The 55307-nt window shown below is 70.0% G+C and carries 59 protein-coding genes (1 of these 59 running past the window's edge); 34 read left to right on the top strand and 25 right to left on the bottom strand.

The window, feature by feature from the left end; translation table 11 throughout:
* Nucleotides 1–489, top strand: partial view of an enoyl-CoA hydratase/isomerase family protein gene (locus AB0D12_RS27885; protein WP_362688398.1) — the 3' portion only. The gene continues 303 nt to the left of window position 1, outside the view; 489 of the gene's 792 nt are visible here — the last part of the coding sequence; its start codon lies beyond the left edge, outside the window; its stop codon occupies nt 487–489.
* Nucleotides 490–590: 101 nt separating this feature from the next.
* Here the strand turns inward: AB0D12_RS27885 and AB0D12_RS27880 are convergent, their stop codons facing one another.
* Entirely contained in the window at nt 591–1268 is a 678-nt protein-coding gene (locus AB0D12_RS27880) for a hypothetical protein (RefSeq protein ID WP_362688395.1), read from the bottom strand.
* Between the two features lie 93 nt (nt 1269–1361).
* On the opposite strand from AB0D12_RS27880, the gene AB0D12_RS27875 reads away from it, so the two are divergent.
* From AB0D12_RS27875 to amaP, 5 genes are read left to right on the top strand one after another with little or no spacing between them, the layout of a single operon-like run.
* The gene (locus AB0D12_RS27875; RefSeq protein ID WP_327322775.1) at nt 1362–1856 is read left to right on the top strand and encodes an Asp23/Gls24 family envelope stress response protein; all 495 of its coding nucleotides are present in this window, start codon (nt 1362–1364) and stop codon (nt 1854–1856) included.
* A gap of 11 nt (nt 1857–1867) precedes the next feature.
* Nucleotides 1868–2059, top strand: coding sequence for a hypothetical protein (locus tag AB0D12_RS27870; protein WP_327322774.1), 192 nt, complete (start codon nt 1868–1870; stop codon nt 2057–2059).
* Nucleotides 2060–2063: 4 nt separating this feature from the next.
* A complete protein-coding gene (locus tag AB0D12_RS27865; protein WP_362688679.1) occupies nt 2064–2435 on the top strand; it encodes a hypothetical protein in 372 nt (123 codons plus the stop codon).
* The gene (locus AB0D12_RS27860) at nt 2432–3076 is read left to right on the top strand and encodes a DUF6286 domain-containing protein (protein ID WP_362688391.1); all 645 of its coding nucleotides are present in this window, start codon (nt 2432–2434) and stop codon (nt 3074–3076) included. Before AB0D12_RS27865 ends, AB0D12_RS27860 begins: the two co-directional genes overlap by 4 nt.
* 7 nt (nt 3077–3083) lie before the next feature.
* Nucleotides 3084–3671, top strand: coding sequence for an alkaline shock response membrane anchor protein AmaP (gene amaP / locus AB0D12_RS27855; RefSeq protein ID WP_362688388.1), 588 nt, complete (start codon nt 3084–3086; stop codon nt 3669–3671).
* A 20-nt stretch (nt 3672–3691) separates the two neighbouring features.
* Here amaP and AB0D12_RS27850 read toward each other — a convergent pair whose 3' ends face one another.
* The 6 genes from AB0D12_RS27850 to AB0D12_RS27825 form a co-directional block, all read right to left on the bottom strand.
* Nucleotides 3692–4447 (bottom strand): SDR family oxidoreductase, encoded by a 756-nt coding sequence (locus AB0D12_RS27850; RefSeq protein WP_362688385.1) that lies wholly within the window; start codon nt 4445–4447, stop codon nt 3692–3694.
* Between the two features lie 5 nt (nt 4448–4452).
* Nucleotides 4453–6237, bottom strand: coding sequence for a glycoside hydrolase family 15 protein (locus AB0D12_RS27845; protein WP_362688382.1), 1785 nt, complete (start codon nt 6235–6237; stop codon nt 4453–4455).
* A 30-nt stretch (nt 6238–6267) separates the two neighbouring features.
* Complete coding sequence (locus AB0D12_RS27840) at nt 6268–7056, bottom strand: SURF1 family protein (RefSeq protein WP_362688379.1); 789 nt, start codon at nt 7054–7056, stop codon at nt 6268–6270.
* Between the two features lie 99 nt (nt 7057–7155).
* Nucleotides 7156–7389 carry a hypothetical protein gene (locus AB0D12_RS27835; RefSeq protein WP_266542878.1) on the bottom strand — a complete coding sequence of 78 codons (234 nt, stop codon included), beginning with the start codon at nt 7387–7389 and terminating at the stop codon, nt 7156–7158.
* Between the two features lie 63 nt (nt 7390–7452).
* On the bottom strand, nt 7453–8430 hold the full coding sequence (locus AB0D12_RS27830; protein WP_362688376.1) for a DEDDh family exonuclease: 978 nt from the start codon (nt 8428–8430) through the stop codon (nt 7453–7455).
* A gap of 303 nt (nt 8431–8733) precedes the next feature.
* Nucleotides 8734–9354, bottom strand: coding sequence for a TetR family transcriptional regulator (locus AB0D12_RS27825; protein ID WP_362688373.1), 621 nt, complete (start codon nt 9352–9354; stop codon nt 8734–8736).
* Between the two features lie 105 nt (nt 9355–9459).
* Between AB0D12_RS27825 and AB0D12_RS27820 the strand changes: the two genes are divergently transcribed.
* From AB0D12_RS27820 to AB0D12_RS27785, 8 genes are all read left to right on the top strand, one after another.
* Nucleotides 9460–10257, top strand: a complete 798-nt coding sequence (locus AB0D12_RS27820) for an acetoacetate decarboxylase family protein (protein WP_362688370.1) — start codon at nt 9460–9462, stop codon at nt 10255–10257.
* A complete protein-coding gene (locus AB0D12_RS27815) occupies nt 10257–11141 on the top strand; it encodes an SDR family NAD(P)-dependent oxidoreductase (protein WP_362688367.1) in 885 nt (294 codons plus the stop codon). The genes AB0D12_RS27820 and AB0D12_RS27815 overlap by 1 nt, the downstream gene beginning before the upstream one ends.
* Nucleotides 11142–11151: 10 nt before the next feature.
* Complete coding sequence (locus AB0D12_RS27810; protein WP_362688364.1) at nt 11152–12438, top strand: amidohydrolase family protein; 1287 nt, start codon at nt 11152–11154, stop codon at nt 12436–12438.
* On the top strand, nt 12435–13697 hold the full coding sequence (locus AB0D12_RS27805; protein ID WP_362688361.1) for an amidohydrolase family protein: 1263 nt from the start codon (nt 12435–12437) through the stop codon (nt 13695–13697). Before AB0D12_RS27810 ends, AB0D12_RS27805 begins: the two co-directional genes overlap by 4 nt.
* 24 nt (nt 13698–13721) lie before the next feature.
* Nucleotides 13722–14444, top strand: a complete 723-nt coding sequence (locus AB0D12_RS27800; RefSeq protein ID WP_362688358.1) for a VIT family protein — start codon at nt 13722–13724, stop codon at nt 14442–14444.
* A 128-nt stretch (nt 14445–14572) separates the two neighbouring features.
* Nucleotides 14573–15478 (top strand): sterol desaturase family protein, encoded by a 906-nt coding sequence (locus tag AB0D12_RS27795; protein WP_362688355.1) that lies wholly within the window; start codon nt 14573–14575, stop codon nt 15476–15478.
* A 5-nt stretch (nt 15479–15483) separates the two neighbouring features.
* A complete protein-coding gene (locus AB0D12_RS27790; RefSeq protein ID WP_362688676.1) occupies nt 15484–16167 on the top strand; it encodes a lysoplasmalogenase in 684 nt (227 codons plus the stop codon).
* A gap of 29 nt (nt 16168–16196) precedes the next feature.
* Nucleotides 16197–17240, top strand: coding sequence for a zinc-dependent alcohol dehydrogenase family protein (locus AB0D12_RS27785; RefSeq protein ID WP_362688352.1), 1044 nt, complete (start codon nt 16197–16199; stop codon nt 17238–17240).
* Here AB0D12_RS27785 and AB0D12_RS27780 read toward each other — a convergent pair.
* The 3 genes from AB0D12_RS27780 to AB0D12_RS27770 all read right to left on the bottom strand — a co-directional run bounded on the left by AB0D12_RS27780 (nt 17230) and on the right by AB0D12_RS27770 (nt 20990).
* A complete protein-coding gene (locus AB0D12_RS27780; protein ID WP_362688349.1) occupies nt 17230–17817 on the bottom strand; it encodes a hypothetical protein in 588 nt (195 codons plus the stop codon). The genes AB0D12_RS27785 and AB0D12_RS27780 overlap by 11 nt on opposite strands.
* Nucleotides 17818–17882: 65 nt before the next feature.
* Nucleotides 17883–19355: a CoA transferase gene (locus tag AB0D12_RS27775; RefSeq protein WP_362688346.1), complete on the bottom strand. Its 1473-nt coding sequence runs from the start codon at nt 19353–19355 to the stop codon at nt 17883–17885.
* 102 nt (nt 19356–19457) lie between these two features.
* Nucleotides 19458–20990: a S8 family serine peptidase gene (locus AB0D12_RS27770; protein WP_362688343.1), complete on the bottom strand. Its 1533-nt coding sequence runs from the start codon at nt 20988–20990 to the stop codon at nt 19458–19460.
* A gap of 264 nt (nt 20991–21254) precedes the next feature.
* Here AB0D12_RS27770 and AB0D12_RS27765 point away from each other — a divergent pair, with 264 nt between their 5' ends.
* The 3 genes from AB0D12_RS27765 (at nt 21255) to moaA (ending at nt 24404) form a co-directional block, all read left to right on the top strand.
* On the top strand, nt 21255–21620 hold the full coding sequence (locus AB0D12_RS27765) for a DUF485 domain-containing protein (protein WP_362688340.1): 366 nt from the start codon (nt 21255–21257) through the stop codon (nt 21618–21620).
* Complete coding sequence (locus tag AB0D12_RS27760) at nt 21617–23260, top strand: cation acetate symporter (protein WP_362688337.1); 1644 nt, start codon at nt 21617–21619, stop codon at nt 23258–23260. Before AB0D12_RS27765 ends, AB0D12_RS27760 begins: the two co-directional genes overlap by 4 nt.
* Before the next feature lie 154 nt (nt 23261–23414).
* Nucleotides 23415–24404 carry a GTP 3',8-cyclase MoaA gene (moaA, locus tag AB0D12_RS27755; protein ID WP_362688334.1) on the top strand — a complete coding sequence of 330 codons (990 nt, stop codon included), beginning with the start codon at nt 23415–23417 and terminating at the stop codon, nt 24402–24404.
* Here the strand turns inward: moaA and AB0D12_RS27750 are convergent.
* A complete protein-coding gene (locus AB0D12_RS27750; RefSeq protein WP_362688331.1) occupies nt 24387–24677 on the bottom strand; it encodes a hypothetical protein in 291 nt (96 codons plus the stop codon). The two genes, moaA and AB0D12_RS27750, sit on opposite strands and share 18 nt — an antisense overlap.
* Nucleotides 24678–24857: 180 nt before the next feature.
* Complete coding sequence (locus AB0D12_RS27745) at nt 24858–25241, bottom strand: DUF3099 domain-containing protein (protein WP_362688328.1); 384 nt, start codon at nt 25239–25241, stop codon at nt 24858–24860.
* 217 nt (nt 25242–25458) lie between these two features.
* Here AB0D12_RS27745 and AB0D12_RS27740 point away from each other — a divergent pair, with 217 nt between their 5' ends.
* Nucleotides 25459–25734, top strand: coding sequence for a GlsB/YeaQ/YmgE family stress response membrane protein (locus tag AB0D12_RS27740; RefSeq protein WP_362688673.1), 276 nt, complete (start codon nt 25459–25461; stop codon nt 25732–25734).
* Nucleotides 25735–25811: 77 nt separating this feature from the next.
* Here AB0D12_RS27740 and tyrS read toward each other — a convergent pair whose 3' ends face one another.
* The 3 genes from tyrS to AB0D12_RS27725 are packed head-to-tail and all read right to left on the bottom strand — an operon-like array spanning nt 25812 to nt 30051.
* Entirely contained in the window at nt 25812–27080 is a 1269-nt protein-coding gene (tyrS, locus tag AB0D12_RS27735) for a tyrosine--tRNA ligase (protein ID WP_362688325.1), read from the bottom strand.
* A gap of 59 nt (nt 27081–27139) precedes the next feature.
* A complete protein-coding gene (locus tag AB0D12_RS27730) occupies nt 27140–28531 on the bottom strand; it encodes a metallopeptidase TldD-related protein (RefSeq protein WP_362688323.1) in 1392 nt (463 codons plus the stop codon).
* A complete protein-coding gene (locus AB0D12_RS27725) occupies nt 28528–30051 on the bottom strand; it encodes a TldD/PmbA family protein (protein WP_362688320.1) in 1524 nt (507 codons plus the stop codon). The genes AB0D12_RS27730 and AB0D12_RS27725 overlap by 4 nt, the downstream gene beginning before the upstream one ends.
* A gap of 864 nt (nt 30052–30915) precedes the next feature.
* Here AB0D12_RS27725 and fabG point away from each other — a divergent pair.
* The 3 genes from fabG to AB0D12_RS27710 all read left to right on the top strand — a co-directional run bounded on the left by fabG (nt 30916) and on the right by AB0D12_RS27710 (nt 32981).
* Nucleotides 30916–31620 (top strand): 3-oxoacyl-[acyl-carrier-protein] reductase, encoded by a 705-nt coding sequence (fabG, locus tag AB0D12_RS27720; RefSeq protein WP_362688317.1) that lies wholly within the window; start codon nt 30916–30918, stop codon nt 31618–31620.
* A gap of 4 nt (nt 31621–31624) precedes the next feature.
* On the top strand, nt 31625–32395 hold the full coding sequence (fabI, locus tag AB0D12_RS27715) for an enoyl-ACP reductase FabI (protein WP_362688314.1): 771 nt from the start codon (nt 31625–31627) through the stop codon (nt 32393–32395).
* 211 nt (nt 32396–32606) lie between these two features.
* Nucleotides 32607–32981 (top strand): hypothetical protein, encoded by a 375-nt coding sequence (locus AB0D12_RS27710; RefSeq protein WP_362688311.1) that lies wholly within the window; start codon nt 32607–32609, stop codon nt 32979–32981.
* Here AB0D12_RS27710 and AB0D12_RS27705 read toward each other — a convergent pair.
* On the bottom strand, nt 32944–33630 hold the full coding sequence (locus tag AB0D12_RS27705; RefSeq protein ID WP_362688308.1) for a FadR/GntR family transcriptional regulator: 687 nt from the start codon (nt 33628–33630) through the stop codon (nt 32944–32946). The genes AB0D12_RS27710 and AB0D12_RS27705 overlap by 38 nt on opposite strands.
* Nucleotides 33631–33699: 69 nt before the next feature.
* On the opposite strand from AB0D12_RS27705, the gene AB0D12_RS27700 reads away from it, so the two are divergent.
* From AB0D12_RS27700 to AB0D12_RS27685, 4 genes are all read left to right on the top strand, one after another.
* Nucleotides 33700–34962, top strand: coding sequence for an MFS transporter (locus AB0D12_RS27700; RefSeq protein ID WP_362688305.1), 1263 nt, complete (start codon nt 33700–33702; stop codon nt 34960–34962).
* Between the two features lie 17 nt (nt 34963–34979).
* The gene (locus AB0D12_RS27695) at nt 34980–35096 is read left to right on the top strand and encodes an SGM_5486 family transporter-associated protein (protein ID WP_362688302.1); all 117 of its coding nucleotides are present in this window, start codon (nt 34980–34982) and stop codon (nt 35094–35096) included.
* 434 nt (nt 35097–35530) lie between these two features.
* Complete coding sequence (locus AB0D12_RS27690; RefSeq protein ID WP_362688299.1) at nt 35531–35737, top strand: hypothetical protein; 207 nt, start codon at nt 35531–35533, stop codon at nt 35735–35737.
* Nucleotides 35738–35810: 73 nt separating this feature from the next.
* On the top strand, nt 35811–36362 hold the full coding sequence (locus AB0D12_RS27685; protein WP_327322738.1) for a histidine phosphatase family protein: 552 nt from the start codon (nt 35811–35813) through the stop codon (nt 36360–36362).
* A 148-nt stretch (nt 36363–36510) separates the two neighbouring features.
* Here AB0D12_RS27685 and serB read toward each other — a convergent pair whose 3' ends face one another.
* Together serB and AB0D12_RS27675 are read right to left on the bottom strand one after the other, a co-directional pair.
* A complete protein-coding gene (serB, locus tag AB0D12_RS27680) occupies nt 36511–37728 on the bottom strand; it encodes a phosphoserine phosphatase SerB (RefSeq protein ID WP_362688294.1) in 1218 nt (405 codons plus the stop codon).
* A 73-nt stretch (nt 37729–37801) separates the two neighbouring features.
* Nucleotides 37802–39427: a streptophobe family protein gene (locus AB0D12_RS27675; protein ID WP_362688291.1), complete on the bottom strand. Its 1626-nt coding sequence runs from the start codon at nt 39425–39427 to the stop codon at nt 37802–37804.
* Nucleotides 39428–39660: 233 nt separating this feature from the next.
* On the opposite strand from AB0D12_RS27675, the gene AB0D12_RS27670 reads away from it, so the two are divergent.
* Entirely contained in the window at nt 39661–42213 is a 2553-nt protein-coding gene (locus tag AB0D12_RS27670; RefSeq protein ID WP_362688288.1) for an FHA domain-containing protein, read from the top strand.
* A 116-nt stretch (nt 42214–42329) separates the two neighbouring features.
* On the opposite strand, the gene AB0D12_RS27665 is transcribed toward AB0D12_RS27670, so the two are convergent.
* The 3 genes from AB0D12_RS27665 to AB0D12_RS27655 all read right to left on the bottom strand — a co-directional run bounded on the left by AB0D12_RS27665 (nt 42330) and on the right by AB0D12_RS27655 (nt 45087).
* On the bottom strand, nt 42330–43040 hold the full coding sequence (locus AB0D12_RS27665; protein WP_362688285.1) for a transglycosylase SLT domain-containing protein: 711 nt from the start codon (nt 43038–43040) through the stop codon (nt 42330–42332).
* A 284-nt stretch (nt 43041–43324) separates the two neighbouring features.
* Complete coding sequence (locus AB0D12_RS27660; protein WP_362688282.1) at nt 43325–44392, bottom strand: S-adenosylmethionine:tRNA ribosyltransferase-isomerase; 1068 nt, start codon at nt 44390–44392, stop codon at nt 43325–43327.
* Nucleotides 44389–45087 carry an SDR family NAD(P)-dependent oxidoreductase gene (locus tag AB0D12_RS27655; RefSeq protein ID WP_362688670.1) on the bottom strand — a complete coding sequence of 233 codons (699 nt, stop codon included), beginning with the start codon at nt 45085–45087 and terminating at the stop codon, nt 44389–44391. Before AB0D12_RS27655 ends, AB0D12_RS27660 begins: the two co-directional genes overlap by 4 nt.
* Before the next feature lie 182 nt (nt 45088–45269).
* On the opposite strand from AB0D12_RS27655, the gene AB0D12_RS27650 reads away from it, so the two are divergent.
* The 3 genes from AB0D12_RS27650 to AB0D12_RS27640 all read left to right on the top strand — a co-directional run bounded on the left by AB0D12_RS27650 (nt 45270) and on the right by AB0D12_RS27640 (nt 47466).
* The gene (locus tag AB0D12_RS27650; RefSeq protein ID WP_362688279.1) at nt 45270–46415 is read left to right on the top strand and encodes a GAF domain-containing sensor histidine kinase; all 1146 of its coding nucleotides are present in this window, start codon (nt 45270–45272) and stop codon (nt 46413–46415) included.
* Between the two features lie 25 nt (nt 46416–46440).
* Nucleotides 46441–47073, top strand: a complete 633-nt coding sequence (locus AB0D12_RS27645) for a response regulator transcription factor (RefSeq protein WP_327322730.1) — start codon at nt 46441–46443, stop codon at nt 47071–47073.
* Nucleotides 47074–47220: 147 nt separating this feature from the next.
* Nucleotides 47221–47466, top strand: a complete 246-nt coding sequence (locus tag AB0D12_RS27640; RefSeq protein WP_327322729.1) for a chaplin — start codon at nt 47221–47223, stop codon at nt 47464–47466.
* A 616-nt stretch (nt 47467–48082) separates the two neighbouring features.
* Here AB0D12_RS27640 and AB0D12_RS27635 read toward each other — a convergent pair.
* Entirely contained in the window at nt 48083–48865 is a 783-nt protein-coding gene (locus AB0D12_RS27635; protein ID WP_362688275.1) for a hypothetical protein, read from the bottom strand.
* A 135-nt stretch (nt 48866–49000) separates the two neighbouring features.
* Between AB0D12_RS27635 and AB0D12_RS27630 the strand changes: the two genes are divergently transcribed.
* From AB0D12_RS27630 to AB0D12_RS27615, 4 genes are all read left to right on the top strand, one after another.
* The gene (locus tag AB0D12_RS27630; protein ID WP_362688272.1) at nt 49001–49798 is read left to right on the top strand and encodes an ABC transporter ATP-binding protein; all 798 of its coding nucleotides are present in this window, start codon (nt 49001–49003) and stop codon (nt 49796–49798) included.
* 132 nt (nt 49799–49930) lie between these two features.
* On the top strand, nt 49931–50359 hold the full coding sequence (locus AB0D12_RS27625; protein WP_362688269.1) for an NfeD family protein: 429 nt from the start codon (nt 49931–49933) through the stop codon (nt 50357–50359).
* 91 nt (nt 50360–50450) lie between these two features.
* Nucleotides 50451–51410, top strand: a complete 960-nt coding sequence (locus tag AB0D12_RS27620; RefSeq protein WP_362688266.1) for an SPFH domain-containing protein — start codon at nt 50451–50453, stop codon at nt 51408–51410.
* Between the two features lie 59 nt (nt 51411–51469).
* Nucleotides 51470–52237 carry a sulfite exporter TauE/SafE family protein gene (locus tag AB0D12_RS27615; RefSeq protein WP_362688263.1) on the top strand — a complete coding sequence of 256 codons (768 nt, stop codon included), beginning with the start codon at nt 51470–51472 and terminating at the stop codon, nt 52235–52237.
* A gap of 53 nt (nt 52238–52290) precedes the next feature.
* On the opposite strand, the gene AB0D12_RS27610 is transcribed toward AB0D12_RS27615, so the two are convergent.
* The 3 genes from AB0D12_RS27610 to AB0D12_RS27600 form a co-directional block, all read right to left on the bottom strand.
* Complete coding sequence (locus AB0D12_RS27610; protein WP_362688260.1) at nt 52291–52800, bottom strand: HNH endonuclease; 510 nt, start codon at nt 52798–52800, stop codon at nt 52291–52293.
* A gap of 155 nt (nt 52801–52955) precedes the next feature.
* Entirely contained in the window at nt 52956–53486 is a 531-nt protein-coding gene (locus tag AB0D12_RS27605; RefSeq protein WP_362688257.1) for a YbhB/YbcL family Raf kinase inhibitor-like protein, read from the bottom strand.
* A gap of 44 nt (nt 53487–53530) precedes the next feature.
* Nucleotides 53531–54313, bottom strand: coding sequence for a sporulation protein (locus AB0D12_RS27600; protein ID WP_362688254.1), 783 nt, complete (start codon nt 54311–54313; stop codon nt 53531–53533).
* 74 nt (nt 54314–54387) lie between these two features.
* On the opposite strand from AB0D12_RS27600, the gene AB0D12_RS27595 reads away from it, so the two are divergent.
* Nucleotides 54388–55029: a DNA-3-methyladenine glycosylase gene (locus tag AB0D12_RS27595; RefSeq protein ID WP_362688251.1), complete on the top strand. Its 642-nt coding sequence runs from the start codon at nt 54388–54390 to the stop codon at nt 55027–55029.
* Nucleotides 55030–55307 lie beyond the last annotated feature (278 nt).

The raw sequence follows: 55307 nt of genomic DNA, 5'->3' as shown, positions 1-55307 counted from the left end.
GCCGAGTACCAGGAAGCGTTCACCTGGTGGCGCCGTAGCGACGTCGTGACGATCGCGGCCGTCCAGGGCCATGCGATCGGAGCCGGCTTCCAGCTCGCCCTCGCCTGCGACCTCCGGGTCGTCGCGCAGGACGTGCAGTTCGCCATGCGCGAGACCAGCCTCGGGCTCGTCCCGGACCTCACGGGCACGCACCCGCTGGTGTCGCTCGTCGGCTACGCCCGCGCGCTGGAGATCTGCGCGACCGGCCGTTTCGTCCACGCGGACGAGGCGGAGCGTACCGGTCTCGCCAACCTCGTCGTGCCCGCTGATGAACTGGACGGTGCCGTACGGGACCTGGCGTCCGCACTGCTGGCGGCGCCGCGGGACGCGGTGATCGAGACGAAGGCGCTGTTGCAGGGTGCGGGCACCCGCTCGTACGAGGACCAGCGCACCGCGGAGCGCGCGGCGCAGGCGCGCCGCCTGCGCGACCTGGCGGGCCTTGCGGACTGATCCGCCGGCCACTCCGGTCACCCCGGTTCACTCCGGTAGCACTCTGGTTCACGCCAGTACCGCCCCGGTTCACGTCGGTACCGATTGACGCAGGTACCGGGTCACGCCGTTACCGAGGTGACCAGCACCGCCACCGGGCGGCCGTCCGCGAGCGCCGCCGTCACCGCCTCGCGGACCGCCCGGACCACATCCAGCGGGTGATACCCGCTCGCCGTCGCCACCTCGACGCGGACATGGTCGGGGGCCAGGTGCACCGCCGCGCCCAGCGTGGCCGTCAGATGCGCGACACCCGGCGCTCCGGATGCCGCCGTGCCCGCCGGGTCGCTCGCGGTGACGGCCCGTACCCCGGCCCGTACCCCGGGTGGGGGCGCGGGTTCCGGGGCTTCCGGGGCGCTGTCCAGCAGCTCCGTCACCCGCAGATCCACCTCCGAGACCTCGAGCCCCAGAAGATCCACCGCGGCCGTGAACAGCGCGGCGCGCAGGGCCGCCGCGGCGGCCGGCAGCGGCTCCGCTGCCGAGGCCGCGAATTCCGCCTCGATCCGCAGTGGCCCCGGCGGCAGAGCGCTCGGCGGAGCCGGTACGGCAGGCCGAGCCGTCGAGTCCGGGTCGGCGAGCCCCAGCCTGAGTCGCCCGAGCAGCACCCCCCGTGCCCCGGCCGCCGCGCGCCGCAGCACCGTGTCGGCCGCCTGCTCGGTCAGCCAGGCCCCGTCCGCCGCCCCGCCCAGCGGGAGCAGCCTGCCGAGGCCGAGCCGTCGCCGTACCGCATCAGCAGTGGTCACTACTCCAGCCTGCAGCATCCCCGGCGCGAAACCGGGCAACCGCACTTAATGTGGGCAGCGGAGTCCACCACCGCCCGGAAAGGACGAACGGCGATGAACGACACCGCTCAGTGGAACCGGTCCGAGGCCGCTGGTAACGATCCGTCGGGCTCGGGCGAAGGTCTCAGAAAGACGCCGGGGATCAAGCGCGGCGGCGGTGATCCCGCGTCCCGCGGCCGTACCACCATCGCCGACGGCGTGGTGGAGAAGATCGCCGGACTCGCGGCCCGCGAAGTGCCCGGTGTCCATGCGATGGGCAGCGGCTTCTCCCGTACCCTCGGCGCGGTCCGCGACCGTGTGCCCGGCGGCAGGTCCAATGTCACCCGAGGCGTGAAGGCCGAGGTCGGCGAGGTGCAGACGGCCCTCGACATCGAGATCGTCGTCGACTACGGCGTCTCCATCACCGAAGTCGCTCGCGCGGTCCGCGAGAACGTCGTCTCGGCGGTCGAGCGGATGGCAGGTCTCGAGGTCGTCGAGGTCAATATCGCGGTCAGCGATGTGAAACTGCCCGATGAAGAAGAGGACGAGCCGGAGCCGCGTCTCCAGTAGAGGAGCTCACGATGAGCATGGCGGTGGTCGGCCTGATGGCCGGCATGGCGCTCGGCTTCGCCGGATACTTCGGCGGCTTCGGCGCCTTCCTGCTGGTGGCCGCGTTGGGGGTGGTCGGCTTTGTCGCAGGCCGCTTCCTCGAGGGCGACCTGGAACCCGGCTACTTCTTCCGGGGTCGTGACCGCGGCGACCGGCGGCGGTGACGCCGTGGCCGCCGGGGGTCCCCCCGCCGGAGGCAGGGGGAGCGTCGCGGCCGCCGAGCGCGGCGCGACCACGATCGCCGACCGGGTCGTGGCGAAGATCGCCTCGCAGGCGGCGCGGGAAGCGCTCCACGGCGTACCGGAGGGCGGCTCACCACCCCACGCCACGGTGACGGTCCACCATGACGCCGCCCGGGTGCGGGTCAGCCTCGAACTCGACTATCCCTCCGACATCGGCGCTCAGTGCGGTGCCGTGCGTCATCGAGTCGTCCAGCGGGTAAAGGCGTTGGCGGGGATGGACGTGCCCGAGGTGGCCGTGCTGGTCGAGCGGCTGCACTCCGCCCACTCGCGCACCGCGGCTCAGGGGAGGATCCGATGAGCGAGCCACAGTCCGCACCGCCCGTACTCGATCTGGACCAGTCCGCATCGGCAGCGGCGTACGAGCCGGTTCCGGTCCTGGACGGCGAAGGCGGCAAGGCCGGACGCTTCTGGTCCGTGCGCCGGGTCCCGGCCGGGCTGCTGGCGGTGGTGGTGCTCGGCGGCGCGGGTCTGCTGCTGTACGACATCGCGGCGGTACGGGCCGGCCGCCCGGCCATGCAATGGCGCCGCGCCACCGCGGAGCATCTCGCGAAATGGCGGCTGGAGGAGGTGGGGGTGCTGGCGTGCGCCGGGGTCGTGATGCTCCTCGGCGTCGGTCTGATCGTCCTCGCTGTGACACCCGGACTGCGGTCGCTGCTGCCGATGCGCCGCGACACCCCTGCCGTACGCGCCGGTCTTGACCGGGAGGCCGCGGCGCTCGTGCTGCGGGACCGGGCGATGGAGGTCTCCGGGGTGCAGTCCGCACGCGTACGGATGGGACGCGCCAGGGTCTCGGTGCGGGCGCAGTCCCACTTCCGTGAACTCGACGACGTACGCGCCGATCTGGACTCGGCGCTGGCCACCGCCATCAAGGAACTCGGCCTCGCCAGGCCGCCGGCCCTGGCCGTGCACGTCGCCAGGCCGCCGGCGAAGAAGAGGTGAGGGCGCGATGGGCGCAAAGCTGCGAGTGGTCAACCGGGTCCTGCTGGGCCTGGCCGGGCTGGTGCTGCTGTGCGTGGGTGGCGGGGTCATGGCGGCGGGGGCCGGGCTCTCCGTGCCGTCCTGGTGGCCCTGGGACGGGCGCCACGATGTGCTGCTGAGCAAGACGGACCGGTACCGCTGGCGGGACCAGGGCTGGTGGTGGCCGACGGTCATCGCGGTGCTCGCGGTGCTGGTGCTGCTCGCCGTGTGGTGGCTGCTCGCCCAACTGCGGCGCCCCCGGCTGGCGGAAGTCCTGGTCGACAGCGGCGACGGCGAGGGCGCGCTGCTGAGGGGCCGCGCGCTGCAGGGCGTACTGGAGGGCGAGGCGAAGGCTCTGGACGGAGTCGCCCGCGCCCGGGTGAGCCTGACCGGCCGCCGGAGCACGCCCGAGGCCCGGGTGGACCTGCTGCTGGAACCGCACGCGGCGCCCGTCGAGATGCTGGCGCGCCTGACGGACGAGGCGGTGGCACACGCACGGGACTCGGCGGGCCTGGCGTCGCTACCGGCGGAGGTACGCCTCAGGGCGGCGAAGCATGGGGCACAACGGGTGAGTTGAGGGGGGCGCCCCGCAACGTCCTAGAACCCGTGTCGCGCGCCCCCGTCCACCGGGAGCATCACTCCCGTCAAGTACGACGCCGCCGGCGACAGCAGGAACGCCGCGGCGTTGCCGAACTCCTCCGGGGTGCCGTACCTCCGCAGCGGAATGCGGGACTCGTGCGCCGTACGTGCCGCCTCCGCGTCGCCCGACAGCGCGTCGAGTTCGCGCACCCGGTCCGTGTCGATACGGGCCGGCAGCAGGCCGACGACCCGGATGCCGCGCGGGCCCAGCTCGTCCGAGAGGGACTTGGCGAAACCGGCCAGGCCCGGACGGAGTCCGTTGGAGATCGTCAGCCCCGGGATCGGCTCATGGACCGAGCCGGACAGGACGAAGCCGATGACGCCGCCCTCGCCCAGCGCCGCCGCCGCGCTGCGGGCCAGGCGCACCGCGCCCAGGAAGACCGACTGGAAGGCCGACTCCCACTGCTCGTCCGTATTGTCCGCGGCGAAGCCCGGTGCCGGGCCGCCCACGCTGATCAGCACGCCGTCGAGGCGTCCGAATTGTGCCCGCGCCGCCGCGACGAGGCGCTCCGCCGACGCCGGGTCGGCGTTGTCGGAGGCGAGACCCACGGCGTTCGGGCCGAATTCCGCGGCGGCGTCCGCGACCGCCTTCTCGCCGCGCCCGCTGATGACGACCTTCGCGCCGTCGGCGACAAGCGCACGGGCGGACGCGTGGCCCAGCCCCCGCGACGCACCCGTGACGATATAGACGCGGTCCTTCAGTCCAAGATCCATGGGCCCTATCCTGCCGTCTCTTCCCTGCCCAGTGCGAGGGCCGTGTTCACCAGTCCGATATGACTGAAGGCCTGAGGGAAGTTCCCGACCTGGCGCCCGCTCACCGGGTCGTACTCCTCGGCGAGCAGACCGACATCGTTGCGCAGGGTGAGCAGCCGCTCGAAGAGCTCCCTGGCCTCCTTCACGCGGCCCGTCATCCGCAGCGCGTCCGCCAGCCAGAACGAGCAGGCCAGGAACGCCCCTTCGCCTCCCGGCAGCGCGTCGACCGCCTTGTTGTCCGTGCTGTAGCGGCGCACCAGACCGTCGTGGCCGAGCTCCGCCCGTACCGTGTCGACCGTCCCGATCACCCGCGGATCGTCGGGCGGCAGAAAGCCGACCCGCGGGATCAGCAGCGCCGCGGCGTCGAGTTCCTCGGAGCCGTACGACTGCGTGAAGGTGTTCCGTACCGGGTCGTACCCCTTCTCGCACACCTCCCGGTGCACCTCGTCCCGCATCGCCCGCCACCGTGCCACGTCGCCGCGCAGCGAAGGGCGCTGCTCCAGGGCGCGTACGGCACGGTCCGCCGCGACCCACGACATCACCTTCGAGTGCACGAAGTGGCGGCGCGCGCCCCGTACTTCCCACAGGCCCTCGTCCGGCTCACGCCACTTCGACTCCAGGAATCCGAGCAGGCTGAGCTGCAGATTCCAGGCGTGCTCCTCCGCGGACAGGCCCGCCTCCCGCCCCAGATGGAGGGAGTCGATGACCTCTCCGTACACATCGAGCTGCAGCTGGTGTACGGCCGCGTTGCCGGTACGGACCGGCGCGGAGCCCTCGTGCCCGCTCAGCCACGGCAGCTCCGTCTCGGGCAGCCGGCGCTCGCCGGCCAGCCCGTACATGATCTGCAGATCGGCGGGGTCGCCGGCCACTGCCCGCAGCAGCCAGTCGCGCCAGGCCGCGGCCTCGTCGAGGTAGCCGGCCGAAATGAGCGCGTCCAGCGTGAGGGTGGAGTCACGCAGCCAGCAGAAGCGGTAGTCCCAGTTGCGTACGCCGCCGATCTCCTCCGGCAGTGACGTGGTGGGCGCGGCGACGATCCCGCCGGTCGGCGCGAAGGTAAGTGCCTTGAGGGTGATCAGGGAGCGGACGACGGCCTCGTGGTACGGGCTGTCGCTCCGGCAGCGCGAGGACCACTGGGTCCAGTCCTCCAGGCTCTGCTCCAGTGAATCGAACGGGTCGACGAGCCCTGGCCGCGGCTCGTGCGAGGGATGCCAGGTGAGGACGAACGCCACCTTCTCGCCCGGTCCGACCGTGAACGACGAGCGGGTGCTGAACTGCTGTCCCCAGGTTTTGACCTGCGGCTCGCTGCGCAGCCATATGGAGTCGGGGCCCGCGATCGCCACCCGGTGCCCGTCCGAGCGCCGCATCCACGGCACGACGGAGCCGTAGTCGAAACGCAGCCGCAGGGTCGCGTTCATCTCGACCGTGCCGCTGACGCCCTCCACGATCCGGATGACATCGGGCGCCGTGTCGCGCTGCGGCATGAAGTCGAGGACCTTCACGGTGCCGGTCCGCGTCTCCCACACCGACTCCAGGACGAGCGATTCACCGACGTAGCTGCGGCGGGTGCACGGCCCCGCGCCCTTGGGGGCGATCCGCCAGTGGCCGTTCTCCTCGTCGCCGAGCAGCGCGGCGAAGCAGGCCGGCGAGTCGAAGTGGGGCAGGCACAGCCAGTCGATGGAGCCGTCTCTGCCGACCAGCGCCGCGGTCTGCAGATCGCCGATGAGCGCGTAGTCCTCGATACGTTGGGTCACGCTTTGGCGTGTTCCCGCCGAACGCTGCCGTTAAGCGGTCGCGGGGGCCGGCTCCGGGGCGCTCCCGGCCTCGGCCGACTGGCGGTCGCGCTTCTCGCGGCGTACGAGTGTCACCCAGCCGACAGGTACGGCCGCGGCGAACAGCCACCACTGGACTGCGTACGCCATGTGCGGGCCGATGGACTCGTGGTCGGGTTCGGGGATCAGTTCCGGGTTGCCGCCCGAGGGCTCGGGCCTGCTCTGTTCCAGGTAGCCGCCGAGGACGGGCCGGCCCGGCGACTTCGTCTGCTGGGCACTGTTGATCAGCATGATCTGGCGGGGCGGCAGACCGGACAGGTCCTTGATTCCGCTGGCACTCGTCGTCTCGTCGGCCTTGAGCCGGCCGGTGACGGTCACGGTGCCCTTGGGCGCGGCGGGTACGGGCGGGAAGGACTTCTGGTCGGCGGCGGACGGGACCCAGCCACGGTTGACCAGGACCGCCCGGCCGTCGGCCAGGACCAGCGGGGTCAGCACATGGAAGCCGACCCGGTCGTCGGCGGAGGTGCGGCGGCGTACGACGACTTCGCGCGCGGTGTCGAAGGTCCCGGTGGCGGTGACCTGGCGCCAGTAGTCGGTGCGCGGGACGGTGTGCCCCGGGGAGGTGAGCTCGGTCACGGGGACGGGCTTCGCCTTGAGGTTCCGCGAGATCAGGGTGTTCTGCTCGACCCGGTGCTCGTGCCGGTGAAGCTGCCAGAAGCCCAGCTCGATCATCGCGGGGATGAGGACGAGGGCGATGAGGGTGAGGATCACCCACTGCCGGGACAACAGGAAGCGGTACACCCCATGACCGTACAACTCGGGCCATGGGGTGCGGCGGGTGGGGGTCGGGGTGCGGCCCCCGGGCGCGGGGCCTGGGGCCGTGGGTTGTGGGCCGTGGGATCAGACTTTGTCGACGATGCCCGCCCTCCCGTCGGCGCGGGCGCAGTGCCCGCCGCAGAACCAGTGGCCTTCGACCTCGACGCCCTGGCCGATGATCTGGACCCGGCAGTGTTCACAGATGGGCGCCATACGGTGAATGGCGCAGGAGAAGCAGTCGAAGACGTGCACCGCGCCCTGCGCGTGCACCTCGAAGGACATGCCGTAGTCGTTTCCGCATACCTCGCAACGTGCCATGCGCCACAGGGTGGGACGCGAGGCGCCACGGGGCGAGCGGTCGCCGGGCGAGTCGCGCCGGGTTCACTCCGATGCGGGTGCCGGAGCCACGTCCCGCAACAGCTGGGTGAAGGCCGCCTCGTCGATGACCGGCGTGCCGTACGACTTCGCCTTGACGGTCTTCGAGGTCGAAGCCTCCGGATCGTTGGTCACCAGCAGGCTGGTCAGCCGGGAGACGCCGGAAGCGATATGCAGCCCCGCCTCGATCGCCCGGTCCTCCAACAGCTCGCGGTCGACGGAGGTGTCGCCCGAGAAGGCCACCCGCATGCCTTGCATGAGCGGTCTGTCCGCCTCGTACCGCCCGGGGTTGGGATAGGGGCAGGGCGGGCGTTTGCGCGAGGGCCGCCAACTGCTCTGCCCGTACGAAGCCTGGTAGCCGATCCGCGGGGTGGCGGGGGAGTCCGACCACTCGGTCAGCGGGCGGCACTCCAGCAGCGGCAGCCGCACCCCGTCGCGGGCCGCGGTGTGCAGACTCGGCCGGAACGCCTCGGCCAGCACGCGCGCGTCGTCGAGCGCGTGGTGCGCCCGCTGCTGTACGACACCGAAGTGCGCGGCGAGCGACGCCAGCTTGTGGTTGGGCAGCGGCAGCCGCAGCTCCTTGGAGAGTGCGATGGTGCACAGTCGCTGACGGGTGGGCGCGGTCCGCTCCGCGCGCGCGTACTCCCGGGCGATCATCGACCAGTCGAAGATGGCGTTGTGCGCGACGAGGACCCGGCCGTCGAGCCGCGCGGAGAACTCACCCGCGATCTCGCCGAAGAGTGGGGCGCCCTCCAGCACATCGCTGGTCAGACCGTGGATCCACACCGGGCCCGGATCCCGCTCCGGGTTGACCAGGGTGTACCAGTGGTCCTCGACATTGCCCCGGGCGTCGAGGCGGTACACCGCAGCGGAGATTATCCGGTCGTCGCGGGCGAGTCCGGTGGTCTCCACGTCGACGACCGCGTACCCCTGTGGGTACGCGGCCGGCCACACTGTTGCTGCGGTTGTACGGTCGTCGAGCATGGTCACAGAGAATACGGGCCGGGACTGACAGTCCCCCATCCGCCCGGCTCGGTGACCGGGTCCGCGACGAGGCCCGTCGGTGACCGGGGCCAGGCCGGGGTGGCCGTCGACTGCTCCGGGGCGGAGCGGGCAGACGGTGGCTGTCGCTCCTTCGGGGGACGGGGAACCAGGCCCGGGCGAGCAACACCCGCTTGCCGGCAGCGTTTTCGGAGGCGGGCGCGGCGGCGTTGTCCCAGCCCCTCCGATCCCTGTCGTCCCACTCCTGTCGTCACGTTTCAGTCGTCCGGTTCGAGTCATCCGGTTTCAGTCGTCGAGCAGGGCGCTCACCAGCGCCCGTACGGAGGCGGTGAACAGCTTCTCCGGATCGGCGGGCCGCGCCAGCGCGCGGGCCAGCGCGAGGTCGTGTTCCGCCGCGCCGGCGCCCTCCCACAACTCGCCCTCGCCCGGCGACTGGACGGGCGAGCGTTCGCGGTTGCGCTCGACGAGTACGAAGCCGACGACCTGGAACTGCACGGCGCGCACGGCCTCGGCGGCGCGCGCCCCGCGCAGCCCTGCCGCGTGCACCTCATGGACGAGCGCCTGCTGCGCGGGCAGGAACATCCTTTCGGTGAGCCCCCGTTCATGGACCATCGCGATCAGATGAGGACGGTCCCGCAGCTCACGGCGGAGCCTGCGCGCGACCGAGACCACGCGCTCGGCGGGTGTACGGCCGGTGGGCCGGATGGCGCCCATCTCCTGGACCGTGCGCTCGACCAGCGCGTCCAGCAGCGACTCGCGATTGCCCACATGCCAGTAGATCGAGGTGACGGCGGTGCCGAGCTCGGCGGCCAGCTTGCGCATCGTCAGGGCCTGCGGGCCGTGCTGCCTGACGAGGGCGGCAGCCGAGTCGAGGACCTCGTCGCGGGTCAGGGCGGTTCTCGGCATGGTGCCCCCAATTCCGGTACGTGCACGGCTCTTTACCCTTCATCGGCTCCGGTGTAACTGTGTTACAGACCCCCGGAAAGGACACTCCACGAAGGGCGGTACGACATGGCACGCGTACGGTACGGCGCGCGCACCGAGGCGGAGATCGCCGCGGCCCGCGCATCCAGTTCCAAGCTCCCCGACATCTGGTCCACGGGCGTGGTGGCGGTGTGGGAGAGCGACCCGGACGCGGTGGCGGCCGTACTGCCACCGCCGCTCAAGCCCACCGAGCGGCCGCTCGTACGGGCCGCCATCAGCAAGGTCGACCTGCCCGGCTATCCGCTCGGCGCCGGCTCTGTTGCGGTCGCCGCGCTGCACGACGGCCGCGAGGGCTGGTACCCCCTGGTCATGCCGATGACCCATGAGCGCGCGCTGATCGGCGGCCGTGAGGTCTTCGGCGAGCCGAAGAAGCTGGGCGAGGTCGGTGTCGAACGCGACGGCCTGGTCGTACGGGCGGTGCTCGCCCGGCACGGCATCGCCTTCGTCGAGGTGCGGGGCGCGGTGGACGGACCGCTTCCGCTGCCCGAGCCGGCCGAGAAGCTCGACTTCTACTTCAAATTCCTGCCCGCCGTGGACGGCCAGGGCTTCGACGCCGACCCGGTCCTCGTCCACTGCACCCGTAACGAGAAGTTCCGCAGGCTGGAGAAGATCACCGGCGATGTGGTGCTGCGCGATTCGATGTACGACCCCGTCGCCGACCTCCCCGTACGCAGTGTCGTCGAGCTCACCATCGGCGAGAAGACCACCGACCAGAAGGGCCGGGTCGCGGAACGGGTCAGCGCGCAGGCGCTGCTGCCGTACATCCATCAGCGCTACGACGACCCGCAGCAGATCCTCGACGGCCCGCCCGAGGGGAGCGTCTGATGGAGCTGACGGCGGGACAGGTCGCCGTCGTCACGGGCGCCGCGAGCGGCATCGGCCGTGCGATGGCACGCCGGTTCGCGGCGGACGGCCTGAAGGTCGTCCTCGCGGACGTCGAGGAGAAGGCGCTGCGCGAGGCCGCGGACGAACTGACCGAAGAAGGCGCCCACGTGCTCGCCCGCACCGTCGACGTCAGCGACCGGGCCTCCGTGCTCGCGCTGGCGGACGTGGCGTACAAGACCTTCGGCGCCGTCCATGTGCTGTGCAACAACGCGGGCGTCGGTTCCGGTGCCGAGGGCCGGATGTGGGAACACGAGCCCAACGACTGGAAATGGGCATTCGCCGTCAACGTCTGGGGCGTCTTCCACGGCATCCAGGCCTTTGTGCCGCGCATGATCGAGAGCGGCGAGCCGGGCCATGTCGTCAACACCTCGTCGGGCGACGGCGGGATCGCCCCGCTGCCCACCGCCTCCGTCTACGCCGTCACCAAAGCGGCCGTCGTGACGATGACCGAGTCGCTGTACGCGCATCTGAAGGCGGAGCACGCGCGCGTGGGCGCGTCCGTGCTCTTCCCGGGACCGCACATGCTGCGCACCGGACTGTGGGAGTCGCACCGCAACCGGCCCCAGCGGTACGCCAAGGAGCGGCCGCGCAGGACGCCGTACCGCAGCCTCGACCAGTGGGAGACGGCGATGAGGGACGCCGGGCACGAAGTGACGTTCACGCCGGTCGAGGAAGTCGCCGCACTCGTCGTGGACGGGATCCGTGCGGACCGGTTCTGGATGCTGCCGGAGAGCGAGCACAGCGACCGGCAGATCCGCGCCAGGTCGCAGTCGATGCTCGACCGCGCCAATCCGTCGTACCTGGAAAGCTTCATTCTCGATTGAGGGATGCGTGATGTCGGACCCGTACCTGATCATCTCCTCCGACTGCCATGCCGGACTGCCGACCGAGCAGTACCGGCCCTATCTGGACAGCAGGTTCCACCGGGCCTTCGACGGTTTCCTCGCCGGGCGCGACGCGCGCCGCGAGGAGATGAACCGGCTCGGCGTACGCAACGAAGCCTTCGCGACAAAGTGGTTCAGCGACAACTGTGAGGGTCTGAAGGGTGGTTGGGACACCGCCCAGCGGATCAAGGAGCTCGACGGCGACGGAGTGGCGGCCGAAGTCGTCTTCCCGGACGCGGACGCCGTCGACAGCCGGACCGCCGCGCCCTTCGGGGTCGGCCTGGGACTCTCCGGCGACCAGGACCCCGACCTCGGCATGGCGGGCGCGCAGGCGCACAACCGCTGGCTCGCGGAGTTCGTCGGCGGCAACGCGGAGAACGCGGCACGCCACTGCGGGGTCGCCCTGCTGCCCGTCACCGGCGAGGTCGACAGGGTCGTCGCCGAGATCCACCGGGCCAAGGAGTCCGGGCTCGGCGCGCTGATGATCCCCTCGATGTGGGTGGACAAGGCGCCATACCACGACCGCCGTTACGACCCTGTGTGGGCCGCCGCCGCCGAGACCGGCATGCCGGTGGTCACCCACTCCGGCGCGGCGCCGCGCCATGAGTACGGCGACCACCTGGGCATCTATGTCTCGGAGGTGACCTGGTGGCCGGCCCGCCCGCTGTGGTTCCTGCTCTGGTCGGGCGTCTTCGAGCGTCACCCGGGCCTGAAGTTCGGCGTCGCCGAGTCCGGCTGCTGGTGGCTGCCGAACCTCCTCTGGTTCATGGACCGGCTCTACCTCGGCGCGCACGGCGGAAAGAAGCTGTCGCCGTTCGCCGAGCTGAAGCGGCCGCCGAGCGAGTATCTCGACCGGCAGATCTTCATCTGCGCCACGAACACCAAGCGGCGCGAGCTCGCCCAGCGGTACGAGATCGGCGTCGACAACATCCTCTGGGGCAGCGACTTCCCGCATCCGGAAGGGACCTGGCCCAACACCCGCGCTTGGCTGAAGAACACCTTCCACGACATCCCGGTCGCCGAGACCCGGCGCATGCTGGGCCTGGCCGCGGCGGAGGTCTTCGGCTTCGAAGTGTCCGTGCTGGAGCCGATCGCCCGGCGGATCGGCCCGACGGCGGCCGAACTGGGCCAGTCCGACGACCAGTCGGCCGTCGAGGCGTCGTGGGCGAGGTCGCGAGAGGTCGGCCGCCACTGGCTGACCGACAACGACTTCCCGGTCCTGGGAGCGTCGTCATGACGGACCGCGTGGCGGGACGGGAGTCGAACCGCGTGTCGGCCCGCTACACCGTCATCTCCGCCGACTGCCATGCCGGGGCCGATCTCCTCGACTACAAGCCGTACTTGGAGAAGAGGTACCACGACGACTTCGACGCCTGGGCGGCCACGTACATCAATCCGTACGAGGATCTCCTCGCCGACACGGCCGACCGCAACTGGAACTCGGACCGGCGGATGGCCGAGCTGGAGGCGGACGGCATCGTCGCCGAGGTCGTCTTCCCCAACACCATCCCGCCCTTCTTCCCCAGCGCCTCGCTGATGGCCCCGGCGCCGACGCGCGAGGAGTACGAACAGCGCTGGGCCGGACTGCGCGCCCACAACCGCTGGCTCGCCGACTTCTGCGCGGCGGCCCCCGGGCGCCGGGCGGGCGTCGCGCAGATCCTGCTCAACGGTGTGGACGAGGCCGTCCGCGAGATCCACCGGATCAAGGAGGCGGGCCTCACCGGCGGGATCCTGCTGCCCGGTACACCGCCGGGCTCGGGCCTGCCCGAGCTGTACTCGCAGACGTACGACCCGATCTGGGCGGTCTGCGCCGAACTCGGCATACCGGTCAACCACCACGGCGGCTCGGCGTCCCCGCCGCTGGGCGAAGAACCTGCGGCCCGCGCGGTGTTCATGGTGGAGACCACCTGGTTCTCGCACCGGGCCCTCTGGCACCTGATCTTCGGCGGCGCCTTCCGCCGCCACCCGGAGCTGACACTGATCCTCACCGAACAGGGCTCCGGCTGGATACCGGGCGTGCTCGACATGCTGGACTACTACCATTCGCGCCTGGTGGCAGCGGCGACGAAGGCCGCCACCGCCGAGTCCAAGTTCGGTGCCGGGCTCGCCGCTTCGATGGGCAAAGGCCCGAGCGAGGTCTGGCGCGACAACTGCTTTGTCGGCGCGAGCTTCATGCGCCCGCACGAGGTGCCGCTGCGCGACCGGATCGGCCTCGACAAGATCATGTGGGGCAGTGACTATCCGCACGACGAAGGCACGGCTCCGTACTCCCGCGAAGGCCTCCGCATCGCCTACGCGGGTCTGCCGAGGGACGAGATCGCGGCGATGGCCGGCGGCAACGCCGCGCGTGTGTACGGCTTCGACCTCGGCCTCCTCGACCCGATCGCGGCGAAGGTCGGTCCGACGGTCGAGGAGATCGCCGAGCCCCTGGCAGAGATACCGGCAGGCGCGACGAGCCCCGCGTTCGCGCGGGGCGGGTCGGTGCGCGTCTGGTGACGGGCCGGGTGAGACCCTCCCGGGGTGACTGACGCACCCCACGACGGACCCCACGACGAAGCCCACGGCGGGGCCCTCGGCGCGCGGCTCAACTGGCTCCGCGCCGCGGTACTCGGCGCCAACGACGGCGTCGTCTCCACCGCGGGCCTCGTCGTCGGCGTCGCCGGAGCCACCGGCTCGCGCGACGCCCTGCTCACCGCTGGACTGGCGGGACTACTGGCCGGCTCCATGTCGATGGCGGTCGGCGAGTACGTCTCCGTATCCACGCAGCGCGACTCGCAGAAGGCGGCGCTGGCCATGGAACGACGCGAGCTGCGCGAACAGCCGGAGGAGGAACTCGAGGAGCTGACCGGCCTGTTGATGTTCCGCGGCCTGTCCCAGGGAGTGGCACGGGAGGCGGCGCAGCAGCTCACCGAACGGGACGCACTGCGCGCCCACGCGCGCGTGGAGCTCGGCATCGACCCGGACCAACTGGCGAACCCCTGGCACGCGGCAGGCGCGAGCTTCCTGGCCTTCACGGTCGGCGCGCTGCTGCCGCTGCTGGCGATCGTCCTGCCGCCGGCGTCGATGCGGTTGTACGTCACCGTGGGCTCGGTGCTGACGGCCCTGGCCCTGACGGGCTGGTGGAGCGCCCGCCTGGGCGCGGCAGCGGCGGGCCCTGCGGTGCTGAGGAACCTGGGCGGGGGAGCGATGGCGATGGTGGTGACGTACGGGGCGGGGTCGCTGCTGGGCGCGGTGGGCGTCTGAGGGCCGCCGGGCCGGACCGTACGAATGCCGACTTGGCAGAAGTCACCAAAGGTTGCTGACATCTCGTCTCGCATACTTGTCGGTAACAACGTCTAGCCGCGCCCGGCCCCCGCCTCTACGGTGCACCCATGCCGAACCTGCCCGATGTCGTGCTGTGGTCGATACCCGCCTTCGTGCTGCTCAGCGTCCTGGAGATGGTGACCGTCCGCCTCCATCCGGACGAGGACGCCGCCGGATACGACGCCAAGGACGCTGCCACCAGCGTCGGCATGGGGCTCGGCAGTCTCGTCTTCGACTTCCTGTGGAAGATCCCCATCGTTGCGATCTACACCGCGGTCTACGAGCTCACCCCCGCGCGCGTCCCCGTCCTGTGGTGGACGATCCTGCTGATGCTGCTCGCGCAGGACTTCTTCTACTACTGGTCCCACCGCGGCCACCACGTCATCCGGATCCTGTGGGCCTGCCATGTCGTGCACCACTCGAGCCGGAAGTTCAACCTCACCACGGCGCTGCGCCAGCCCTGGACGAGTCTGACGGCCTGGCCGTTCTATCTGCCACTCATCGCGTGCGGTGTGCATCCGGCCGCGCTCGCCTTCTGCTCGTCCGCCAATCTCGTGTACCAGTTCTGGGTGCACACCGAGCGGATCGACAAGCTGCCGCGGCCCTTCGAGTACGTACTGAACACGCCCTCCCACCACCGGGTGCACCACGCCTCCCAGGGCGGCTATCTGGACCGGAACTTCGGCGGGATCCTGATCGTCTGGGACCGGCTCTTCGGGTCGTTCACGCCCGAGACCGAGCGGCCCGTGTTCGGGCTCACCAAGAACATCGAGACCTCCAACCCGCTGCGGGTCGCGACGCATGAGTACGCGGCGATCGCCCGCGACGTACGGGCCGCGGGCACCTGGAGCGAGCGGGCCGGGCGGGTCTTCCGCGGACCCGGCTGGCAGCCGGAGCCCCGGACTCCGGCGGCAGCTACCGCGCCGGAGCCCCGGACTCCGGCGGCGGCTGCCGCCCCGGAGCACGCCGCGTGAGCGCGGTGCCGCAGGTCGGCACCGCCGTCGCGGGCCGTGCGGCGTCCCGCGATCGGATCGGCCGGGCCCTCCTCCTCTCCTTCCTCCTCGCCGTCGGCTGCGATCTGGCCTGCCTTTGCCTCGGCACGGACATCGGGCACCAGATCGCCAAGCCCCTGCTCATGCCGCTGCTCGCGGCGTACGCCGTCACCCGCGGCGCGCCCCGGACGCTGGTCGCCGCACTGCTCTTCGGCTGGATCGGCGACGTCTTCCTGCTCGGCGACGCGGACTGGGCCTTCCTCGTCGGCATGGGGTCGTTCGCCGCCGGACACGTCTGCTACCTGGTCCTCTTCCGACGTACACATACGTCCACACCGCTCGCGGCGGTGTACGGCACCGCCCTCGTCGGTACCGTCGCGCTGCTCTGGCCCGACCTCCCCGCCGAGCTGCGCATCCCGGTCGCCGGCTACTCGCTGCTGCTCACCGCCATGGCCTGCCGCTCCAGCGGACTCGGCCCCGTCGCGGGCGCGGGCGGGGCGCTCTTTCTGCTCTCCGACACGCTGATCGCCACCGGCGTCGCCGAGTGGCCGCAGCCGCCCGTGCCCGACTTCTGGATCATGCTCACCTACTGCGCGGCTCAGCTGCTGCTGGCCACTGGCGTGCTGCTGCGGGTTCCGCAGGCGTACCGTGAGAGTCGTACATCCGTATGACACTCTTCTGATCAGCAAGGATTCGCCGCATGCGCGCCACCGTCATCCACGCCCCGCACGACATCCGCGTGGAGGAGGTGCCCGATCCGGCGATCCAGCAGCCCACCGACGTGGTCCTGCGTGTCCTGCGCGCCTGCATCTGCGGCAGTGACCTGTGGGCGTACCGCGGCGAGTCCGCGCGCCAGCCGGGGCAGCGCATCGGACACGAGTTTCTCGGCGTGGTCGAGGAGGCCGGTTCCGCGGTCAGCGGCTTCGCGCCCGGCGATCTTGTCGTCGCTCCGTTCGTCTGGTCCGACGGCACCTGTGACTTCTGCGGCGAGGGCCTGCACACGTCCTGCCCGCAGGGCGGCTTCTGGGGCTCGGTCGGCTTCGACGGCGGCCAGGGCGAGGCCGTGCGCGTGCCCTTCGCCGACGGCACCCTCGTCAAGCTCCCGGCCGAAGCCGCATCCGACGACCGGCTGCTGACCGCGCTGCTCGCGCTCTCCGACGTCATGGGCACCGGACACCACGCCGCCGTGGGCGCCGGGGTGCGGGCCGGCACCACGGTCGCGGTCGTCGGCGACGGGGCTGTCGGGCTGTGCGGCGTGCTGGCTGCCAAGCGGCTCGGCGCCGAGCGGATCATCGCTCTCGGCCGCCACCAGGTGCGTACCGACATCGCGAAGACCTTCGGCGCCACCGATGTCGTCGCCGAGCGCGGCGAAGCGGCCGTCGCGGCAGTCCGCGAGCTGACCGGCGGCCAGGGCGCGCACGCCGTGATCGAGGCCGTCGGGACCGAGCAGTCGATGCGTACGGCCGTCGGGGTCACCCGCGACGGCGGCGCGATCGGCTACGTGGGCGTGCCCCACGGCAGCGGTACCGGCCTGGACCTCGGCGTGATGTTCGACCGGAACATCGCCCTGCGCGGTGGCGTCGCGCCCGTCCGCGCCTACATCCCCGAGCTGCTGCCCGACATCCTGGACGGCACGATCGACCCCTCGCCCGTCTTCGACCTGTCGGTCGGCCTCGACGGCGTCCCGGCCGGCTACAAGGCCATGGACGAGCGCACCGCGCTCAAGGTCATCATCAAGCCGTGACCGAGGGGGTCTGACCCGGATCGCCGGATGAGGCCGCCGTGCTCCCCGCGTCCGTCGTCTGCGGCTCGGGGACGCGGCGCAGCCTGATCTCGTACGGCAGGTCGGAGTACTCGTCGTGGCGCAGGGCCCAGCCCTGCGCCTCGGCCGTCCGCAGGATGTAACCGGCGCCCACGGCACGGTACTTGCGTACCGGTATCTCGCAGGTCCACGGCGACATGGCCTTGTTCTTGCCGTGCGGCGCGGTCGCCTTGCGCGTCCAGTCCGCCACCTCCTTGTCCGCGCGCCGTCCGTAGAAGGCCGTGTCGCCCTCGTGCCGGAGCTCGGGCCACGACACGAACCAGCGCGGCCAGACCTGCAGCCGGTCGCCCAGCGCGTCGATGGTCTTCTCGAAGCCCTTCTCGAACCCGGGGATCAGCGCGAACAGATCGCCCACGAAAGCGATCGCGAGGAAGAACGCGAAGCCCGCCAGCAGCATCGCCCAGTGCAGTGGCAGCACGAGGACGGTGAGGACGAACCGCAGCGTCAGCTCTGCGACGGACCTTGCGGGCAGCGGCTCCCAGGAACTCTCGTGGTACACGGGTGACTCCAGGTACGGGCGGGGCACGAAGGGCGGACGGGCAACGGCAGCGTACGCGACCGTGCTCAGCGCCACTCGGGCGCGTCCGACCCCCAAAAGCCGGGCGGGCGCGACCAGTTGGCAGGACAGCCGGCGAAGGAGACAGGCGGCAGGGCGTGCCGCAGTCGGCCCATGGGGCTGTCCGTTTCCGTGAGCCACCGCTCGGAGTCGTACGCACCGGACTCCTCGGTCGGCTCGGTCGGCTCGGTCTCCTCGGCCGGATCCTTCGTGAGCCGGTTCATCAGCCAGGCCGCCGTCTGGGTGAGGGAGAGCCGCACCAGCCGGGCCCTGCCCTCGTCGTGCTGCTCGGTGAGCGCGCGCAGTACCCCGGCCGCCAGCAGATATCCGGTGCCGTGGTCCAGTGCCTGGGCGGGCAGCGCGCCGGGCTGTCCCTTACCGCCCTCGATCGCGGCGATACCGGTCACCACCTGCACCAGACTGTCGAAGCCGCGCCGTTCGGCCCACGGCCCGTACCGGCCCCACGCGGAGAGCTGCGCGATCACCAGCCCCGGGTTGCGTACGGCGAGCGCCTCGGCCGTCATTCCGTTGAACTGGTCCAGCGCGCCGGGGCGGTAGCCCAGCACCACCACATCGGCGCTCTCCAGCAGCTCCTCGAAGATCCGCCGGTCGCCCACCCGGTCGCCCAGGTCCAGCCGGGTCGACCGCTTCCCCATGCCCGTGTCGTTATGCGCCTCCTGGCTCTCCGGCAGCCCCGGAGCGTCGATCCGCAGCACATCCGCGCCGAGCAGGGCGAGAGTGCGGGTGGCGACCGGCCCGGCGAGCACCCGGGTGAGATCCAGGACCCGCAGCCCGGCGGCCGGAAGCAGGGTCTCGCCCGTCAACTCCGGCAAGGTGCGCGGTGGTTGCTCGTCGCGCTCATGGACCGGCGCGATCGTCAGCAGCGGGTGCGCGGCGGCCCGCGATCCCTGCTCGTGCGCCGCCCACTCCTCGGGGGTACGGGCGGCCACGGCGAGACCACCGGCCGCGTACACCGTCTCCTCGACCTCCGCCGCCCGGCGCCCACCGATCTCGGCGGCGACGGCCTTCACGCCCGCGTCGCCGGGCAGCCCGAGCGCGGCCAGCAACCGGGCCCGGTGGTGCGGGTAGTTGGCGTGCGTACGGACCCAGCCGTCGTCCGCCCGCCAGAGACGGGACAGGGGAGCGAAGGTCGTCGGTGCCACGCCGTCGACCCGCACCAGCCGGTCGCTGTGGAATGCCGCGGTCACTGCTCCGTCGTCGACCCGGACGGCCGGGACCCGGCCGCCGGTGCGGCGCGCGGCGAGCTCGGCGGCGGCCAGTGCGCAGACCGCCACGCAGGAGCGGGCCAGCTCCATGACGGGCAGCTGGGCGGGCAGCCCGCCCGTGCCTTCGTACCGGACGCGGTCGAGGAGCGCGGGATCGCCGCCGAGCGCCGCCCATGCGTGGGCCGTACCGGCCGACGACCGACAGCTCGAAAACGGACCGCTCGCAGGCGTACCGCTCAAGGATGTGTGAGCCATGCACGCACTATGGCACTGAGTGCCACCCGAGTGCCACAGGAACCCGAAGTCACGTACAGGGGCCGGACGCGGCACTCCGCGTCCGGCCCCCGAGAAGCGCTGTTACCGGCGAACCGCGTCCAGGGCGTCGGCGACACCCGTTCCGTAGAAGCCGTTGTTGCGCTTGCCGCCCTCGCACACCGCGTCGACCGTGCCGTCGCCGTTGATGTCGTACGGGTTGGTGCAGGCCGTGTCGTCGGCCTCCGCGTAGAGCAGCGCCTTCACCTGCGCCGCCGAAGCGTGCGGGTGCTTCGACTTGATCAGCGCGACGACGCCCGCGACATGCGGCGAGGCCATCGACGTACCGGCCTTGTAGCCGTACTTGCCGCCCGGCAGCGTGGAGAGGATCCGGCCGTCGGTGGCGGGAGCGTCCGGCTTCTGGAAGGCCGTCGAGTCGCCGCCCGGGGCGGAGATGTCGACCATGCCGAGGCCGTAGTTGGAGTACGAGGCCTTCAGGCCCTTGGCGCCGAGCGCGGTGACGGTGACGACACCGGGGAGCTGGGACGGGATGTCCAGGCACTCACGCGGGTTGATCACCCGCTCGACAGGGGTGGTGTCGTTCGGGCTCGTGGTGTCCGTGATCTCGTCGACGGCGAGGTCCATCTCGGAGTTGCCGGCCGCGGCGACGTTCACGGTGCCCTTGCGCTCGGCGTACCGCGTGGCGCGGGTGACGGCCTCGACGAGGGCACCCTGGTCGGGGTCGTTCTTGCAGTTGAACAGCCACGGGTCGGTGTAGTAGCTGTTGTTGGTCACATCGACGCCGTGCTCGGCGGCCCAGACGAAGCCGCAGACGACGGACTCGGTGTAGAAGAATCCGGCCGTGGTCGCCACCTTGATGCCGGCGACCCTGACGCCCGGCGCGACACCGGTGACGCCGATACCGTTCTTGGCCGCGGCGATCGTGCCCGCGACATGCGTGCCGTGGTCGCTCTCGCCGGCGGCCGGCCGCCAGGAGCCGGGCGTGGTGTCCGGCTTGCCGCTCACGCAGTTGGCCGACGCGTTGGCGTTGAAGTTGGGCGCGAGGTCGGGGTGCGTGTCGTCGACACCCGTGTCGATGACCGCGACCGTGACCTTCTTGCTGCCCAGCGTCTTCTCGTGAGCCTTGTCCGCCTTGATGGCGGGCAGGTCCCACTGGAGCGGCTCGAGCGGGTCCTGCCCCGACTCGGCCTGCGCCGCCGCGGTCTTGGCCTCCTGGGCGGTGAGCGGGCGCTCGGAGTTGATCGAGGTGTCGCTCGCGGCGGCGATCGGCGCGGTACGCGTCGCGCCGGCCGAGGCGACGCCCCTGACCTGGCGGATCGTCTTGGCGAAGTCCGGGTTCTGCGAGTGGACGACGATGACGCCGATCCGGTCGTAGGCGATCACCACCGAACCGCCGGCCTTGGCTATCGCCTTCTTGACCGACTTGGCGGTGCCTTGCCCGCCCTTGACGTTCACGACGTACGACAGCTTCGGGCCGTCGGTCACCACCGCGGCGGGTACTTCGGCCGCCGGGGCTGCCGAGGCGGCTCCCGCGGGAAGGAAGCCGAGCGAGGCCGTGAGCGCCAGACCTGCGGGCAGGGCGAGTGCGCGCCGCCGTCTGGATCCCAGATGAGCCATGGGTTCTCCACATCATCCGTGACAACCGCCCAGACAGACGCGAATGGGCGGGTACATGACCAGCGAAGCTATCGCTGATCATGCGGCCCCATCAATCAGTTCGAGAAGAAACCGGGAAGAAAAAGGCCGACGCTGAACCACTTCGACGCGCTCTCCGTGCCGTTGTCAGGGGGTGGAGCAACATCAAACCGTCCCCGACCGTGAGGTTTCGCTGTGACCATCCCCAAGTCCTTCCCCACCGCACCCGCGTCGCGAGGAGATTCCGTGGCTACCGATGCACCGTCGCCCCCGGGCAGTCTGGACACCAGCCCCGCTCAGCCCACGACAGAGGCGTTCGTCGAGGTGCAGGAGAGTGCGGAATTCGGCGAACTGCGCCGCACCTACCGCTCCTTCGCCTTCCCTCTGACCGTCGCCTTCATCGCCTGGTACCTGCTGTACGTCCTGATGTCCAACTACGCCGGCGGCTTCATGGGCACGAAGCTCTTCGGCAACATCAACGTCGCCCTCGTCTTCGGACTTTCCCAGTTCGCCACCACCTTCCTCATCGCCTGGCTGTATGCGCGTTACGCCTCCACGAAGCTCGACGCGAAGGCCGAGGCGATCAAGTCCCGTATGGAGGCCGACGCATGAGCGCCGCGTACGCCGCGTATCCCACGGTCCAGTTCGCCGCCGGAGGAGGGGCGAGCGAGCACCGGCCGCTGATCATCACACTGTTCGCGTGCTTCGTCGTCGCGACCCTCTTCATCACCGTGTGGGCCGGCCGCCAGACCAAGAGCGCATCCGACTTCTACGCCGGCGGCCGCCAGTTCACCGCCTTCCAGAACGGCCTCGCGGTCTCCGGCGACTACATGTCCGCCGCCTCCTTCCTCGGTATCGCGGGCGCCATCGCCCTCTTCGGCTACGACGGCTTCCTGTACTCCGTCGGCTTCCTGGTCGCCTGGCTGGTCGCGCTGCTGCTGGTCGCCGAACCGCTGCGCAACTCCGGCCGCTACACAATGGGCGACGTCCTCGCCTACCGGATGCGCCAGCGCCCGGTCCGCACCGCCGCCGGCACCTCCACCATCGTCGTCTCGATCTTCTATCTGCTGGCGCAGATGGCGGGCGCGGGCGTACTGGTCTCGCTGCTGCTCGGCATCACCAGCGACGCGGGCAAGATCGGGATCGTCGCGCTGGTCGGTGTACTGATGATCGTGTACGTGACCATCGGCGGTATGAAGGGCACCACCTGGGTACAGATGGTCAAGGCCGTCCTGCTCATCGCGGGCACCGTGCTCATCACCTTCCTGATCCTGCTGAAGTTCAACTTCAACCTCTCGGACCTGCTCGGCTCGGCCGCGAAGAACAGCGGCAAGGGATCGGCGTTCCTGGAGCCCGGCCTCAAGTACGGCGCCACCGGCACCTCGAAGCTGGACTTCATCTCGCTCGGTATCGCGCTGGTGCTGGGCACCGCGGGCCTGCCGCACATCCTGATCCGCTTCTACACGGTGCCCACCGCCAAGGCCGCCCGTAAGTCGGTGATCTGGGCGATCGGCATCATCGGCGCCTTCTATCTGATGACGATCGTGCTCGGCTTCGGTGCCGCCGCGCTGCTCAAGCCCGGCGACATCATCGCCTCGAACAAGGCGGGCAATACGGCGGCTCCCCTGGCAGCCCTGGAGATCGGCGGCGGACCGGGATCCGCCGGAGGCTCGATTCTGCTGGCGGTGATCTCCGCGGTCGCCTTCGCCACCATCCTCGCGGTGGTCGCGGGCCTCACCCTGGCGTCCTCTTCGTCCTTCGCGCACGACATCTACGCGAACGTCATCCGCAAGGGCAAGGCCACCGACAAGGAGGAGGTCCGCGCGGCCCGCTGGGCGACGGTCGCCATCGGCGTCGTCTCCATCGCGCTCGGAGCGCTCGCCCGTGATCTGAACGTGGCGGGCCTGGTCGCACTCGCCTTCGCCGTGGCCGCATCGGCGAATCTGCCGACGATCCTCTACAGCCTGTTCTGGAAGAGGTTCACCACACAGGGCGCCCTGTGGTCCATCTACGGCGGCCTGACCGCGTCCGTGGTACTGGTGCTCTTCTCGCCGGTCGTCTCCGGCAAGCCCACCTCGATGTTCAAGACAGTGGACTTCTACTGGTTCCCGCTGGAGAACCCGGGCATCGTCTCGATCCCGCTGGGCTTCCTCCTCGGCTGGCTCGGCTCCCTCCTGTCGAAGGAAGAGGCCGACAAGGGCAAGTACGCGGAGCTCGAGGTCAAGTCCCTCACCGGGACCGGAGCACACTGACCCGGGACGCAGTACCGAGCGCCGGGCACGGCCGCGTCGTAGAGTCCTACGACGCGGCCGTGCCGCTCCTCGTGACAATTGGGCCCCGGAGTTGTCAGCCCTCTGGCGTAGGCTCAAAGGCAATAGCATCCGCCAAGCGGGGAGGGGGCCCACCGTGCTCATCGACACCTATGGCCGTGTGGCCACTGACCTGCGAGTTTCACTGACCGACCGGTGCAATCTGCGGTGTACGTACTGTATGCCGGAAGAAGGTCTGCAGTGGCTCGCCAAGCCGGATCTGCTCAGTGACGACGAGATCGTCCGGCTGATCCGTATCGCCGTCACCGACCTCGGCATCACCGAGGTCCGCTTCACCGGCGGGGAGCCGCTGCTGCGGCCGGGGCTGGTCGGAATAGTCGAGCGGTGCGCCGCTCTCGAGCCCCGCCCCCAGATGTCGCTGACCACCAATGGCATCGGACTCAAGCGCACGGCGGCCGCGCTCAAGGCCGTCGGCCTGGACCGGGTCAATGTCTCGCTCGACACCCTGCGGTCCGACGTCTTCAAGACCCTCACCCGCCGCGACCGCCACCGCGATGTGCTGGACGGCCTGGAGGCCGCCCGCGCCGCCGGCCTCACCCCCATCAAGGTCAATACGGTCCTGATGCCGGGGCTCAACGACGACGAAGCCCCCGAGCTGCTCGCCTGGGCCGTGGCCAACGACTACGAGCTGCGCTTCATCGAGCAGATGCCGCTGGACGCTCAGCACGGCTGGAAGCGCGACGGAATGATCACTGCCGGCGACATCCTGGAGTCCCTGCGTACGCGCTTCACGCTCACCGCGGAGGGCGACGAGGAGCGCGGATCCGCGCCCGCCGAGCGCTGGACCGTGGACGGCGGACCGCACCGGGTCGGCGTCATCGCCTCGGTCACCCGCCCGTTCTGCCAGGCCTGCGACCGCACCCGCCTCACCGCCGACGGCCAGGTGCGCACCTGTCTGTTCGCCCGCGAGGAGACGGACCTGCGCGCCGCGCTGCGCTCGGACGCACCCGACGAGGAGATCGCGCGCATCTGGAAGCTGGCGATGTGGGGCAAGAAGGCGGGATCGGGCCTTGACGACCCGTCGTTCCTGCAGCCCGACCGGCCGATGTCAGCGATCGGCGGCTGAGCCGGATTCCGGGCCGCGCGAGTCGGCACCGGAGCCCGAGCCGGCATCCGAGCCCGAGCCGGAGGAGCCACGCTCCCACTCCTCGAGCGTCACCACATCCTTGAGAAAACCGCGCAGGTCAAGGAAGTGGGAGAGGTGCTCACAGTGCTCGTCGCAGGCGAGCCAGGTCTTGCGGCGCTCAGGAGTGTGCAGCTTCGGGTTGTTCCACGCCAGCACCCAGACGGCGTCGGTGCGGCAGCCCTTGGCGGAGCAGATCGGTGTTTCGTCACTCACTGATGTTCATCCCAAACAAGGCGACGCCGAGCAGCCACGGGGGGAGCTGCCCGGCGTCGGTCCGTCGCTCCGACGGGGGATGCGGAGCGCTTACAAAGTATGTCACGGGGAACGGGGTGCGGTGCACCGGAACTTCATGATTGATCTGAGCTTTTCTTGAGCTTCGCAAGCCCCGTGAAATCAGCTCTGGTCGCGCTCTCGACGGTCCCGCTCGGAGGCTCCGGCTTCCGGCTCGTCCTCCGCCGCGGCGGCTGTGGGCGGTCCCGGGGAAGGCGCGATCATCGGCCGGGAAGGGGTCGGAACGAAGGTCGACGGCAGCGAAGGCGCGTTCTCCCGGCCCGCGTTGGCGATCACCACGGCAATGTAGGGAAGAAGCCCACCGACCACCAGCGCCACGATCGCCACATGACGTTCGACGTTCCACAGGACGGCGGCGAGGATCACCGCCACGGTCCGCACCGACATCGAAATCACATAGCGGCGCTGCCGGCCACGGACGTCGTCCGCGAGCCCCTGCCGGGCTCCCGTGATCCGGAAGACCTCCGTACTGCCATGCTTCCGCATCAGGTTCCACCACCGATTTTCCACGCCGGACGCTCCCAGGTCCTGACGCCTTCCACCGTACGCCGCACCTCCGACACCTACGAGAGCGGGGGGAGCCCCGCCTGCGTGTCCCGACTGCGCCGTAGCGCGTATGGCGCCGCCCGGCATGCGCTGTACCGCGGGCAGGCCGAGACTGACGGCGTAACTGCTCATGCGGAGCACGTACGAGGAGGCAGCCATGGGCTGGTTGTGGGCGATCATCGTGGGCTTCGTGCTGGGCCTGATCGCGAAAGCGATCCTTCCCGGCAAGCAGCACATGCCTCTGTGGCTGGCCACCATCTGCGGCATCGCCGGCGCTGCGCTCGGCAACTGGCTCGCGATGGGTCTCGGCATCGCCGAGACCAAGGGCATCGACTGGGGCCGCCACGGACTCCAGCTCTTGGCGGCCGTCGTCATCGTCTTCCTCGGCGAAATGGCCTACACCGCGATGCGGGGCAAGAGGCAGAGAGCCTGAGCCGGGTACGGCGGCGGCCGGGTGAGCAACGAAGCTCACCCGGCCGCCACCGGACTCGGTTCTTCTGCCGCGGCTGATCAGCCGGCCGTGACCTCGACCGCAGCCAGGTTCTTCTTGCCCCGGCGCAGCACGAGCCAGCGGCCGTGCAGCAGCTCCTCCTTCGCCGGTACGGCGTCCTCGGCGGTGACCTTCACGTTGTTCACGTAGGCCCCGCCCTCCTTCACCGTGCGGCGGGCGGCCGACTTGCTCGGCGCGAGACCCACCTCCGCGAGCAGATCCACGACCGGGCCCAGCTCGGCAACCTGGGTGTGCGGCAGCTCGGAGAGCGCCGCCCCCAGCGTCGGCTCGTCGAGCTCGGCCAGCTCGCCCTGCCCGAAGAGCGCCTTCGACGCATTGACGACCGCGGTGCACTGGTCAGCGCCGTGCACCAGCGTCGTCAGCTCCTCGGCCAGCGCCCGCTGCGCGGCACGCGCCTGCGGCCGCTCCTCGGTCAGCTTCTCCAGCTCCTCGATTTCCTCGCGGGACTTGAAGCTGAAGATCCGCAGGAACTTGGAGACGTCCCGGTCGTCCGCGTTCAGCCAGAACTGGTAGAAGGCGTACGGAGTGGTCCGCTCCGGGTCGAGCCAGACCGTGCCGGACTCCGTCTTGCCGAACTTCGTGCCGTCGGCCTTGGTGATCAGCGGTGTGGCCAGCGCGTGCACCTCGGCCTCGGGCTCGACCCGGTGGATCAGGTCGGTGCCCGCGGTGAGGTTGCCCCACTGGTCGCTGCCGCCGGTCTGCAGGGTGCAGCCGTACCGCCGGTACAGCTCCAGGAAGTCCATGCCCTGCAGGATCTGGTAGCTGAACTCGGTGTAGCTGATACCCGCGTCGGAGTTCAGCCGCCGGGCGACCGCCTCCTTCGCGATCATCTTGTTGACCCGGAAGTACTTGCCGATGTCGCGCAGGAAGTCGATCGCCGAGAGCCCCGACGTCCAGTCCAGGTTGTTGACCATGGTCGCGGCGTACGGACCGTCGAAGTCGAGGAACCGCTCGATCTGCCCGCGCAACCGCTCCACCCAGGCCGCGACGACCTCCGGAGCGTTCAGCGTGCGCTCCGAGTTCGGCTTCGGGTCACCGATCAGACCGGTGGCACCGCCGACCAGGCCCAGCGGGCGGTTCCCCGCCTGCTGGATCCGGCGCATGGTGAGGATCTGGACCAGGTTGCCGAGGTGCAGGCTGGGCGCGGTCGGGTCGAAGCCGCAATAGAACGTGACGGGACCGTCCGCGAACGCCTTGCGCAGTGCGTCCTCGTCAGTGGAGAGAGCGATCAGCCCTCGCCACTGCAGCTCGTCGACGATGTCCGTCACGGGTCTCGCGTCTCCTTCGGTGTGCTGGGGAACGTCTGTGCATACAGACTCCTCCGAGGTTATACGCCCTGGCTGACCGAACTCATATTGAAATCCGGGACCCGGAGCGCGGGCATCGCGGCCCGGGTGAACCAGTCGCCCCACTCGCGCGGCAGCGTCTTCTCGGTGCGGCCGGCCTCGGTGGCCCGTGACAGCAGGTCGACCGGCGACTCGTTGAAGCGGAAGTTGTTGACCTCGCCGACGACCTCGCCGTTCTCCACGAGATAGACGCCGTCCCGGGTGAGACCGGTCAGCAGCAGCGTCGCCGGGTCGACCTCGCGGATGTACCAGAGGCAGGTCAGCAGCAGCCCGCGGGCCGTCGCGGAAACCATCTCGTCCAGCGAACGCTCACCGCCGCCGTCCAGGATCAGATTGCCGGCGCCGGGCGCGACCGGCAGGCCCGTCAGACCGGCGCTGTGCCGGGTGGTGACCAGATGCTCCAGCTTTCCGTCGCGTACCCAGTCGGTCTTCGACAGCGGCAGGCCGTTGTCGAAGACCGAGGCGTCGTCGCCGGAGGAGTGCGCGATCACGAAGGGCGCGGACTCCAGGCCCGGCTCGTTCGGATCGCTGCGCAGAGTGAGCGGAAGATCGGACAGCTTCTCGCCGACGCGGGTGCCGCCGCCCGGCTTGGAGAAGACCGTACGGCCTTCCACCGCGTCCCGCGCCGTCGACGACCACAGCTGGTAGATCAGCAGATCGGCCACGGCGGTGGGCGGCAGCAGCGTCTCGTACCGCCCGGCGGGCAGCTCGATTCGGCGCTGAGCCCAGCCGAGGCGCTGCGCGAGCTCCGCGTCCAGCTGCGCCGGGTCCACGTCCTTGAAGTCCCGTGTCGAACGGCCCGCCCAGGCGGAACGCGAGCGGTCCGGGGACTTGGCGTTGAGCTCCAGCGTCCCGTTCGGCTGGTCGTGCCGCAGCCGCAGCCCGGTCGACGTACCGAGGTAGGTGGAGGTGAGCTCATGGTTGGCGAAGCCGTAGAGCTCACGCTCACCGGCCTTGGCGCGGGCGAAGGCCTCGCCCAGCGCGGGCGCGAAGTCCGCGAAGACGGCGGAGGAGGTTTCCTCGGGCGCGTCCGTGAAGTCGGGGGACGCGGGGACCCCTTCGACGAGCGGCTGAGCGTCCTCGGCGGGGGCGGCCCCGCGCGCGGCGGCCTCGGCGGCGCGCACCAGCGGCTCCAGATCGTCCGCGGTGACGGCGGAGCGCGACACGACACCGGACGCGGTGCCCTCGGAGCCGTCGACGGTGGCGATGACGGTGAGGGTGCGGCCGCGGGTGACGCCGTTGGTGGTCAGGGCATTGGCCGCCCAGCGCAGATTGGCGGAGGAGTGCTCGTCGGCGATGACGACGCAATTGTCGGCGGTGGACAGTTCGAGGGCCCGCTCGACGATCTCGTGCGGCTTGCTGTTGCGGCTCATCGACCGGCCTCCTGAGTCGTGTTGAGAATGTTCACGCCGCGGAACAGCGCCGACGGGCAGCCGTGGGAGACCGCAGCGACCTGGCCCGGCTGGGCCTTGCCGCAGTTGAAGGCGCCGCCCAGGACATACGTCTGCGGGCCGCCCACCTTCTCCATCGAGCCCCAGAAGTCCGTCGTCGTCGCCTGGTACGCGACATCGCGCAGCTGACCCGCCAGCCTGCCGTTCTCGATACGGAAGAAGCGCTGCCCGGTGAACTGGAAGTTGTAGCGCTGCATGTCGATCGACCACGACCGGTCGCCGACCACATAGATCCCGCGCTCCACCCCGCCGATCAGATCCTCCGTGGAGAGCCCGCCCGGATCCGGCTGCAGCGACACGTTCGCCATCCGCTGCACCGGCACATGGCCGGGGGAGTCCGCGTACGCGCAGCCGTTGGAGCGGCCGAGTCCCGTCAGCTTGGCGATCCGCCGGTCCAGCTGGTAGCCCACCAGCGTGCCGTCCTTGACCAGGTCCCACGACTGCGCCGCGACGCCCTCGTCGTCGAATCCGATCGTGGCGAGACCGTGCTCCGCGGTCCGGTCGCCCGTCACATTCATGATCGAGGAGCCGTACGCCAGCTTCCCCAGCTGGTCGAACGTGGCGAAGGACGTCCCGGCGTACGCCGCCTCGTACCCCAGCGCCCGGTCCAGCTCCGTCGCGTGACCGATCGACTCATGGATGGTCAGCCAGAGGTTCGACGGGTCGACCACCAGGTCGTAGCGTCCCGCCTCGACGCTCGGCGCGCGCATCTTCTCGGCCAGCAGCGCCGGGATCTGCTCCAGCTCGGACTCCCAGTCCCAGCCCGTGCCGGTCAGATACTCCCAGCCGCGCCCCACCGGCGGCGCGATCGTGCGCATCGAGTCGAACTCGCCCGTCGTCTCGTCGACGGCGACGGCCGTGAGCTGCGGATGCAGCCGCACCCGCTGCTGCGTGGTGACGGTGCCCGCCGTGTCCGCGTAGAACTTGTTCTCCTGGACCGTGAGCAGCGAGGCGTCCACATGCGCGACACCGTCCGCCCGCAGCAGCCGCGCACTCCACTCCGCGAGCAGCGCCGTCTTCTCCTCGTCGGGCACCTCGAACGGGTTGATCCCGTACGCGGAGACCCAGGTCCGCTCCGCGTGCACCGGCTCGTCCGCCAGCTCCACCCGCTCGTCGGAGCCCGCCGCCGCGATCACCTGCGCCGAGAGCTTCGCCATCGCGACCGCCTGGCCGGCGACCCTGGCGGCCGCGTCCATCGTCATATCGACCCCTGAGGCGAAGCCCCAGGCGCCGCCGTGGACCACCCGCACCGCGTACCCCAGGTCCGTGGTGTCCGATGAACCGGCGGGCTTGGCGTCGCGCAGCCGCCACGCCGCACTGCGCACGCGCTCGAAGCGGAAATCGGCGTGCTCGGCGCCGAGCGCACGCGCCCGCGCGAGTGCCGCGTCGGCGAGGGCGCGCAGCGGCAGCGCGGTGAACGTCTGATCGATGTCATGGGCCACAAGCGGCCTCCCCTTCTCACGGCCTCGGATCACTACGCGGAAGTGAAGCACGCCACCCACCCGGCTCCGAACCGGAAATCGCGGTAACTACCTCATGAGCACAGGCGGCGCTGCGCACCGGATCCCCAGCAGGTGGAGCTCGCCAAGTAGTCGAGGAACCGCGAACCACTCGCATTCACGCCGCACTGGCGTCCAACTCGATGCCCCCACTGTCGAGTCCGGCTGTGGGCTCCTGCTCATGGATCTGCTCGCGCCCGGCCGGGACGTCACGGCCGACGCCCGTCGGCAAGCAGATCCGCTGCCTCCTCCCGCGTGACCGCTGACCGCGAATGACCGGCCGGAGGTCTCAAATGCCGCATCGGCGTGCGATTTCGTCGGTTGTCGTACCCCAGGGGTAGTCTCTCGGTCACGCGGAGTTGACAGTCAACTCCCGGTACTGCCCTGAGTGTTGGGGAGATGGTGGATGGTCGGGCGCGAAGTGTCACCGGCGGACCACCAGCACAAAGAGATCCGCGAAGTCCTCAAGCGGCTCGTTGCCGCCGGCTGGACACTGCGCAAGGAGAGCCGCCGGCTGGACACTGCGCAAGGAGAATGGGGAGTACTCGGGGGGCCGGTGTCCCTCATCCGTTCCGTACACCGCGTGCAGGGCCAGCCGGCCGGGGCGAATGAATCGGCCTGCCGTATCCGGAGCTGAAGGCCCGGTTCGACGAGCTCGCGCGGCGGCTCATGCAAAGCCGCGGGTCGGCAATTCTGTAGGGACCCGACAGTGACTGCAGGACGGCGCTGTCAGGGCCCGATTCTCCGTAATGCGGGCGGGACCGATAGGTTTTCGAGGTACCAGACCGCTATCGAAAGGGTGATCCGTTGAGCCGCTCGGTTCTCGTCACCGGAGGAAACCGGGGCATCGGCCTCGCCATCGCCCGCGCGTTCGCCGATGCCGGCGACAAGGTCGCGATCACGTACCGCTCCGGCGAGCCGCCGGCCGGCTTCCTCGCCGTCAAGTGCGACATCACCGACACCGAGCAGGTGGAGCAGGCCTACAAGGAGATCGAGGAGAAGCACGGTCCGGTGGAGGTGCTGGTCGCCAACGCCGGTGTCACCAAGGACCAGCTCCTGATGCGGATGTCCGAGGATGACTTCACCACCGTCCTCGACACCAACCTCACCGGCACCTTCCGGGTCGTGAAGCGCGCCAACCGCGGCATGCTGCGGGCCAAGAAGGGCCGCGTCGTGCTGATCTCCTCCGTGGTCGGACTGCTGGGCTCGGCGGGGCAGGCGAACTACGCCGCATCGAAGGCCGGTCTCGTCGGCTTCGCCCGCTCCCTCGCCCGTGAGCTCGGCTCGCGGAACATCACGTTCAACGTCGTCACGCCCGGTTTTGTCGACACCGACATGACCAAGGTGCTCACGGACGAGCAGCGCGCGGGCATCGTCTCGCAGGTGCCGCTCGGCCGCTATGCGCAGCCGGAGGAGATCGCCGCCACGGTGCGCTTCCTCGCCTCCGACGACGCCTCGTACATCACTGGAGCCGTCATCCCCGTTGACGGCGGATTGGGCATGGGTCACTGATCACATGAGTGGAATCCTCGCCGGCAAGCGCATTCTCGTCACAGGCGTCCTCACCGAGGGGTCCATCGCCTTCCACGCCGCCAAGGTGGCCCAGGAGGAGGGCGCGGAGGTCATCCTCACCGGCTTCGGCCGGCTCTCACTTGTCGAGCGCATCGCGAAGCGGCTGCCCAAGGCCGCCCCGGTCATCGAGCTGGATGTCACCAACCAGGAGCACCTGGACGGCCTCGCGGACAAGATCCGTGAGCACTCCAGCGACGACTCGGGCCTCGACGGCATCGTGCACTCGATCGCCTTCGGCCCGCAGGGCGCGTTCAACTTCCTCGAAGCGAGCTGGGAGGACGTCTCCACGGCCGTCCAGGTCTCGGCGTACTCCTACAAGTCGCTCACCATGGCCTGCCTCCCGCTGATGCAGCGCGGCGGCTCGGTCGTCGGCCTCACCTTCGACGCGACGATCGCCTGGCCGAAGTACGACTGGATGGGCGTGGCCAAGGCGGCCCTGGAGTCCACCAACCGCTACCTCGCCCGCGACCTCGGCGCCAAGAATGTCCGCTGCAACCTGATTGCGGCCGGCCCGATCAAGTCGATTGCCGCGAAGTCCATCCCGGGCTTCGAGGAGCTCGCGGACGTGTGGAACCACCGCGCCCCGATCGGCTGGGACCTGGCCGACCCGGACCCGGCCGGCCGCGGTGTCGTCGGTCTGCTCTCGGACTTCTTCCCGCGCACGACCGGCGAGATCGTCCATGTCGACGGTGGCGTGCACATGATGGGTGCCTGACCCCCTCCGTACGAGAACCCCCTCCGTACGAGAACCCCCTCGTACGGGAACGACGCCCCGTTTCCCGCCCTGTGCGGGGAGCGGGGCGTCGCCCGTTCGGGCCCCCGGAGCGCGCGGCGCACCGCCGGGAAGGCGACGCTGGAGAGGCAATCCCCCTTGTGGTGCAGCCGCGGCTATTTCGCGCCGCAGTACGGCCGAGGAGGTCCTGCTTGTGCGTACGACCTTGTGCTTCGCCTCCGTACTGACCACGGTGACGGTGCTGGCACTGCTGTGGGCACCGCCGACCGCCGTTTCCCAGCCGCCCCCCGAAGATTCGAAGCCCCAGTCCGAGCCGCGGGATTTCAAGGCCGACTGCCGCACCGTCGTCGACGGCTCCCGAGCCATTGCCTACTGCCACAACCCGTACCCCCAGACCGACCGCGTCCGGCTGCACATCGAGTGCGAGCGCTGGTGGGACGTCGACGCGGACAGCGCGCCCGTCGAGATAGGCCCGGCCGGCTACGCAGAGCTCACCGACCGCTGCTGGAAGGAGGTGAGTACGGTCTGGGTCAGCCACCAGCCCCTGCGGGATTCCGCAGGCACATGAACGGGTAGCCCGCCGCCTCCGCGGCTGCCGCATCACCGTCGCCCGCGCGGATCGCCTCGACCATCCGCGCGTGGTCCATATGGTTCTCCGGGCGCAGTTCGCGGCCGACGTCGTCGCGCAGCCAGTCCCGCAGCAGATCGCCCAGGTCGGCGTAGATCTCGGTCAGCACCTCATTGTGCGAAGCGGCCACCACCGCCTGATGGAATGTCGCATCCGCGGCGACGAACTGCTCCGCGTCGCCCGTGGCCCACGCCTCCTCGCGGCGGGCGAGGAGCGTGTCCAGCTGCTTGAGATCGCGTTCCGTACGCCGCTCGGCGGCCAGCTTGGCGGCGGACGACTCGAGGGTGGAGCGCAGCTCGGCGATATGCCGGGGGTTGGCGTCCGCGAAGCGGCGGTGCATGACGCCGGCCAGTTCGCTCGTCGCCACGACATACGTCCCCGAACCCTGCCGGATGTCCAGGAGTCCGTTGTGCGCGAGCGCGCGGACCGCCTCGCGGACGGTGTTGCGGGCCACGCCCAGCTGCTCGACCAGTTCCGGCTCGGTGGGGATCCGGGAACCTACCGGCCACTCGCCCGAGGTGATCTGGTTCCGCAGCTGGGCGATCACCTGGTCGGAGAGTGCGGAACGCCGGGGAGAGGTCAGCGCCATGGTGCTCCTTGTGCACAAGACTCGTACGGGATTGGACAACCAATCATCCCATGATTCTATGATGGCCGTATGCCCGACGAGACCCAGACGCTGAGCCCCGCCCTCACCGACCGTACCGCCGTGGAACCGTTGGCCTCGCGGCCCGAGGCCTGGCTCACCCGGCTCGTGATCGCAGGCATCGTCCTCGCGGCACTCAATCTCCGCCCCGCCATCACCAGCCTCGGCGCGCTCCTCGAAGAGGCCCGGGTCGGCTTGCACATGAGTGGCAGCGTGGCCGGCGTCCTCACCTCCGTACCGCCGCTCTGTTTCGCGCTCTTCGGGATCGCGGCACCGCGGCTTGCCCGCCGCTTCGGCGCCGGGGCCGTCGTCTGCGCGGGCATGGCCGCCATCGCGACCGGGCTGCTGATCCGGCCCTTCGCCGGCGGCACAGTCGGCTTCCTCGCCGCCAGCGCGCTCGCCCTCATGGGCATCGCCGTCAGCAACGTCCTGATGCCGGTGATCATCAAACGGTACTTCCCCGACCGTGTCGGCTCCATGACCGGGCTCTACTCGATGGCGCTGGCGCTCGGCACCTCTGCCGCCGCGGCTGCCACCGTGCCCATGACCGAGGCGCTGGGCGGCGGTTGGCGGGTCGGCCTCGGGATCTGGGCGGTCCTCGCCGCCCTCGCCGTACTGCCCTGGATCGGCCTGGTCCGCGGCCGCGGCGCGGCCGCGCGGAGCACTCCGGCCGCACCGGCCCAGGACACCCGGGCCCCACGGGTCACCCGCAGCCGCACCGCATGGGCGCTCGGATGTTTCTTCGGCCTCCAGGCCACCGGCGCGTACATCACCATGGGCTGGATGCCGCAGATCTTCCGTGACGCGGGGGTCTCGGCCGGCACGGCCGGTGTGCTGCTCGCCGTGACCATGGTGATGGGCGTGCCGCTCGCCTTCGTCATCCCGCGGCTGGCCACCCGGATGAGGACCCAGGGCCCGATCGTCGTCGCCCTCGGCCTGTGCGGACTGACCGGCTACGCGGGCCTGTTCTTCGCGCCGGCCGCCGGAGCCTGGGCCTGGGCGCTGCTGCTGGGCATCTCCAACTGCGCCTTCCCGCTCGCCCTCACCATGATCGGCATGCGGTCGAGGACCGGCATCGGCGTCGTACGGCTGTCGGCCTTCGCGCAGTCCACCGGCTATCTGATCTCCATTCCCGGACCGCTGCTGGTGGGCGTGCTCTACCAGCACAGCGGCGGCTGGGGGCTGCCGATCGCGCTGATGGCAGGGCTGATCGTGCCGCAGGTCGCCGTCGGCATCCTGGCCGGCCGGGACCGGACGATCGAGGACGAATGCTGAGGTGCGAGACTGGCTCCATGCCTGTGCTCGACCCGAATCCCCCAAATGGCCAGAAGAAGCTCCTCTACGTCTTCGGCGTGATGATCGCCATTACGATCGTCATCGCGGTGATCGCGTCCATCGCCTCGCCCTGACACGGTCGTTGTCCCGCCTGGGAAGCCCCGGCGAGTGAGCCGAAGGGGCGCGCGGGTGCCGAAAGGGAGAACGCGCGGAGGCCGCGAGGAACGAGTGGTCGAGCACGATCGACTGTCGGCAGACGCCAAAGGCGCCCCGGAGGGGAACCGAGCCACAAAAAGGGCGAGTGGTCGAGCACGATCGACTGTCGGCAGACGCCAAAGGCGCCCCGGAGGGGAACCGAGCCACAAAATGGGCGAGTGGTCGAGCACGATCGACTGTCGGCAGACGCTAAAGGCGCCCCGGAGGGGAACCGAGCCACAAAAAAGGGGGGCTAGCACCACCAACCCCTAGGGGGTCAGGGTCAGGGTGAAGTGGGTGGGTCACCGGATGGGCCCGCGAGCCCATGATCCGTAGGTTTGAAGCAACAAACCGCAGACCTACGGAGGCGGCCATGCCGGCCCACACGCACACCCGGTCCCACGCCAAGGCCGCGGGCAGCGTCGACATCCGGCTGCCGTGGTGGGCACTCGCACTGCCCATGCTCGCCTTCGTCGTACTGCTTCTGCTGATCGCGGATCCGGGCCAGGCGCACGCCGCGGGCGGCGACCCGGCAGTGGGCCAATTGATCGACCGCATTCAGCAAACCCTGTCCCGATGACGGATTCACCCTTCGTGGGGGAGCAGGTCAACACCCTGCGCCCGCTGGCGCATTTCATGCGAAGCTGGAGTGCATGAGCGCCGCTGTGTCTTCCGGGGGGACACCCCCCGGACCTCCCGAAACCCGCAGGATCGTCCTTCTCCGGCATGCGAAGGCCGACTGGCCCCAGGTGTCCGACCACGAGCGCCCGCTCGCCGACCGGGGCCGTATGGACGCCTCGGTGGCCGGCCGCAGGCTCGCCGACACCGGTATCGCCTTCGACCTGGCTCTGTGCTCGACCGCGAGCAGGACCCGCGAGACCTGGAAACTGGCGGTGCACGAGCTGTCGCACCGCCCCCGGACGGTGTACGAGGAGCGGCTGTACGAGGCCTCTCTCGGCGATCTTCTCGCGCTGCTCAGTGAGACTCCGGACGAGGTGAACGACCTACTCGTCATCGGCCACAACCCCGCGATCCACGCCCTCGCCGACGCCCTCGCCGGCAAGGTCGAGGGTGACGCGCTGGCACGGATGACGCAGAGCGGCTTCCCGACCGCGGCGTACGCGGTCGTCGGCTTCAGTGGCTCCTGGAAGTCCGTGGAGCACGGCGTGGGCACGCTGCTCGACTACTGGGCGCCGCACGACTGACCCCTGTCCGGCATGTCGGCCGGCCCCTTCGCGGGGGGCCGGCCCCTGCATGTGAAACAGCCCCGGCCATGAACCAGCCCCGGCGTGGATGCCGCGCCGGGGCCTCACACATCGGCCGCGTACTGCGGTCCCGTATGCGGTCGGTCGGTCAGTGCTCCTCGCCCTCGCCGTCGGCCGCCTCGACCTCTTCGCGGGTGATCCCCAGCAAGTAGAGAACCGTGTCCAGGAACGGCACATTGACCGCGGTGTGGGCGGCCCGGCGCACGACCGGCTTGGCGTTGAAGGCGACGCCGAGCCCGGCGGCGTTGAGCATGTCCAGATCATTCGCACCGTCGCCGATCGCGACGGTCTGCGCGAGCGGAACTCCCGCCTCGGCGGCGAACCGGCGCAGCAGCCTGGCTTTGCCCGCGCGGTCCACGATCTCGCCGACGACGCGGCCGGTGAGCTTCCCGTCCACGATCTCCAGCGTGTTCGCCGAGGCGAAGTCGAGCCCGAGCCGGACCTTGAGGTCATCGGTGACCTGCGTGAACCCGCCCGACACGACGCCGACTTGGTAGCCGAGCCGCTTGAGCGTACGGATCAGGGTCAGGGCGCCGGGGGTCATCCTGACCTCCGCGCGGACCTTGTCCACGACGGACGCGTCGAGCCCGGCCAGCAGCGCCACGCGCGCGTGCAGGGACTGCTCGAAGTCCAGCTCCCCACGCATCGCCGCGGCGGTGACCTCGGCGACCTTGTCCTCGCAGCCGGCGTGCGCGGCGAACAGCTCGATGACCTCGTCCTGGATGAGCGTCGAGTCCACATCCATGACGACCAGACGCTGGGCCCGGCGGTGCAGTCCGGCCGACACGACCGCCACATCGACGCCGATCCCGGCGGCCTCGGTCGCCAGCGCGGTACGCAGCGGCTCGGTCTCCGTACCGGACACCGCGAACTCCACGGCGGTGACCGGATACTTGGCGAGCCGGAAGATACGGTCGATGTTGCCGCCGATGGCAGCGATTCTGGCCGTTATGGCGGCGGTCGACTCCGCGGTGAGCGGATGTCCGAGCACGGTGACGTGAGAACGGCCGCTGCCGCGCGGCCGGTTGTCGCCGGTGCCGGAGATGATCTCGGCCTGCAGCATCAGCGATTCGGCCCAGCTGTGCACGGTGGCCCGCAGCTCGCCTTCGGTGGTCCCGCCGGCGGTCGGTGCGGTGACCAGGGCGCACAGGACGAGGCGGCCACGGGAGACGACCTGCTCGATGTCGACCACGTCGACGGAGTAGGCGGCGAGGGTGTCGAAGAGCCCGGCGGTGATCCCGGGACGGTCCTTCCCGAAGATCTTGACGAGAAGGGTGGGGACGTCGGAGTTCTGCGGTGCGCTCATGGTGCCTCCACCGTATCTGGCGGACGCCGCGCCGAGACGGCGCGTCCCGAGTGGCGGACAAGCGCACCCGGGCTCAGCGGCCGCTGCTCGGGGTGCCCGGCGGCGGCGGACCCTCCTCGGGGTCGGCAGGGGCGGCGTAGCGCGGCGGTGGCGGTGGCGGCGGCGGGGGCACCGGCGGCCCCACCATCGTCGGCGCACCATGGATCCCGGGCGGTGGGCGCAGATACGGGTTCGTGTCGTCGTTCGAGGGCCGGTACGGCGCCATCGGCCGGTACGGCCCCGGGACCTGCTCCGGCCCAGGGACCTGCTCCGGCTCCTGCCCAGGAAACTCGGCCCGGCCACCACCCCGCGTCGCGTACACCAGCAGCGCACCCGCCCCGCCCGTCGCCGCACCCCACGCCGCCCCGAGCAGCAGCGCCATCCCCAGCTGCCCGTGCAGCTCGATCCCGGCGCCGAACGCGTCGAGGCCCAGCACCGACAGCGACGCATCCGCCGAGACATCCGTCAGCCGTACGAGCAGCGGCAGTGTCAGCGCCGTCACCCCTCCCAGCCGTACCGCACAGCGCCCCGCGAACCCCGCCGCACCCAGGCCGCCCACCGGCGTGCGGTACGCCGCCAGCACCCCCGCGCACAGCATTGTCACGGCCGCCGCGACCGCCAGCAGCCACACCCGTCCGTCCAGCTCCGCCAGCCTGCCGACCGTGGCAGGCTCGTCCGCCGAGACCCGCAGCAGTTCGTCCAGCGGATCGGGCAGCAGCTTCGCCAGCTCGCCCTTCGCCTCGCCGTCCCACGGCACGAACAGCCCCAGCGGAATCCCCAGCCACACCCCGTTCGGCGCCCCGAGCAGCGCCGCGCCCGCGATCCGTTTCGGGTGGTCGTCGCCGATCGCCGCGTATGCCGCCGCCGCGTACCCCGCGAGGACCGCGACGAGCAGCACATTCGCCAGCGCGGAAGCGGCCGGCCGTACCGTCCGCCGCAGCGCCGCCCACGCCGCCCCGCGCGGCAGTGGCGTACGCCGTGACGCGAGGAGCGCGACGGCCAGTACGCCGAGCACCCAGAACAGCGCGCCCGCCAGCGAATCCGCGGTGTTCACGCTGAATCCCACCGCCGCCTTGGCGTCCACCAGATCCCCGAGCCGGTCGGGCAGCAGCCCTCCGATGTCGCCGATGTCGCCGAGGCCCGGTACCTCGATGCCGCCTCCGTCACCGCCCACGCCCGGCACCTTGTCGAGGTTGAGCCCCAGCTTCGCCCCGTCGATCGTGATGACGTCGTGACCTGCCCACGCCAAGCCGCCGACCGTCGCGACGAAGAGGAGCACCACCCCGCCCACCCGCGCGGCGAGTTCGGTCCCCGAGATGTACGGTCCCGCACCACGCAGCGAGCGTAGGAAGAAGTACGCAAGGAACAACGCCCCGACGAGGCCCACCCCGAGTGGCGTGATGTCGACGGCGGTCTGCGCCTGCGCACCTTCCAGGCCGAACGCGGACACATCACCTGTCGGCGTGACCGATCCGCCCACCGCGAGCACTACGACGGCCGCCGTCATCGGCCCGAGCGCCGCCGCCGAATCCGCACCCAGCAGGTGAAGTCCGAGCGCCGCGGCACCCGCCATCCCGACCAGTGCCCAGCTCACCGCGGCGATCGACGCCAGCAGCACATCGCCCCAACGCACCCGGTCGCCACTGCCGTTCGCGTCCATCCGGACCCCCCGATCCCTCTGGGTTTGTCCCAGTTGCCCCCGGTCGCGCATGATCCGTACGCACTCATGGGCGGTTACCACTCTCCGTGGGTGTTTCTCCTCCGTCAACGGCCGGCCCGAAGGCGGTCTTCACATGGCCCGACTTTCGGATACGGGATCGGGCCTGAAATAGTTCCTCACGATGTTCGCCATCCCTAGACTCCCTGCGATGGGGGTAACTCGGGGGACAACTAGTGGGGCATGGAGTGCCGGAACTCGTACTGGAATTGAACGGAAGGACCTGGACCCTCGATCCGTCCAGGTCATACACCCTCGGACGTGATCCGCAGGGCGACCTGGTGATCGACGACGCCAGGGTCTCGTGGCGGCACGCCAGCATCAGCTGGGGCGGCCGCAGTTGGGTGATTGAGGACCACGGCAGCACCAACGGCACATACGTGCAGGGCCAGCGGATCCATCAGATGGAGATCGGCCCCGGCTCGGCGGTACACCTGGGCAATGCGACCGACGGCCCCCGGCTGAACCTCTCCGGAGCCGGCGCGGGCGGGTACAGCGCCCAGGGAGCCGCGCCCCAGCAGCAGGCGGTCAAGCAGCAGGTCCCGGCCCAACAGGCCCCGGCCCAGCAGCCGCAGCAGGGCTGGCAGCAGCAGGCTCCGGCTCAGCAGCCGCAGCAGGGCTGGCAGCAGCAGCCACCTCAGGCGCAGGTCCCGCACCAGCAGGGACCCGGCGGCGCGGGCGGCTCAGGCGGTGTCGCGGGGGCCCCGCCGGTGTACGGGGACCGCAGCCCGACCACGTTCCATCAGCTGGCCCTCGGCCGGGTGATGCGTATCGGTCGTGCGCTCGAGAACGAACTGGTCGTCTCCGACCTCCAGGTCTCGCGCAACCACGCCGAGTTCGTGGCCACTCCCGACGGCCGCTTCGAGATCCGCGACCTCGGATCCCACAACGGCACGTATGTCAACGGCCAGCCGATCGCCAAGTCCGGCACGGTGCTCATCGGCCCGAACGACATCGTCGGCGTCGGCCACTCGACGTTCCGCCTCGTCGGGGACCGGCTCGAGGAGTTCGTCGACACCGGCGAGGTCTCCTTCTCCGCACGTCATCTGACGGTGACGGTCGACGGTGGCAAGCAGATCCTGCGTGACGTCTCCTTCGGCGTACCGGAGAAGTCGCTGATCGGCGTCATCGGCCCCTCGGGATCCGGCAAGTCCACCCTGCTCAAGGCGCTCACCGGCTACCGGCCCGCCAACCAGGGCGACGTCCTCTACGACAACCGCAGCCTCTACAAGCAGTTCGCCGAACTGCGCCAGCGCATCGGTCTGGTTCCGCAGGACGACATCCTGCACAAGGAGCTCACCGTCCGTAGGGCGCTCAAGTACGCGGCCAAGCTCCGCTTCCCCGGCGACACCGCCGAGGCCGAGCGCGAGGCCCGTATCGACGAGGTGCTGCGCGAGCTCAAGCTCGACATCCACAAGGAGAAGAAGATCACTTCGCTCTCCGGTGGCCAGCGCAAGCGTGTCTCGGTCGCCCTCGAGCTGCTGACCAAGCCGTCGCTGATCTTCCTGGACGAGCCGACGTCGGGCCTCGACCCGGGCATGGACCGCGATGTCATGCAGCTGCTCCGTGGCCTCGCCGACGACGGCCGTACGGTCCTGGTGGTAACCCACTCGGTGGCCGAGCTCGCGCTCTGCGACAAGCTCCTCGTCATGGCCCCCGGCGGCTCGGTGGCGTACTTCGGCCCGCCGGAGGAAGCGCTCAACTTCTTCGGCTACACCACCTGGGCCGACGTCTTCTCCGCGTTCGAGAACTACCGCGACTACGACTGGGCGGGCCGCTGGCGCGGTTCGCAGCACTACCAGATGTACGCCGCGGACATCGACTCCGTCGCCGCGCAGTCGGTGCACATGCCGCCGCCGCAGCAGATGCGCCCGCCGAAGCCGCAGAGCTGGGGCTCCCAGCTGTGGACGCTGATCCGCCGCTACTCCTCGGTCATCGCGTCCGACAAGGGCTTCCTCGGCCTGATGGTGATCCTGCCCGCGGTCCTGGGCCTGGTCAGCGTTGTCATTCCGGCGAAGTTCGGCCTCGCGCCGCCCACGCCGCCGAGCAGGTTCAACGGCGACGCCGGCACGATCATGCTGATCCTCGCTGTCGGCATGTGCTTCTCCGGCGCGGCCAACTCCGTACGAGAACTGATCAAGGAACGGGTCATCTACGAACGGGAACGGGCCACCGGCCTGGCCCGCTCGGCGTATCTGATGTCCAAGGTGATCGTCCTCGGCGTGATCACGGCCATCCAGGGCGTCATCATCTGCGGTATCGGCTTCGCCACCCGCGACCTGCCCGCAGAGGGCCTGATCATGCCTCCGGCCGTCGAGATCTGCCTTGTCGTCATCGCGCTGGGCTTCACCTCGATGATGTTCGGCCTGGTCATCTCCTCGCTGGTGAAGACCGCCGAGAAGACCATGCCGCTGCTGGTCATGTTCGCCATAGTCCAGGTCGTCTTCACCGGCATCCTCTTCCAGGTCTACGGTTCGCCCGGCCTGGAGCAGTTCGCCTGGCTGATGCCGTCCCGGTGGGCCATCGCAGGCGCGGGCGCGACGCTCGACCTGTCACATCTGATGCCGCCGTGGGACCCGAACAAGCCCACCGATCTGGATCCGCTGTGGGAGCACTCGGCGGGCCAGTGGGGCCTGAACATCTCGATCCTGCTCGCCATCGGCGTCCTCTGCGGCGTCGCGGTCGCGCGACTGCTGCGCCGCCACGAGCCGGAGGTCATGCGCAAGTAACGCATCTGCGCATCTGTCCGTGTACGCGCCGGAGGGCGGCACCCCCTGTGGGGTGCCGCCCTCCGGCGTAGCTGTCAGAACGTCCGGAGCTGCTCAGTGAGCCCGTCCGGAGCTGCTCAGTAGGCGCTGTCGACGTTGTCGATCGAGCCGTACTTGTCGGCGGCGTAGTTGGCCGCGGCCGTGATGTTGGCGACCGGGTCGTACTGGCTGTGCACCGTACCGGCGACGTGGTACGCGTCGAACGTCGGCTTGATGACCTGCAGCAGGCCGATCGACGGGACACCGTTGATCGCGTTGATGTCCCAGCCGTTGATGGCCTTCGGGTTGCCGCTGGACTCACGCATGATGTTGCGGTGCAGTCCCTCGTACGTGCCGGGGATCTTGTGCTTCTTCATGATGTCGAGCGACTCGTGGATCCAGCCGTCAAGGTTGTTGGCGTAGATCGGCTTGCGGGCGGCGCCGCGGCTGGCGGTCTGCTGCTTCGCACGCTTCTTGGCGGCGGCCTGGGCCGCCTTCTTCTTGGCAGCGGCCTCAGCCTTGGCCTTGGCGGCAGCGTCGGCCTTGGCCTTGGCAGCGGCGTCGGCCTTGGCCTTGGCCTCGACGACCGACTGCTGCTTGGTGATGCTCGCGTGGACAGCGGCCGTTTGTGCGGCGTCGGTCCCGGTGGTCCAGGTCACGGGGGCGGCGGCCAGAGCCTCGGTCCGGGTGTCGGCGGAGGCGTCGTTACCCGGAACGAGGGAGAACGTGAGGGCGGCGACGGCAGCGGCGGCGATACCGGCGATCGAGACCTTGTTGGTCTTGGTCAGGCGGGTGCTGAACGCGGACATACAGACGTACCTCTTCGAATAGCGGAAGTCGCATCAGGCCGGGTGCGGCGCTGCGCTCCTCGGCGGCGACGGGAGCAATTCTTAGCGGCAGCAAAATGCTGTGGCAAAGGTGTGACGTACGACCCGCGATAGTGGATCAGGGCGTCGCGATGACGCCTTTTTCCCACTCATTACCGATTACCGGGTGAGATGCCCCTTTTATGCCTACTAGGGGTGTTCGTAAGTGACCTACGCCCTATGCCCGGGCTCACATTGAGCGCCTGCCGATCTCACCATGCGTTGCTTCAGCAATGCAAAGAGTGAGCACCCTCGACCGGGAGTATGAGGTGGACGTCGCCGAACTCGTGCCAGAGGTAGAGATGGCGCACTGCCTCGGTATAGCTGCGGCACAGTGCCGCCTGCCCGGCGATCGCCTCCAGCATCAGCAGATGGGAGGCCTCCGGCTCGTGCAGCCCGGTCAGCAGCCCGTCCACCGCATGCACGCCGCGCCCAGGCGTGATGACCAGATCGGTCCACCCCGAGGCAGCCCGCACGACTCCGTCCGGACCCGCCGCCGACTCCAGGGCGCGGACCGCCGTCGTACCGACCGCCACGATCCGCCCGCCGCCCGCCCGCGCGGCATTGACCAGCCACGCCGTCGTCGCCGGCACCTCGAAACGCTCCGGGTACGGCGGCTCGTGCGCCTCCGCCGACGCCACCCCCGTATGCAAAGTGAACGGTGCGAACTGCACGCCCCGGCTGACCAGCGCCGCCACCAGCCGCGCCGTGAAGGGACGCCCGGCGCTCGGCATCTCCGCCGATCCCGCCCCGTCGGGGGAGGGGAGCGCGAAGACCGTCTGATATGCGGCCAAGGGCTGGTCCCCAGTCGTGTACCGGTACCGGATCGGCCTGCCGTACCGGTGCAGCAGCTCCGGCACATCCACCGACACCGACGCCCACCACAACCGGTCGGCGCCCGGCGCGAGCGGGGCCTCCAGAACGAGCTGCTCGCCCCCGGGAAGCCGTACGACCGCACCTACCGGCCCGCCGGCGCGCGGCAGAGTGCTGCCCGCACCGTCCGGTCGGCGCAGCTCCACCGCCCACCGCCCGTCGTCCCCGCGCGTCGAGAAGTGCACAACGACGGCCTCGCCGCCGACCCGCCCATTGACGGCGGCGGGCAGCGTGGCCGACGTATTGACCACCAGGACGTCCCCGGCCCGCAGCTGCCCGGGAAGGTCACCGAAGGCGTGATGGGAGACCTCCGTCCCGCGCGAGACCATCAGCCGTACGTCGTCCCGACCCGATCCGCGCTCCTCGGCAGGCACTCTGGCCGACAGCTCCTCGGGCACCCACAGCGACTCCAGCAGCTTCATCGCGCGTCCAGCAGCGAGGGCGCGGCGTACCGACCGCTGGCGGGTCGCTGTTCCAGCAGCCGGAGGAATCCCGGCGCCACCGTCTCCGGCGCCGGTCGCGGGTCGTCGTCGCCCGGTACCGCGGCCGCGTACAGATCCGTCTGCATATCGCCCGGGTCCACCGTCCACACCCGCAGCTCCGGCTCCTCGACGGCGAGGACCGCCGCGAGATGGTCGAGCGCCGCCTTCGAGGCTCCGTAGCCGCCCCAGGTCTCGTACGCCTCCGCCGCCGCGTCCGAGCTGACCGCGATCACCGTGCCCGCCTTCGACGCCCGCAGCAGCGGCAGCGCTTCCTGTACGAGTCCGAGCGCGGCGACCACATTGGTCTCCAGCGCCGCCCGCAGCCCCTCCAGCGGGAGCGCGTCCAGCCGCACCAGCGGCTCGGCCCCCAGCGCGCTCGCATTGCTCACCAGCAGGTCGAGACCACCGAGCTCACGGGCCGCGGCCAGCAGCTCCTTGCGGTGCCCGGCATCGGTGACATCCCCGGCCACCGCCGCCACACGCGTCCCGTACGCCGCGCGGATATGACGCGCGCTCTCCTCCAGGACGCTCGCGGTCCTGGCCCCCAGCGCCAGATCCCAGCCCTGCCGGGCGAGGGCCGCCGCGAGCGCACGCCCCAAGCCCTTCGAAGCCCCAGTGATCACCGCTACCGGCATGATGTCCATCCCCTTGTTCCGCTGTTCCGCGTCGGTGCCACCAACGTAGGAACGCGACACCGCGCACCGCCTCGTGCGCCGGACCCCACCCGCCAAGGGATTTCGACCTACGTCCTGAGCCCTAAGCGGTAGCCGTCCTCGGCCCGATACGGACCGTCACACCCCACCGGTACGGTGAGTTCATGAGTCACCGACCGCGCTCCGGCCTCGCCGCCGTGAGCACCGCGCTCCTCGCGATGAGCAGGCATCTCGAGGTGCGTGACGTGCTGAAGACGATCGTCTCCTCGGCGCGCGAGCTCCTCGGTGCCGAGTACGCGGCGCTGGGCGTGCCCGACGACCACGGCGGCTTCGCCCAGTTCGTGGTCGACGGCGTCAGCGACGCGCAGTGGAAGGCGATCGGCCCGCTTCCGCGGCAGCACGGCATCCTCGCCTCGATGCTCCGCGACGCGAAGGTGGAGCGCCTCGCCGATGTCCGCAAGGACCCCCGCTTCGAGGGCTGGCCGTCCGCCCACCCGGACATGTCCGACTTCCTAGGCCTGCCGATCAAGGACGGCGACGAGACCATCGGCGCGCTCTTCCTGGCGAACAAGCGGTGTCCCAAACCCGACGGAGGCTGCGGCTTCACCGCCGAGGACGAGGAGCTGCTCTCCATCCTCGCCCAGCACGCGGCGATAGCCCTGACCAACGCCCGGCTGTACGAGCGCAGCCGCGAGCTCACCATCGCCGAGGAACGCTCCCGCCTCGCCCATGAGCTGCATGACGCGGTCAGCCAGAAGCTCTTCTCGCTCCGGCTGACCGCCCAGGCCGCGGCCGCCCTGGTGGACCGCGACCCGGCCCGCGCCAAGGGCGAGCTCCAGCAGGTCGCCGTGCTCGCCGCGGAGGCCGCGGACGAACTGCGCGCCGCCGTCGTCGAGTTGCGCCCCGCCGCCCTCGACGAGGACGGACTGGTCAACACACTCCGTACGCATATTCAGGTCCTCGACCGCGCGCACACCGCCCGGGTCACCTTCGACAGCTGCGTTGTCCGAGCGCTGCCGGCCGCCCAGGAGGATGCCCTGCTCCGGGTCGCCCAGGAGGCCCTGCACAATGCGCTGCGGCACTCCGGCGCGGACGAGGTCGATGTGGTCCTGGTCCGCCGCGGCCAGGGTGCGGTCCTCAGCGTCACCGACAACGGCAAGGGGTTCCAGCCGAAGGCGGTCCGCCGGGCCGGCCGCCATCTGGGACTGGTCTCGATGCGGGACCGGGCGAACGGGGTCGGCGGAACGCTCACCGTGGAATCGGCGCCCGGAAAGGGCACCACGATCGAGATGGAGGTGCCCGGTGGCTGAGGCTGTGCCCCATGCGAGGACTGGGATGATCCGTGTCCTGCTGGTCGACGATCATCAGGTGGTACGGCGAGGACTGCGCACCTTCCTCGAGATCCAGGACGACATAGAGGTCGTCGGCGAGGCGGCGGACGGTGCCGAGGGCGTCGCCGGCGCCGAGGAGCTGAAGCCGGACGTCGTCCTCATGGACGTCAAGATGCCCGGGATGGACGGCATCGACGCCCTCCGTAAACTCCGTGAGCTGTCGAACCCCGCCAAGGTGTTGATCGTCACCAGCTTCACCGAGCAGCGCACCGTCGTCCCCGCACTGCGCGCGGGTGCCTCGGGTTACGTCTACAAGGACGTCGACCCGGAGGCGCTGGCCCGCGCGATCCGCTCCGTGCACGCGGGCCATGTGCTGCTCCAGCCGGAGGTCGCGGGCGCGCTGCTCTCGCAGGACGACCCGAGCAATGGCACGGGCCGCGGCAGCACCCTCACCGAACGGGAGAGGGAGGTACTGGGCCTGATCGCCGACGGCCGGTCGAACCGCGAGATCGCCCGGGCGCTCGTGCTGTCCGAGAAAACCGTCAAGACACACGTCTCGAACATTCTGATGAAGCTGGATCTGGCGGACCGCACCCAGGCGGCGCTGTGGGCCGTGCGGCACGGTCTGGCGGGCTGAGACGGGCCAACCGGAGCGTCCAGCTCAGATCTGAGATTCATACCGTCGGGTGTATGTCACCCGTACGGCGCATCCTGATCGACTCACGGCCGTTCTTCATGGCGTGCTGCGGCGGCCGGCCGCAGCGAAGCTCAGGAGGATTTCGAAGTGAAGAACCTGAAGAAGGCCGCTGCCCTCACCATGGTCGCCGGTAGCCTCGTCGCCGCAGGCGCCGGTGTGGCGTCCGCCACCACCGGTGCGCACGCCAATGGCAAGGCTTCCCACTCCCCGGGCGTTGTCTCCGGCAACCTGGTGCAGGCCCCGGTCCACGTCCCGGTGAACGTCGTCGGCAACACCGTCAACGTGATCGGCGCGCTGAACCCGACGTTCGGAAACGCCGGCTACAACGGCTGACCGGTTCCGATCAGTGCCCCCCGGCCCCTAGGCACCTGCCTAAGTACTCGGTCATGTGGTCGAGGTGGGCCGGGGGCGTTGTCGGTTGCTCTTCGGTGGGGTGGTTTCCTCAGTTGCTCGGTCATGTCGTCAGGGTGGGCCGGGGGCGTTGATGGCAGTCGCCCGGTCTTGCGGTGACGGTGGGCCGGGGGCGTTGGTGGTTGCTGTCCGGTGGGTGGTTTCCTCCGGCGAACCGAGGGCACGCAGCGGGCCGCACCGTGTGTGTTCGGGTGGGGAGGGGCCGTGCAGGGTGGCCCCCACCAGTTGCCCGGTCTTGTGGTGACGGTGGGCCGGGGGCGTGCGTGGTTGCTGTCCGGTGGGTGGTTTCCACCGGCGAACTGTGGGGGGATTGGCGGCAAGTCCGGGGTCACGCACCAAGAGCCTGTACGCCGCCGATCCCGAGGAGTCGAGGCCGGAGGGGCACCGGAGCCCGCACCCGACAAGAACCCGCACCCCGCACCTCGCCGGAGGCAGCCCGCACCCGACAAGACCCCGCCCCCGCCGGAGGCAGCCCGCACTGGACAAGACCCCGCACCCCCCAGGCCCGGGCCACAGGTAGCCGCCCCCCGCCGGAGGCTCACCGCTCCCGCTCCTCGACGTACGCGTTGTACGCCGCCACCTGCGCCCGTCGCGCCACCCGTTCCACCGGGCGCAGCGCCTCGCCCCTCGCCGCCATCTCCGACGCGCTCACCGCCCCGCCGTGCCCGTTCTCGTACGCCACCGAGATCAGCAGCCCGACCCGCTGCGCCAGCTCCAACACCCGTACCGCCCGCGGCGGATACCCGGGTGCCAGCGTCTCGCCCACCCCCCGCTCCGCCCGCGCCCGATACGCGTCGATCGCCGCCTCCGCCACCGGCCCCGACGCCGCCACATCCAGCCGCGACAGCACCTCCGTCGCGTCCCGCAACGCCTCCGCGAGCTCCCGTTCCGCCTCCCCGAGCGACGGCACATCCGCGGGCGGCGCCTCCCGCACCGGCAGGCAGTGCCAGATGACCTCCACATGCAGATCACCCGCGGGCCCTGCCTCGTAGACCTCGGGCACCAGCCCGTACGTGGCGCCGGAAGCGACGACCGCCTCCTCCGCGTCGAGCGCCCGCGCGTTGAACTCCGGTGGCCCGCTGAGCCCCAGCGGATGCCCCGGCGCCGGCAGCGCGACCCGGTACCCGGTCACCCCGAGCGCCCGCAGCCGCCCCAGCGCAAGCGTGAGTCCGACCGGGCCCGCCTCGCCCGGCAACCCCTCCACCCGGTGCACCGCGTCGTCGCCGACGATGGCGAGCGCCGCGTCATCCGGTGATACAAATCCGGCCAACAGGGCATTTCCCCATGCGGCCAGCCGTCCTGAGCGTGGTTCGGAAAGCATGGACCCAGCCTAGGGACCGGACCGGGCGACTGGGCCACCCGACCGGTGGCGTAAGTTTTCCCTGGGAGCTGTGCCCACAGGTGCATAAACCGCCCCCAATACCTCAAGACGATTGCATGGGGAGACAACGCGCTCATGAGCGATGTACTGGAGCTGGTGGACGTATCCGTGGTCCGCGACGGACGCGCTCTGGTGGACGACGTCTCCTGGTCGGTCAAGGAAGGTGAGCGCTGGGTCATCCTCGGCCCCAACGGCGCCGGCAAGACCACCCTCCTCAACATCGCCTCCAGCTACCTCTTCCCGACCTCCGGTACGGCCAAGATCCTGGGCGAGCGGCTCGGCACCGCCGGCGTCGACGTATTCGACCTCCGCCCCCGTATCGGCATGGCGGGCGTCGCCATGGCCGAGAAGCTCCCCAAGCGTCAGACCGTGCTGCAGACGGTGCTCACCGCCGCGTACGGCATGACCGCCACCTGGCACGAGGACTACGACGCCGTCGACGAGGAGCGCGCCCGCGCCTTCCTCGACCGCCTCGGCATGACCGAGTACCTGGACCGCAAGTTCGGCACGCTCTCCGAGGGCGAGCGCAAGCGCACTCTGATCGCCCGCGCGATGATGACCGACCCCGAGCTGCTGCTCCTCGACGAGCCGGCCGCCGGCCTCGACCTCGGCGGCCGCGAGGACCTGGTCCGCCGCCTCGGCCGCCTCGCCCGCGACCCGTACGCCCCCTCCATGATCATGGTCACGCACCATGTCGAGGAGATCGCCCCGGGCTTCACCCACGTCCTGATGATCCGTCAGGGAAAGGTGCTGGCCGCCGGTCCCATGGAGACCGAGCTGACCTCCCGCAACCTTTCGCTCTGCTTCGGCCTCCCACTGGTCGTCGAGCAGAACGGCGAGCGCTGGACCGCGCAGGGCCTCCCGCTCGGCTGACTCCGGCCCGGCCGATTCGGCCGACGGGCCCCGTAGTTGGGGCGGCCCCGGCCCAGCCCCCGCGGCTGACCTGATCTCGCCCCTGCCCTCGCCCCCTGTCCCCACCGCGACCGGCGGACCTACCATGACCACGTGGACATCGACGCATGGGTGTGGTGGCTGATCGGCGCGGTCGGACTGGGCATTCCGCTCGTACTGACAGCGATGCCCGAATTCGGCATGCTCTCCGCCGGAGCGGTGGCCGCGGCCGTCGTCGCGGCGCTCGGCGGCGGCACGGTTGCCCAAGTGCTCGTCTTCGCCGTGGTCTCCGTCGCACTCATCGCCGTTGTACGCCCCATCGCCACCCGGCACCGCTCCCAACGCCCTCAATTCGCCAGCGGAGTCGACGCGCTGAAAGGCCGTCAGGCCGTCGTCCTGGAACGGGTCGACGGCAGTGGCGGCCGGATCAAACTCGCCGGTGAGGTGTGGTCCGCGCGCGCACTCGACGCGACCATGTCGTACGAGACAGGCCAACAGGTCGACGTTGTGGAGATCGACGGAGCCACCGCCGTGGTCATGTGACAAATCGAAGCCGAACACCCCCCACATCAGCCCGTGTTCTGGGAAACTCGATCATCAGAATCATCCGGCAGCGAAGGGCACAGGGAACACGATGCAACCGATCATCATCGTCCTGATCATTCTGGTGGTGCTGGTCTTCATCGCCCTGATCAAGACGATCCAGGTCATCCCACAGGCCAGCGCCGCCATCGTCGAACGCTTCGGGCGCTACACCCGTACCCTCAACGCGGGCCTGAACATCGTCGTCCCGTTCATCGACTCGATCCGCAACCGCATCGACCTCCGTGAACAGGTCGTCCCCTTCCCGCCCCAGCCGGTGATCACCCAGGACAACCTGGTGGTCAACATCGACACCGTCATCTACTACCAGGTGACCGACGCCCGCGCCGCCACGTACGAAGTCGCCAGCTACATCCAGGCGATCGAACAGCTCACGGTCACCACCCTGCGCAACATCATCGGTGGCATGGACCTCGAGCGGACCCTGACCTCCCGCGAGGAGATCAACGCGGCCCTGCGCGGCGTGCTCGACGAGGCCACCGGCAAGTGGGGCATCCGCGTCAACCGTGTCGAGCTCAAGGCGATCGAGCCGCCCACCTCCATCCAGGACTCGATGGAGAAGCAGATGCGCGCCGACCGTGACAAGCGCGCCGCGATCCTCACTGCCGAAGGCATCAGGCAGTCCGCGATCCTCACTGCCGAGGGTGAGAAGCAGTCCTCGATCCTGCGAGCCGAAGGTGAGGCCAAGGCGGCCGCCCTGCGCGCAGAGGGCGAGGCCCAGGCGATCCGTACGGTCTTCGAGTCCATCCACGCCGGCGACGCGGACCAGAAGCTCCTCGCCTACCAGTACCTCCAGATGCTCCCGAAGATCGCCGAGGGCGACGCCAACAAGCTCTGGATCGTGCCCAGCGAGATCGGCGACGCGCTCAAGGGTCTGAGCGGCGCCATGGGCAACTTCAACCCCATGGCCGGCATGGGTGGCGGCTCCGGCTCCGGCAAGTCCGGCGGCGGCAACGGCACGGAACGCCGCGAGCAGCCCCCCATCGACTGACCCCGGTATCCCCTCAGGCATGATCGGTGCATCCGGCACCGATCATCGAGAGGCACAGCGTGACCATTTGGGAGATGCTCGCCGTCTTCGCCGCGGGCATCAGCGCCGGCACCATCAACACCATCGTCGGCTCAGGAACACTGATCACCTTCCCGGTGCTCCTCGCCACCGGCCTGCCCCCGGTCACCGCCACCATCTCCAACGCCCTCGGTCTGATTCCGGGCTCGGTCAGCGGCGCCATCGGCTACCGCGCCGAACTCACCGGCCAGCGCAGCCGCCTCCTGCGCCTGAGCATCGCCGCCGCGATCGGCGGCATCAGCGGAGCTGTGCTGCTCCTGATGCTCCCCTCGACGGCCTTCGAGACGATCGTGCCGGTACTGGTCGCGCTCGCCCTCATCCTGGTGATCCTCCAGCCGCGCATCACCAAGGCCGTCCAGCGCCGCCGCGACCGCAATGGCAGCCACGCCCACCCCGACGGTGGCCCGCTCCTGTTCATCGGATTGCTGATCGCCAGCGTCTACGGCGGCTACTTCACCGCCGCCCAAGGGATCATCTACCTGTCCTTGATGGGCATGCTGCTCGACGACACCCTGCAGCGCCTCAACGCCGCCAAGAACGTCCTCGCCGCCGTCGTCAACAGCATCGCCGCGCTCTTCTTCCTCTTCGTCGCGGACTTCGACTGGACAGCGGTCCTGCTGATCGCGGTCGGCTCAGCCATCGGCGGCCAGCTCGGCGCCAAGATCGGCCGCCGCCTCCCGCCGACGGCCCTGCGCGTACTGATCGTGGTGGTCGGCAGCGTCGCCATCGTCCAACTGCTGCTGCGCTGACGCAGGAAAGCCCGCCTCCGAACGGAGGCGGGCCTCATAAAGACTGCTGCTTCCTATGCGGCCGCCTGCGCCGTCAGCCACTGCGGCAGCTCCGACCGCTCACCGGCCCGCATTCCGAGCAGCATCGCGTCCGCCGGAGACGGTACGAACGGCTCGTGGAGCAGCGGCATCCCGGCCTGCTCCGGCGTACGGTCCGCTTTGCGGTGATTGTCCTTGGCGCAGGACGCGACCGTATTCAGCCAGCTGTCCGCACCACCGCGCGACCGCGGCACCACATGGTCCACAGTCGTGGCGCGCTGGCCGCAGTACGCGCACCGGTGTTGGTCCCGTACCAGTACACCCCGCCTCGACCACGGCGCCTGTCTTCGGAAAGGCACCCTGACATAGCGGCAGAGTCTGATCACCTGGGGCACCGGAAGATCGACCGCGGCAGCACGCACACGGAGTCCGGGGTGGGCCTGCTCGACGACGGCCTTGTCCTGCAGGACCAGCACAACCGCACGGTTGAGTGTCACTGTCGACAGCGGCTCGAAGCTCGCATTCAGTACCAGCGTGTCCCGCATCCCGCCCACCTCCCGTTCGCCGGCCCAGCCCATTGCGGGCCTTGGGCTTGGATCAACTTTGGCCGGGCGCGCCGAGATGGACAACGCAATAAAAGATGCCCTGCCCTGATCTCTCCAAGACCAGGGCAGGGCAAACAACAAACGAACGCTGAGCTCTAGGCGGGCGCCTCGTACTCAGCGATCAGCTGCGCTCGGGCCAGCGTGTGAAACCGCAGATTGAAGCCGACGGCGGCGGGCGAGACGTCCGCGTCGGGCCCGAGCTTCGCCCGGTCCACCGCGTACACGGTGAAGACATAGCGGTGGTTCTCACCGGCCGGCGGAGCCGCACCGCCGAAGTCCTTCGACCCGTAGTCGTTGCGGACCTGAACGGCACCCTCGGGCAGCCCCTCGAACTTCCCGCTGCCCGCACCAGCCGGCAGCTCAGTGACCGACGCCGGGATGTCGAAGAGCACCCAGTGCCAGAAACCGCTGCCCGTCGGCGCGTCCGGATCGAAGCACGTCACGGCGAAGCTCTTGGTCTCCGCCGGGAAGCCTTCCCACCGCAGCTGCGGCGAGGTGTTGCCCGCCGAGTGGACCTGGGCGTCCTTCAGTACCGACCCCGGCGCGATGTCATCGCTCACCACCGTGAACGACGGCACCGCCGGATGAAAGTCGTGCGGAAGCGGCGCCCTCTTGAGCTCGGTCACGTCTGAACCTCCGATTCGGCTGTCCTGTCCTGCCGCATCCGAGCCTAGAGCCAGTTACGACGCCCGCCGACATCGGCGAGCCACTGGTTGAGGTACGCCGCCCAGTCGGTCGACTGGAAGTCGTGGTGACCCACCTTGAAGGCCTTGTACGAGTCACTGCCCTCGCTGAACAGCCCCGGCTTCTTGTCCATCTCGAGGATGACGTCCATCTCGCGGTCGTCCGCGACAAACGTGAGCTCGACCTGGTTCAGCCCCCGGTACTGCTGCGGCGGGAAGAACTCGATTTCCTGGTAGAACGGCAGCCGCTGCCGCGTACCGCGGATGTGCCCGCGCTCCATGTCCGCGCTCTTGAAGCGGAAGCCCAGCCCGATGAAGGCGTCCAGGATCGCCTGCTGCGCCGGCAGCGGGTGCACGTTGATCGGGTCCAGGTCGCCCGAGTCCAGGGCCCGCGCGATCTCCAGCTCCGTCGTCACACCAATGTTCATCCCGCGCAGCTGCTGCCCGGCGATGCTCGTGACCGGGGTCTCCCACGGAATCTCGAGCCCGAACGGCACCACGTGCACAGCCCCTGCCTTCACCTCGAAGGCGCCACCGAGCCGCTGCTTGGTGAACTCGATGTCCTGCTTGACCTCCTGGTCACCACCTTCGACCTCGACCCGCGCCTGCAGACCGACGGAGAGCCCCTCGATCAGCTGATCCACCGAGCCGCCCTGGATGCGAACCTCGCCCTGCACCACACCGCCGGGCACCACGTTCGCCTCGGCCAGCTCCGTCTCCACGGAAGCACCGCCGGCGCCCAAGCTCGCAAGCAGCCTCTTGAAGCCCATGTCCACTCCTTATTGGTCCTGACCCCTACATACGCGCGACGACCGTAGTCGGTTCCCCGCTAGGCTCATACGCCATGATCGAGAGCCCCGACCGTACGCCGATGCCCCGGGAGTTCTTCGACCGCCCTGTTCTGGAGGTCGCCCCGGAGCTCCTTGGCTGCACCCTGACACGCCTCACCGACGACGGCCCCATCGAGTTGCGCCTCACCGAAGTTGAGGCGTACGCGGGCGAGGTCGACCCCGGCTCCCACGCCTACCGCGGCCGCACCGCGCGCAACGACGTGATGTTCGGACCGCCCGGCCATGCGTACGTCTACTTCACCTACGGCATGTGGCACTGCCTCAATGTGGTGTGCGGCCCGGAAGGCATGGCGAGCGGGGTCCTCCTGCGCGCCGGTGAGATCCGAGTAGGCGCCGACCTCGCACGTAAGCGACGGTTCTCGGCCCGCAGTGACAAGGAACTGGCCAAAGGCCCCGCCCGCCTGGCCACGGCCCTCGACGTCGACCGCGACCTGAACGGCACCGACCTCTGCGCCGGCCAGGCCGCCCCATTGTCCCTACTGCCCGGTACCGCACCGAGCTCTGACCAGGTGCGCAGCGGCCCGCGCACGGGAGTCGGCGGCGAGGGTGCCCACCACCCCTGGCGGTTCTGGATCGACGGCGACCCAACAGTGAGCCCCTACCGAGCCCATACGCCGCGCCGCAGGGCAACTTGACTCGGCCTGCCGGGACGCCTAACGTAGCCCGAGCCGCTTGAAACGGGCCCTGCTGTTCAGCAACCCGAAGTGGCCATCCACTACTTACTACCAACCCAACCGGGTGCGATTTCGGCATGCCGAAATCCAAGCCGAATGACTCGATTATGAGTCGCCTGGGGAATCGGCTAAAGTAGTGAACACGCCGAAAGGCAAAAGGCCCCCAACGGCTACTGGAATCAAATTCCGAACCGGAAACGGAACGGAAAAGGATCTGGTAAAGTTGGAAACACGAAGGG

This window comes from Streptomyces sp. NPDC048479, from assembly GCF_040651435.1.
In the GTDB taxonomy this organism is placed as follows: domain Bacteria; phylum Actinomycetota; class Actinomycetes; order Streptomycetales; family Streptomycetaceae; genus Streptomyces.
The sequence above is the reverse complement of the archived record's forward strand: the minus strand, read 5'-3'. Positions and strand labels throughout refer to the sequence as shown.

Excerpts from the sequence above, each read along its gene's own strand:
- AB0D12_RS27675 (WP_362688291.1), bottom strand. The coding sequence starts at position 39,427 with ATGGACGCGAACGGCAGTGGCGACCGGGTGCGTTGGGGCGATGTGCTG.
- AB0D12_RS27810 (WP_362688364.1), top strand. The coding sequence starts at position 11,152 with ATGTCGGACCCGTACCTGATCATCTCCTCCGACTGCCATGCCGGACTG.
- AB0D12_RS27650 (WP_362688279.1), top strand. The coding sequence starts at position 45,270 with ATGAGTCACCGACCGCGCTCCGGCCTCGCCGCCGTGAGCACCGCGCTC.
- AB0D12_RS27630 (WP_362688272.1), top strand. The coding sequence starts at position 49,001 with ATGAGCGATGTACTGGAGCTGGTGGACGTATCCGTGGTCCGCGACGGA.
- AB0D12_RS27610 (WP_362688260.1), bottom strand. The coding sequence starts at position 52,800 with ATGCGGGACACGCTGGTACTGAATGCGAGCTTCGAGCCGCTGTCGACA.
- AB0D12_RS27830 (WP_362688376.1), bottom strand. The coding sequence starts at position 8,430 with ATGCTCGACGACCGTACAACCGCAGCAACAGTGTGGCCGGCCGCGTAC.
- AB0D12_RS27635 (WP_362688275.1), bottom strand. The coding sequence starts at position 48,865 with ATGCTTTCCGAACCACGCTCAGGACGGCTGGCCGCATGGGGAAATGCC.
- AB0D12_RS27620 (WP_362688266.1), top strand. The coding sequence starts at position 50,451 with ATGCAACCGATCATCATCGTCCTGATCATTCTGGTGGTGCTGGTCTTC.
- AB0D12_RS27770 (WP_362688343.1), bottom strand. The coding sequence starts at position 20,990 with ATGGCTCATCTGGGATCCAGACGGCGGCGCGCACTCGCCCTGCCCGCA.
- AB0D12_RS27815 (WP_362688367.1), top strand. The coding sequence starts at position 10,257 with ATGGAGCTGACGGCGGGACAGGTCGCCGTCGTCACGGGCGCCGCGAGC.
- AB0D12_RS27740 (WP_362688673.1), top strand. The coding sequence starts at position 25,459 with ATGGGCTGGTTGTGGGCGATCATCGTGGGCTTCGTGCTGGGCCTGATC.
- AB0D12_RS27665 (WP_362688285.1), bottom strand. The coding sequence starts at position 43,040 with ATGTCCGCGTTCAGCACCCGCCTGACCAAGACCAACAAGGTCTCGATC.
- AB0D12_RS27690 (WP_362688299.1), top strand. The coding sequence starts at position 35,531 with ATGCCGGCCCACACGCACACCCGGTCCCACGCCAAGGCCGCGGGCAGC.
- AB0D12_RS27700 (WP_362688305.1), top strand. The coding sequence starts at position 33,700 with ATGCCCGACGAGACCCAGACGCTGAGCCCCGCCCTCACCGACCGTACC.
- AB0D12_RS27600 (WP_362688254.1), bottom strand. The coding sequence starts at position 54,313 with ATGGGCTTCAAGAGGCTGCTTGCGAGCTTGGGCGCCGGCGGTGCTTCC.
- AB0D12_RS27835 (WP_266542878.1), bottom strand. The coding sequence starts at position 7,389 with ATGGCACGTTGCGAGGTATGCGGAAACGACTACGGCATGTCCTTCGAG.
- AB0D12_RS27875 (WP_327322775.1), top strand. The coding sequence starts at position 1,362 with ATGAACGACACCGCTCAGTGGAACCGGTCCGAGGCCGCTGGTAACGAT.
- AB0D12_RS27745 (WP_362688328.1), bottom strand. The coding sequence starts at position 25,241 with ATGCGGAAGCATGGCAGTACGGAGGTCTTCCGGATCACGGGAGCCCGG.
- AB0D12_RS27870 (WP_327322774.1), top strand. The coding sequence starts at position 1,868 with ATGAGCATGGCGGTGGTCGGCCTGATGGCCGGCATGGCGCTCGGCTTC.
- amaP (WP_362688388.1), top strand. The coding sequence starts at position 3,084 with ATGGGCGCAAAGCTGCGAGTGGTCAACCGGGTCCTGCTGGGCCTGGCC.
- AB0D12_RS27645 (WP_327322730.1), top strand. The coding sequence starts at position 46,441 with ATGATCCGTGTCCTGCTGGTCGACGATCATCAGGTGGTACGGCGAGGA.
- AB0D12_RS27655 (WP_362688670.1), bottom strand. The coding sequence starts at position 45,087 with ATGCCGGTAGCGGTGATCACTGGGGCTTCGAAGGGCTTGGGGCGTGCG.
- AB0D12_RS27825 (WP_362688373.1), bottom strand. The coding sequence starts at position 9,354 with ATGCCGAGAACCGCCCTGACCCGCGACGAGGTCCTCGACTCGGCTGCC.
- AB0D12_RS27805 (WP_362688361.1), top strand. The coding sequence starts at position 12,435 with ATGACGGACCGCGTGGCGGGACGGGAGTCGAACCGCGTGTCGGCCCGC.
- AB0D12_RS27820 (WP_362688370.1), top strand. The coding sequence starts at position 9,460 with ATGGCACGCGTACGGTACGGCGCGCGCACCGAGGCGGAGATCGCCGCG.
- AB0D12_RS27705 (WP_362688308.1), bottom strand. The coding sequence starts at position 33,630 with ATGGCGCTGACCTCTCCCCGGCGTTCCGCACTCTCCGACCAGGTGATC.
- AB0D12_RS27775 (WP_362688346.1), bottom strand. The coding sequence starts at position 19,355 with ATGGCTCACACATCCTTGAGCGGTACGCCTGCGAGCGGTCCGTTTTCG.
- AB0D12_RS27760 (WP_362688337.1), top strand. The coding sequence starts at position 21,617 with ATGAGCGCCGCGTACGCCGCGTATCCCACGGTCCAGTTCGCCGCCGGA.
- AB0D12_RS27685 (WP_327322738.1), top strand. The coding sequence starts at position 35,811 with ATGAGCGCCGCTGTGTCTTCCGGGGGGACACCCCCCGGACCTCCCGAA.
- AB0D12_RS27595 (WP_362688251.1), top strand. The coding sequence starts at position 54,388 with ATGATCGAGAGCCCCGACCGTACGCCGATGCCCCGGGAGTTCTTCGAC.
- AB0D12_RS27785 (WP_362688352.1), top strand. The coding sequence starts at position 16,197 with ATGCGCGCCACCGTCATCCACGCCCCGCACGACATCCGCGTGGAGGAG.
- AB0D12_RS27695 (WP_362688302.1), top strand. The coding sequence starts at position 34,980 with ATGCCTGTGCTCGACCCGAATCCCCCAAATGGCCAGAAGAAGCTCCTC.
- AB0D12_RS27795 (WP_362688355.1), top strand. The coding sequence starts at position 14,573 with ATGCCGAACCTGCCCGATGTCGTGCTGTGGTCGATACCCGCCTTCGTG.
- AB0D12_RS27730 (WP_362688323.1), bottom strand. The coding sequence starts at position 28,531 with ATGAGCCGCAACAGCAAGCCGCACGAGATCGTCGAGCGGGCCCTCGAA.
- AB0D12_RS27860 (WP_362688391.1), top strand. The coding sequence starts at position 2,432 with ATGAGCGAGCCACAGTCCGCACCGCCCGTACTCGATCTGGACCAGTCC.
- AB0D12_RS27850 (WP_362688385.1), bottom strand. The coding sequence starts at position 4,447 with ATGGATCTTGGACTGAAGGACCGCGTCTATATCGTCACGGGTGCGTCG.
- fabI (WP_362688314.1), top strand. The coding sequence starts at position 31,625 with ATGAGTGGAATCCTCGCCGGCAAGCGCATTCTCGTCACAGGCGTCCTC.
- serB (WP_362688294.1), bottom strand. The coding sequence starts at position 37,728 with ATGAGCGCACCGCAGAACTCCGACGTCCCCACCCTTCTCGTCAAGATC.
- AB0D12_RS27660 (WP_362688282.1), bottom strand. The coding sequence starts at position 44,392 with ATGAAGCTGCTGGAGTCGCTGTGGGTGCCCGAGGAGCTGTCGGCCAGA.